Source organism: Nocardia vermiculata NBRC 100427 (genome assembly GCF_001613265.1).
Classification (GTDB): domain Bacteria; phylum Actinomycetota; class Actinomycetes; order Mycobacteriales; family Mycobacteriaceae; genus Nocardia; species Nocardia vermiculata.
Map to the genome: position 1 here is coordinate 57,672 of NZ_BDCA01000006.1, position 57,671 is coordinate 115,342.

Here is a 57,671-nt window from a genome sequence, read left to right on the forward strand (position 1 = left end):
GGTGCCGGTGGATCCGGAGGTGTAGATCAGGTAGGCGGTGTGGTCGGCGGTGAGGGTGGCGCCGCGTTCGGTGTCGGTGACGGGCCCACCGGCGCGGGTGTCCAGTTCGCGGCGGGTGGCGGGGTCGTCGATGCGGAGCAGGTCGAGGTCGGTGGGCAGCCGGTGCGCGACGTCGGTGTCGGTGAGTACGAGCGCGGCGCCGGAGTCCGACAGCAGGAATGCGAGGCGTTCGGGTGGCAGGTTGGGGTCGACGGGCAGGTAGGTGGCGCCGGCTTTCGCGGCGGCCCACAACGCGATGACCGACTCCGCCGAGCGGGTGAGCGCGCAGGCCACGACGGTGCCGGTGGTGAGGCCACGTTCCAGCAGCAGCCGGGCGAGCCGGTTGGAGCGGGTGTCGAGTTCGGTGTAGGTGAGGGTGGTCTCGCCGGATCGGACGGCGACGCTGTCGGGCCGGGCGGCGGCGGAGGCGGTGAGGATGGCGTCGAGGGTGTCGGGGATGTGGTGGCGGCCGGTGGTGGGCCGCGCGGGGGGCGGTTCCCGGTCGGGGGTGAGGTGCGCGATGGGGGTGTTCGGGTCGGCGGCGAGCGCGTGGAGTAGGTCGACGAAGCGGTCGAGGATCGTGCGGGCGGTGTCGTGGTCGAATTCGGTGTCGAGGTAGCGCAGGGTGAGGCGCAGCCCGTGGGGTTGCGACCCGTATTGTGCGGGCGCCCGGTCGGGTTCGGGGTGTTCGGGGGCGACGACCAGGCTCAGCGGGTACGGGGTGGCGTCGACGCCGGTGAGGGTGTCCACGCGCAGCCCGGCCGCGTCGACGAGTTGTTGCAGGGCGGCCCGGTCGATGGGGAACGACTGGAACGTGATCGCGGTGTCGAACAGTGCGCTGGTTCCGGCGGCGCGGTGGATGTCGGGCAGCCCGATGTAGTGGTGGTCGAGCATGCGGGCGCTGTCGTTCTGGATGCCGGTGAGCAGTCCGGCGACGGTGGCGGCGGGGTCGAGAGCGACGCGCACCGGGACGGTGTTGAGGAACATGCCGAGGGTCTGGTCGACTCCGGCGAGTTCGGGGGGCCGCCCGGAGACGGCGGTCCCGAAGATCACGTCGGTGTCGCCGGTGAGCACGCGCAGGTTCAGTGCCCATGCGGCGGCGACGACGGTGTTGAGTGTCACCTGGGTGTCGGCGGCGCCTGCGCGTAGCCGGGCCACGTCGGCGGGCGCGAGGGGGACGGTGAGCTCGCCCGCGGATGCGGTACGGGTGGCGGCGTCGGCGCGCGCGACCCGGGTGGGGTGCTCGACGTCGCGGAACCTGTCGGCCCAGGCGGCGAGGGAGGTGGGGGCGTCCTGGCGGTCGAGCCAGGACAGGTAGTCGCGGTAGCTGGGGGCGGGTGCGGCGGTGCCGGCACGGTCGGGGGTGGTGTAGTAGTCGAGCAGTTCGGCCATCAGCAGTGGCATCGACCAGCCGTCGAGGATGATGTGATGGTTGGTGATCAGCAGCCGGAACGTGTCGTCGTGCACGCGGATGAGGGTGAACCGGATCAGTGGCGGCACGGTCAGGTCGAAACCTGCGGCGGCGTCGCCGGCGGCGATCTGTTCGGCTTCGAGGGCGGGGGTCGGGGCGGCGCTGAGGTCGACGTGGTGGAAGCGGACGGCAGCATGCTCGACGACGATCTGGCACGGGCCGGCGGTGGTGTCGGGGTAGGCGGCGCGCAGGATGTCGTGGCGGTCGATGAGCACTTGGGCGGCGTGGCGCAGCCGGGCGCCGTCGACGGTGCCGGTGAACTCGATCGCGGTCTGCACGGTGTAGGTGTCGCCGGCGGTATCGGGGTTGTAGGTGGAGTGGAAGTGGATCCCCGCTTGCATCGGCGACAGCGGCCACACCTGTGTCAGGCCGCGGTAGTGTCGCCGTAGCCGCTCGACCTCGGTGTCGGTGAGGGTGTCGGGGGTGAGGTCGGCGGGTGCTGCGGCCGGGTGTGCTGCGGCGGGTGAGGGTTCGGGTTCGGGGTCACCGGCGCGGTGGACGATGTCGGCGATCGCGGCGACGGTTTTCCCTTCGAAGATGTCGCGTGGGGTGAGGGTGAGCCCGGCTTCTCGGGCGAGCGCGACCAGTCGCATGGAGACGATGCTGTCGCCACCGAGGGTGAAGAAGTTGCTGTCGGCGCCGATGGTGTCCAGGTGCAGCACTTCGGCGAACAGTTTCGCCACCAGATGCTCGTCGAGGGTTGCCGGAGCCCGCCCACCACTGTCGTTGTCGGGGCGGAACCGGTTGCGTTGCAATGCTCGACGATCGATCTTGCCGACCCGGGTGCGTGGCATCTCGTCGAGTTCGACGATCGCGGCCGGATTCATGTAATGCGCCAGCTCCGAATCCAGTTCGGCGTGCAGTGCCTGCGCGTCGAGCCTGGCGCCGGGTGCCGCCACGACATAGGACACCAGCACCGGATCACCGGCCGGGCCCGGCTGCGCGACAGTGGCGACCGTGGCGACGGATTCGTGACGGGCCAGGTGGGCGTCGATCTCCCCCGGTTCGATCCGCAACCCGTGAATTTTCACCTGTTGGTCACCACGCCCCAGATACTGCAGTTCCAGCCCGCTGCGGGTGCGGATCCAGCGCACACTGTCACCGGTGCGGTAGAGCCGCTCCCCGCGCGGTGACTGCGGGTCGGCGACGAAGCGCGACGCGGTGGTCACCGGACGCCCGAAGTAGCCGCGCGCCAGGGCAGGCCCCCCGAGATACAGTTCGCCGGTGACACCGACCGGCACCGGTCGCAGCCACGCATCGAGCACCGACACGGCCAGGCCGCGGATGGGGCCACCGATGGTGACCGGCTCCCCCGGTGTCAGCGCATCGGAACCGGTCGCCCAGATGGTGGCCTCGGTCGGCCCGTAGTGGTTCATCAGCCGCCGCCCCGGCGCCCACCGGGTGACGAGATCCGCGCCGGTGGCTTCACCGACCACGGCGACGGTATGCAGGCCGGGCAGCCCGAGGGGATCCATGGTGTCGAGCACCGACGGGGTGATGATCGCGTGGGTGACCGCACGCTCGCGCAGTAACTGTTCGAGCGCGGCCCCGGCGTAGACGTGCGGGGGTGCGATCGCCAGCGCGGCACCGTTGCTGTGGGCGAGCAGGATCTCCGACAGGCAGGCGTCGAAGCCGGGTGAGGCGACCTGCAGCACCGTCGAGGTCGGGTCGGCGTCGAACGCTTCGATCTGCTCGGCGACGAGGTCGGCGAGCCCCCGGTGGGTGACCAGCACCGCTTTCGGGGTGCCGGTGGATCCGGAGGTGTAGATCAGGTAGGCCGGGTTGTCCAGCCGCGGTGCAGCGGCCGGGAGGTCCGGCACACCGGCCAGGAAATCGACGGCCTCCGCCCGCACCCAGTCGACGGTGTCGGGCAGTTGATGCGCCACCGCGCCCACGGTCACGCCGAGGGTGGCGCCACAGTCACGCAGCAGTTCGGTGATACGCGCGGTGGGGTTGGCCGGATCGAGAGGCACGAAGGCGGCGCCGGTGCGCGCCACCGCCCACATCGCGATCACCAGTTCCGCGGAGCGTGGCACCACGATCGCGACGAATGTTTCCGGGCGCGCCCCGCGCGCGTGCAGCAGGCCCGCGAGCAGCTCCGCACGCGCGGCGAGCTCACCGTAGGTGAGGGTGCGGGTGTCGTCGCGCAGCGCGATCGCGTCGGGAAAGGTGTGCGCGGTGTCGGCGAGGATCCGGGCCAGGGTGCGTTCGGGCGTGGGGGCGGCACCGCATTGCGCGCGCAGCAGTTCGGCGTATTCGCGGTCGTCGCAGCCGTTGACGGCGCCGACGACCCCGCCCGGTTGCGACACCAGCCGCGACAGGATCACCTCGAACCGCTCCAGCAGTGCCTCGACAGTGCCGGTGTCGAACCGGTCGCGAGTGAAACGCAGTGTGACGGTGTGGGTTCCGTCGTCGCTGAGGGCCTCGGTGCCGGGCCGCGGCGGGGTCACCTGCAGGCTCAGCGGGTACGGGGTGGCGTCGTGGGCGTCGACGTCGACCAGTTCCACCCCGGCGGCGCCGAGTATGCCGGCGAGCCGGTCACGGTCCAGCGGATAGGACTCGAGCACGGTCACCGTGTCGAACATGTCGGTGAACCCGGTGGCGCGCTGGATCTCGGCGAGGCCGAGATGACGGTGTTCGAGAGTGGCGGCCTGCTCGGACTGCACCCGGGCCAGCAGTTCGGCGACCGTCTCGGCCGGGTCGAGGCGCACCCGTACCGGCACGGTGTTGATGAACAACCCGATCATGTCGGCCACACCGGGCAACTGCGGTGGCCGGTCGGTGACGGTGTTACCGAACACCACATCGGGCTCACCGGTCAGCACCGACAACAGCATCGCCCACGCGACCTGCACGGTGGTGTTGGCGGTGACCCCGTGCGAGCGTGACAACGCACCGATCGCGGCGGCGGTGTCGGCGTTCAACTGCCGCGACAGGGCACCGGTTTCGGCGGTGGCGGCCCGCTCGGGCCGACCGGTCACCAGAGTGGGGGTGTGCAGCCCGGCCAGTGTCCGCGCCCACGCGTCGACGGCGGCGTCACGGTCGCGGGTGTGCAGCCAGTGCAGATAGTCGCGGTAGGTGCCGGCCGCCGGCAGCTGCACCGCCGCCTGCTCACCGAGGTAGGCGGTGAGCAGTTCCCCGATCAGCAACGGCATCGACCAGCCGTCGAGGACGATGTGATGGTTGGTGATCAGCAACTCGAATTCGTCTGCGCCGGTACGGATCAGCCGCATCCGCAGCAGCGGCGGGCGCGCGGTGTCGAAGGGGCGCGCCGCGTCGGCGATGAGCCGCTCGTGTTCACGGGCCCGTTCACCGGGGTCGGCGATCTCGGTGAGGTCGGTGTGCTCCCAGTCGGCGCGGACCGCGCCCACCACGATCTGGCGGGGCCCGTCGGCGCTCTCGACGAACGCGGTGCGCAGGCTGTCGTGGCGGTCGAGCACCGTTTGCGCGGCACCTCGCATGCGTCCGGCGTCCACCTGTCCGGCCAGGGTCAGTCTCGCCTGCACCGTGTAGCCGTCGTCGTTGCCGCTGCTGTCGTAGACGGCGTGGAACAGCAGCCCGGTCTGCAGTGCGGTCAGCGGCCACACATCGGTGGTGGTCGGATATTCCAGCAGCCACCGGTCGATATCGTCCTGGCCGACGGTGACCAGCGGGAAGTCCGAGGGGGTGAACCCGCCCGCGGTGTCGGAGCCCACATGGTCGGCCAGCGCGCGCAGCGCCCGCACCCACAACGCGGCCAGTTCCTCGACCTCGTCCGCGGACAGCACCGCGGTCGCGTAATCCCAGGTGGCGTCGATTTCGAGGCCGTCCACGCCGGCTTCGGCGATCGCGTTGACATCGAGTACCGCCGGTAACGCCATCCGCGGGTCACCGGTCGCGGTCAGCGCGGTGAATTCGGTGGTCGGTGTCCACGGCCCGGTGTGTTCGTGGGCGCCGACCCGGCCGAGATAGTTGAACGCGATCTGTGGTTGCGGCGCGTCGGCGAGCACACGGGCAGCGTCGGCGTCCAGGCAGGCCAGCATGCCGTAGCCGATCCCGTTGTCGGGAATCGCACGCACATGTTCCTTGACGCGGGCGATGGCCCGGCCCGCGGCGGCACCACCGGCGAACGCGTCGTCGGTGCCGATCCCTTCCAGGTCGAGGCGCACCGGGAAGCGGGTGGTGAACCAGCCGACGGTGGCGCTGAGATCGGCGCCGGGCACGGCATGTTCTTCCCGGCCGTGGCCTTCCAGCGAGATCAGTTCGCTGCCCGCGGCGCCACCACGGTTGCGCCGCCACCGGGCCAGCGCCAGAGCCAGCGCCGCGAGCAGCGGATCGTTGGCGTTGCCGTGGAATCGGGCCGGGATGATGGTGAGGATCGCGTCGGTGACATCGGCGGGAATACGGACCCGAACCTGCCCGCTGGTGGCGGCGGTATCGCGTGCGGGGTCCAGCGCTGCGGTGCCGAGCGGTTCGTCTCCCGCTGCGAGCAGCGCGGTCCACGCGTCGAGTTCGCGGGCCCGCCGGGCGGGCGCCTGTTCGATCAATCCGTGCGTCCAACGCCGCACCGAGGTGGTGGACGCGGGCAGGCTCGGGTCACTGCCGTCGGCGATGCGGCGCCAGGCGCCGGCCAGGTCGGCGAGCAGGATGCGCCACGACACCGCGTCGACGGCGAGATGGTGGATCACCAGCCACAGCAGGTCCGGGCCCCGCCGCTGCGGGTCGCTGAGCCACACCGCCTGCAGCACGATCCCGTTGCCGGGGTCGAGCCGGTCGGCGGCCGCCTGCAGGTGTGCGTCGATTTCGGTGTCGTCGCGGCGATCCAACCGGGCCTGGTGCAGTGCGGCCGCGGCGTCGACGCCGCCGGGTGCGGCGATATCGATGTGGTGGCTGCCGGTGTGGGAGGTGCGCAGTGCCGCACGCAGCATGTCGTGGTGGTCGACAACCGCTGCCAATGCCGCCACCAGGTCGTCTCGTTCGATGTCGTCGGGCAGCTGCACGAGGGTGGCTTGGGCGAAGCGGTCGACATGCCCGCGGTCGAGCATCGCGTACATGATTGGCGACAGCGGCATGGTGCCGACGGCACCGTCGGGCAGTTCACGCAGCTGCGGCCCGGCACCGGCCTCGGTCGCCGCCAGCGCCAGGCCCGCGACCGTTTTGTGTTCGAACACATCCTGCGTGGACAGGTGCAGCCCCGCGGTTTTCGCACGAGCCACCAGCTGGATGGACAGGATGCTGTCGCCGCCGAGGGCGAAGAAGCTGTCGTCGGCGCCGACCTGCTCGCCGGCGCCGAGGATCTCCCCGAACAGCGCCGCGAGAGTGATCTCGCGGGGTGTGGACGGTGCACGGCCGGTGGTCGCGGCGGCGAAGACCGGCGCGGGCAGCGCGGACCGGTCGAGTTTGCCGAACGCGTTGACCGGCAGCGCGTCCAGTGGCGTGATCACCGTCGGAACCAGGTGCGGTGGCAGCGTGTCGCGGGCGAACTGCTGCAGTTGCAGCGCGTCGATGCGATGGCCGGGCTGGGCGACGACATAGGAGGCGAGCACGGTGGTGCCGGTGTTGTTGGGCACCGGCACGGTGACCGAGATGTCGACCTCGGGGTGCGCGGTCAACGCCGCATCCACCTCACCGGGTTCGATCCGGTAGCCGCGTATCTTCACCTGGAAGTCGCTGCGTCCCAATAGTTCCAGTGCCGGTGCCGCGTCGTCGCCGACCCAGCGCGCCAGATCACCGGTGCGGTACATGCGTTCCCCCCGGCGGCCGTGCGGATCGGCGACGAAGCGGCCCGCGGTCTCGGCGTAACGACCACAGTAGCCTCGCGCTACCCCGGGCCCTGCCAGATACAGCTCTCCCGCAGTACCTTTCGGCACCGCCTGCAGGGCTCGGTCGAGCACCATCGCCGATACTCCGCGTACCGGGCCGCCGACGGTGGGGGTGCGATCGGCGGCGAGGGTGGCACCGGCCGCGGTCACCGTGGTCTCGGTCGGACCGTACTCGTTGTACATGGTGGTGGCGGTGTTGCGGGTCCAGCGTTGCACGACGTGCGGCGGACACACGTCTCCCCCGACCACGACCGCGCGTACTTCGGTCAGTGGGCGCGGGTCCACGGTGGCCAGCACCGCCGGGGTGAGGGTGAGGTGGGTGACGTGTTCGTCGGCCAACAGCCGGGTCAGCGGTTCTCCACCGATCACCTCCGGTGGCACGATCAGCAGCGTCGCGCCGACAGCGAAGCAGAGCAGGAATTGCTCCAGGGAGGCATCGAAACTGGGCGACAACGCATACGACACCCGGGCGTTTTCGTCGATATGGCAGGTTTCGCTGCGGTCGGCGATGAGGTTCGCCAGCCCGGTGTGGGTGACCTGAACACCTTTGGGGACGCCGGTGGATCCGGAGGTGTAAGTGATGTAGGCGAGGTTGCCCGGGCGTAGTGGGCGGGTCCGTTCGATGTCGGTGATCGGCCCTTCCGCGCGCCCGCGGCAGGCGGCAACAGTGCCGGCATCGTCGACGACTACCGCGGGCACCGTGTGGGGCAGCCGGCCGCGATGGGCGCTGTCGGTGATGCCGACGCGGGCACCGCTGTCGGTGATCATGTGCTCGATGCGTTTGGCCGGATACTCCGGATCCACCTGCACGAGGGCGGCACCGCTCTTGGCCACCGCCCACGCCGCGACGACCGAATCGACCGAACGCCGCAGCATCACCGCGACGGTGGTCTCGGGGCCGCAGCCCAACGCGATGAGATGGCGGGCCAGCCGGGAAGAAGCGGTGTCGAGCTCACCGTAGGTGAGACCCGCTCCGGGCCCCGCCAGTGCCGGTGCGTTGCGGTGGCGGCGCGCACTGTCGGTGAGAATGTCGGGCAGCAGCCGTGTTCGGACCCCTTGTGGCCCGCGTACGGGCAGCAAGGTGGCGGTTTCGTGCCCGTCGAGCAGTGACAGCGCGGTGACGGGCCGGTTCGGGCCGCCGGCGAGGAAATCGTGTAGGAACCTCAGGAACCGTTGATGATGGCGGGCCAGTTCGTCGCCACTGTAGATGTTCGGATTGCCCTGGAAGTCGATGCGGGTGCTGTTCTTGCCGGCACCGGGATAGATGTTGACGAACAGGTCGGCAGTGGGCCCGGAGGTCAGCACGTGCAGGCGACCGGTGGTAGTGCCGAGGACGACCTCGTTGTCGACCATCATCAGGTTCACCGCCGGGCCGAACGATGCTGTCTCGTCGCGGGCGAGCCCCATATCGCGGAAGATGTCTTCCTGCCGGTAGCGCTGTCGGCGCAGTGCGCTGGTGAGCTCGCCCTGCACGGCGGCGATCAGTGCTCCGACGTCGCGGGCGCCGACCCGGATACGCAGCGGGACCACATTGGCGACCATGCCGCCGGAACGGCGCAGCACCGCGGAGTGCCGCCCCGATACCGGCAGGCTCAGCAGCAGTTCCTCGCTACCGGTCATGCGGGCCAGGTAGGCGGCGAAGGCGGCGACCACGATCGGTGTGACGCTGCCGGCGTGCTCGGTGGCGGCCACGTCGAGCAGGTGTGCGGTCTCTGCGGACAGGGGCGTGCCGACCAGTGCCGGATGAATGGTGGGCTTGCCGACACTGCCGGCGAGGCTGACGGCCGCAGGTGCGCCCGCCACATGGTCGGTCCAATAATTGCGGTCGTTGTCGAAGCGGGTCGACCTGCGGTAGGCGAGGTCCTGCTCGGTGATTTCACGCAGATCTTTCGCACCGCAGGGCGGCGGTTGCACCCCACCGGCCCAGGCGTTGTACAGCTCGGTGATCCGCTGCAGCATGGTGACGGCGGCGAATCCGTCGAGCACGATGTGGTGGGCGCGCTGGTACCACAGGTAGTGATCGGTGCCGACGTGGAAGACGATGGCCTTCATCAGCGGGTCGTGCAGCAGGTCTAGCGGGGCGCAGTAGTCCTCGGTCATCAGCCGATGCGCGGTGGCGACCGGGTCGGGGTGGCGTCGGACGTCCATGATCGAGACCGACGGTCCGCGGTCGTCGACGAACTGGCAGGGTTCGCCGTCCACCTCGGCCAACCGGATATGTCCGGAACCGAATTCTCGGGCGGCGGTGCGGCAGGCGTCGACGAGTAGTTCCGCGTTCAGTTCACCCGCTATTTCCACATATTGCGCGACGGAAATGGGTGATTCTCCGGTGAGGTGCTGGGCGAACCAGATTCCTCGTTGCGCCGCGGTCAGTTCGAACAGTTCACGAGGTGCCGCGGAACCGGATTCGTCCACCGGGGAATTCGTTCCCGCACCGTCGTCCGGAACAGGGGTCCCGGCGGAAATGGCCGGGCGTATCCGCGCTGACTTCGACAGGTCACGGTCGAAGTTGCTCTTGAATTGTGTCACCGGTCCTCCATACGGTGTGTATCGCCCGGGCCGGACCCCGCACCTGCGGAAATGTTCCGCGAGTACGGATTCCGCGCGCGACAGCGCGAGAAAACGGCGACGTCTACCGCCGCGTGCAATCGCACGCGGGTATCCCTCGCCTCAACGGTGGGCGAAAATATAGAATTGATGCAGCGACGTGGCGACCGTTATCGATGGGGTGCAGATGTGGTCCATCCGTCGCGATGGCATGTCGCGGTCAGCGACCAGGTTCGCGTCGCAGCCGGTGATTCCTCATCCGACGTCGTTGTCATTCATCAGGTTCTCCGGTCGGCCTTGCGGGCACGGGTCGCACTCGCGGCAGTGTGTTGTACGTAATATTCGACGGCGCGGCGGCCGTGGATAAACGTCTCTTTCCGATAACTCCCGTAAATCGGCGCAAATCGTGCCGGTCACGATATGCCCACACTTCTCGCGCCCGAATTTTCCGGCGGTGACGGCGGAACCTGCGGCGGCCGTTACCGATTCGAGCCCGGCGGGGCGGTCGGGTATCGAACCGGTCACGAGCCTCAACTGCCACAGCAACCACAGGTCCGCGAAACGAGTTCTCCATTTCGGGACACGCGCTTACTGGAATGAGTCATACTTCCGAACGTGTCCACCACAGCGGATTACGAGCGCCAGTTGCGCCGGGCCGCGCTGCGGGTGACGGCCCCGCGGCTCGCGGTGCTGGCCGCTGTGGCCGACCATCCGCACACCGACACCGACACGGTCCTCGGCCTGGTTCGTGCCACCCTCGGCACGGTCTCCCATCAGGCGATCTACGACGTGTTGCGGGCGTTGACCGAGGCAGGTCTGCTACGCCGGATCCAGCCGATGGGGTCGGTGGCGCGCTATGAGACGCGAGTAGGCGACAACCACCACCACCTGGTCTGCCGCACCTGCGGTGCCATCGCCGATGTCGACTGCGCGGTCGGTGCCCCACCGTGCCTGACGGCCGCCGACGACCGCGGTTTCGCGCTCGACGAGGCCGAAGTCATCTATTGGGGGTTGTGTCCTTCCTGTTCCCCACCGACATCTCGTTCACCGTCGTGAATCGCAGCCCGATTCACCCGTCCCTCCCCCGGAAAGGAAACCGAACGTGCCCGAGGAACACCCACCCATCGCCGAAGCCAATACCGAACCTCCGCAGAGCGGGTGCCCCGTCGTCGGTCGCATGAAGCGGCCGGTGGAAGGCGGCGGCAGCCGCGACTGGTGGCCCGAACAATTGAATCTGAACATTCTGCAGCACAACCCGGCCGAAATCGACCCGATGGGTGCCGACTTCGATTACGCAGCCGAATTCTCGACACTCGACCTGCAGGCGGTCGCCGACGACATCGTCGCGGTGATGACCGATTCGCAGCCGTGGTGGCCCGCCGACTTCGGGAACTACGGTCCGCTGTTCGTGCGAATGGCCTGGCATGCGGCCGGCACCTACCGCATCGAAGACGGCCGCGGCGGCGCCGGATCGGGCATGCAACGCTTCGCGCCGCTCAACAGCTGGCCCGACAATGTGCTACTCGATCGTGCCCGCCGCTTGCTGTGGCCGGTGAAACAGAAATACGGGCGCAAACTGTCGTGGGCGGACCTCATCGTCTACGCCGGCAACGTCGCACTCGACTCCATGGGGTTGCAGACCTTCGGATTCGGCGGCGGCCGCACCGACGCCTGGGAACCCGAAGAAATCTACTGGGGCCCCGAATCGACCTGGCTCGGCGACGAACGCTACTCGGGAGAAAGAGATCTGGAGAATCCGCTGGCCGCGGTCCAGATGGGGTTGATCTACGTCAACCCCGAAGGCCCCAACGGTGAACCGGACCCGCTGGCCGCGGCGATCGACATCCGCGAAACATTCCGCCGGATGGCGATGAACGACGTCGAAACCGCAGCCCTGATCGTCGGCGGGCACACCTTCGGTAAAACTCACGGCGCGGGCCGTGCCGATCAGGTCGGCCCCGAACCCGAAGCCGCACCCCTGGAACAGATGGGGTTGGGCTGGAAGAGCTCCTTCGGCGCCGGCCTCGGTGACGACGCCATGGGCGGCGGCCCGGAAGTGACCTGGAACTCCACCCCCACCGTCTGGGACAACAACTTCCTGGAAACCCTCTACGGCTACGAGTGGGAGAAGACGAAAAGCCCCGCCGGTGCCTGGCAGTGGACACCCCGCGACGGCGCCGGCGCCGATACCGTCGCCTACGCCCACGATCCCGCCAAACGCCGCGCACCCGGCATGCTGACCACCGACCTGTCGCTGCGGTTCGACCCGATCTACGGACCGATCACCCGCCGCTGGCTCGACCATCCCGAGGAATTGGCCGACGAATTCGCCAAGGCCTGGTACAAACTGATCCACCGCGATATGGGCCCCAAGGCACGGTATCTGGGTGCCCTGGTGCCCGAACAGACACTGCTGTGGCAGGACCCGATCCCCGCGGTCGATCACGAACTGATCGGCGCCACCGAGATCGCGGCATTGAAAACCAAACTGCTGTCCTCGGGGCTGACGGTGCCGCAGTTGGTGTCCACCGCGTGGGCCGCCGCCTCGACCTTCCGGGGCAGCGACAAACGCGGCGGCGCGAACGGCGGCCGGCTGCGGTTGGCACCCCAGTCGGGCTGGGCGGTCAACGACCCGGACGAACTGGCACAGGTGATCCGCACCCTCGAAGGTGTGCAGGAAGCGTTCAATTCCGAACAGACCGGCGCGGTACGGGTGTCGTTCGCCGACGTGGTGGTGCTCGGCGGAGTCGCCGCCATCGAGAAGGCTGCCGCCGACGGCGGATTCCAGGTCACGGTGCCGTTCACTCCGGGCCGCACCGACGCCGACCAGGAACTCACCGATGTGGAGTCCTTCGCCGAACTCGAGCCCGCCGCCGACGGATTCCGCAACTATCTGGGTAAGGCCAACCCGCTGCCGCCGGAATATCTGCTCGTCGACAAGGCGAACCTGCTGAACCTGACGGCACCGCAGATGACCGCACTCGTCGGCGGTATGCGCGTACTCGACGCGAACTTCAAACAGTCACCGCTCGGTGTGCTCACCGCGAATCCCGGTGTGCTGAGCAACGACTACTTCGTCAACCTGGTCGACATGGGCACCGAATGGAAGCCGTCGGACGCCGACGACGGCACCTATGTCGGTACCGACCGGACCACCGGGGCACAGCGGTGGACCGCGAGCCGGGTTGATCTGGTGTTCGGCGCGAACTCACGCTTGCGCGCCCTCGCGGAGGTGTACGCCGCCGACGACGCGAAACGCAAGTTCGTCGACGATTTCATCGCCGCATGGACGCAGGTGATGGACGCCGACCGGTTCGACCTGAACTGATCCACGGCCAGGCGAATGCCCCGCGCACCACCGCGTGCGCGGGGCATTCGCCTGCACGGGCGCTCCCCGCCGCACGCCCCCGCATGTCGGTGGCAACCGGCCGCCACACGCGGGCGTTACAGTCACGGCGAGACTTTTCGGGCACAGGAGGTCGTCGTGACCGTTCCACTGGTGGCTTGGCTCGGCACACTGGCGTTGATCGTCGTGCTGCTGGTGTTCGATTTCGTCTTTCACGTGCGCGGCGCCCGAACCCCCTCGTTGTCCGAATCGGTGGTGTGGTCTGTCGCGTATGTGGGTGTAGCGGTCGCCTTCGGTTTCGTGGTGTGGGGGCTGGGCGGTTCGGAGATGGGGGTGGAGTATTTCGCCGGCTACATCACCGAAAAAGCGTTGTCGGTGGACAATCTGTTCGTTTTCCTGGTGATCTTCACCGCGTTCCGCGTCCCGGCCGCCGCCCAGCAGAAGGTGCTGCTGGTGGGGATCGTGATCTCGTTGGCGGCGCGGACCGGGTTCATTTTCCTGGGCTCGACCCTGATCAACCGGTTCGCGTGGGTGTTCTACCTGTTCGGCGGGCTGTTGCTGATCACCGCGGGCAACATGTTGCGGCCCGAAGGGGAGAACAGCCACTCCGGTGACGGTGTCGTGGTGCGGTTGACCCGGAAACTGTTACGCACCACCGACTTCTACGACGGCAGCGCGATGACCACCAGGGTCGACGGCCGGCGCCGAATGACGCCGATGGTGTCGGCGATGATCGCGATCGGCGGCACCGACGTGTTGTTCGCCCTCGATTCCATTCCGGCGATCTTCGGGCTCACCCAGAACGTCTTTCTGGTGTTCACCGCGACCGCGTTCTCACTGCTGGGATTGCGACAACTGTTCTTCGTCCTCGAAGGTCTGCTGGACCGGCTGATCTATCTGGGGTTCGGGCTGGCGGTGGTGCTGAGTTTCATCGGCGTGAAACTGATCCTGCACGCCTTGCACCACAACAGTGTCCCGTTCATCAACGACGGCGACCCGGTACCGGTGGGTGAGATATCCACGGTGTGGTCGCTGGTGGTGATCGTGGCGATTCTGCTGGTGACGGTCGTGGTGTCGCTGTGGAGCCCCGCCGGGCGAGCACAGACCGCGGTCGCGGGTGCGCGCCGATACGCGAGCAGATATCTGGATCTGGGCTACGAGGGTGAGCAGTCGGTGCGCGAGGCGACCTACGACCGAATGCTCGCCTCGGAACGGACCATGGCGAAACTACCGGACAAGTACGTGCACCGCTTCGGTGCCGAGGATCTGTCCGCGCTGCTCGAACGTGCGCACATGGTGCACGCGGACCGGATGCAGCGGATCCGGGCGGGTCTGCCGCTGCGCATGTGACCGCTCACTGCGCCTGCGGTTCCGGGTGGACTCCGGTTCGCGCGGGAATCCGGTTGTCCAGCACCGTCATCGCTGCGACCGCGACACCGAGCCCGACGATCACCCACGCGATGGTGTGCAGGCCGGTGTCGGTGGTGGCGGGACCGAAGGTGAGTGCGATCAGGCTGGAGGAGAAGATCGCCCCCATGTAGGCGAAGGTGCGAAACAGCCCCGAAGCGACGGCCACCTGGTCGGCGGGAGCCTGCATGTAGAGCGCGGCCTGATTGGCGAATCCGCTGAAACCACTGGCGACGCCGAACAGCAGCGACATCGCGATCAGCACGATCACCGGCGACCGGGAGGTGATGGTGAACATGACCACGCCGGTGGCGACCAGGGCGGCACCGGCCACTGTCAGCGGCACCCGGATCCAACCGCGGTCGGACACCACGCGGGCCACCACGATGCTGATCGCCGACAGCGGCAACAGGATAAGGCCCACCTGGAAAGCGCTGTAGTGCGCGGCCTGTTCCATCCATTGACTGGTGCCGTAGAGCGCGGTGTAGGTGCCCAGCGCGACCACCGCCTGCCGCAGGTAGGTGCGGAGCAGACCGGCATTGCGGGTGAGCATCCCGACATCGATGAGCGGGCTGCGCGCGCGCCGTTCCCAGCCGATCAGCGCGGCACCGAGGATCACGGCGACCGGAATCAGCCACCAGATCGGGGTACGCAGATCCGACAGCAGGGTGAGCACGCTGACGACGGTGGCAGCGAACAGGACGATTCCGATGATGTCGACCGCAGCCGCCGGCGAACGCCCGGCCCGTGCCGGCGGCCGATCCTTCGGTACGCCGGTCAGCGTGGCGACGAGGGCGAACAGGGCCAGCGGCACGTTGACGAAGAAGATCGCACGCCAGCCGAACACCCCGGCGAGCACCCCACCCAGCGGCAATCCGACCACCGAGGTCACCTGGGCGGCGATGGAGAAGTTGCCCAGCACCGGCCCGGGGACACCGGTGCCGGCCTCGTCGGCGCGGCGGCGGACCAGTGTCATCGCGGTCGGGAAGGCCGCGGAGGTGCCGATTCCGATCAATGCGCGCGACACCACGAGAAATTCGAAGGCGGGTGCCGCGGTGCCCAGTACGCCACCGGCGACGAGGATGAGCAACCCGCCGATGAACACGCGCCGCGGCCCGAACAGATCCGCGAGTTTGCCCATGGTGGGTTGCGCGATCGCACTGCACAGATACAGCACCGAAATGAGCACGGCGGTGGTGCCGGGACCTTTGTGGAAGTCGACACCGATTCCGACCAACGCGGTGGCGATGGTGGAGGTGTTGATCGGGTTGAGGGTGGAGCCCAGCAGCAGCGGACCCAGGAAACGGGCGGAGAAGGGCGCCTGTCCTACCGGTGTGGTGTGCGTGGGTGCGGCTGTCACGAGCGGGTCCCCGGCGCGAACTCACCGCACTGGCCGGCAGCGCCGGTGAGACCTGCTCTGCGGCGGTGGGGCGCGCTGGTGCCGGGATCGGTCACGGTCGGGGCGGGGGACGGTTGTTCGGTACGGAGCATGGTCGATCCTTTGCTGAGCGCGGTGCGGAACGCGAGGATGCCGCGGGTCGACGGCACAGTCGGGTGCGGTGGCGGCTCAGGTGGCGCGGGCGATGCGGTCGAGCAGACCGACGGCGGCGGCCAGCTGCCGGATTTCTGCGTCGGTGAGTTCGTCGTCGATGACCCGAGTGAGCCAGTCCTCTTTGGCGCGGCGTCCGGTGCGGAATTCTTCGCGGGCGGCGTCGGTGAGGTCGAGGACGGTTTTGCGTCCGTCGGCCTGGTGGGGTTGTCCGCTGACGAGTCCGGCCTCTTCGAGCGCGCGCACGATTTTCGCCATCGATTGCGGGCGCATTCCGGCTGCGCCGGCAAGTTCGGTGGCGGTGGCGGGCCCGTTCTGTTCGAGGCGGATCAGTACCGAACTCTGCGATGTGGTGAGGTCACTGCCCTCGGCCTGGGCGCGCAGTTTCCGCAGCAGCCGGCTGACGGTGACACGCAGGTCGGCGGCTACCGCGGCGGTGGATGCGGGATGTTCGGACACACCTCGACCCTACGCTTTTATACAGCCAACTGCACAGCTGGCTGTATATATCGAGCAGGATCATTACTTGACGGCCGGTAAGCATTGCTTCTACCCTCACCCCAGGAACCCGCACACCGTTCACGACGACCGCGGGCCCGGAAAGCAAGGTGGGGATGAGCACCGTCAGCATTCTGTGGCCGAGACCACCCGAACAGATCCCGACGGTCCACCTCGGGGCACACGCCGTCGCCGACCTCGAACTCGGCCCGATACTCGCCGCCGTCATCGGCGACCGCGACGACCACAACCTCACTCCCCTGCTACACCGCCCCGTCCGCGACCACGACACCGTCACCTTCCGCCAACAGGTATTCACCGACCTCGACGACGACGACCTGCGCGCGGCCGCCGAGCACTTCGCGATCGGTATGTGGCGGGTCCACCGCCGCCTCGATGTGGCCACCGGCCTGCCGCACCCCTACCAGCGCCACCGCTGGCACCTCGACGCCGCCGCCGACTACGTCACGACCGTCACCGAACTACACACCGCCCTCACCGCGCTCCCACTGCGCTCGCGAGCCCTGCAACGCTGGCGGGCACACCTGGACACCTATTGCGCGGGCACCGCGCTGCGGAGCCTCGCCGCCGACATCGACACCGTCCGCGACGCACTGGCACAGGTGCGCTACCGCATCCGCCTGGTCGAGCGCACCCTTCAGGTCACCAGCGCAACCCCCGCGACCGACTACACCGCCACGATCACCACCCTGCTGGCCCGATTCGGCGCACCCCACCGGCGCACCCCACCCGCACCGCAGTGGCCGGATATGAACCAGACGGAAGAACAGATCCTCGACCGGGTCGTCGCCCGCCACCGCACCCCGTTCACCCGGCTGGCTCGATTCGCCGACAGCCACCACGAATTCATCACCACCGAGATCGCCGAATTCGAACGCGAACTGCACTTCTACCTGCGCTACCGGCGCTTCGCCCAACGCTGCACCACGACCACCCACCGCAGCTGCCTACCCGAGATCGCCGCACCGGGCCGCCCGATCCACGCCACCGGCGCCTACGATTACGCCCTCGCCATCCAGCACCCGGATCCGCTGGTATGCAACGACTTCCGGCTCGACGACACCGAACAGATCCTGGTGGTGACCGGACCCAACCAGGGCGGCAAAACCACCTTCGCCCGCAGCATCGGCCAACTGATCTACTTCGCCGCCCTCGGCGGCCCGGTCCCCGCCCGCACCGCGCGCCTACCACTGCCGGACCGGCTGTTCACCCACTTCGAACGCGCCGAACACGCCAGTGACCCGTCCGGACGGCTGCTGGCCGAGCTGCGAGCGATGCACGACACCCTCGACGCCGCGACAGCCGAAACCATCATCGTGCTCAATGAGAGCTTCAGCACCACCGGCACCACCGACGGAAACCGCATCGCCGCCGACGTACTCACCCGAATCGTGCGCCGGGGAACTCGCGGCGTGTGGGTCGGATTCTTCGACGAACTCGCCGACGCCGATCCCGCCGCCGTCTCGATGGTGGCACTCACCGACCCCGCCGACGTCACCCACCGCAGCTTCCGTATCGTGCGACGCCCCGCCGACCGCAACACCTACGCCCCCGAACTGGCCCGGCACTACGGACTCGGCTACCGCGAACTCACCGCGAGGCTGGCCCGATGAAACTCACCCTGCTGTCCCCGGGCGACCACGACGCCCCACCGATCGGCTACGGCGACACGGTATTCGACGATCTGGGCCTGCACCGCGTCATCGATATCGCCGGCGGCGGCGACGACTTCGTGACCGGCGCGATGCGCTCGACCATCCTCCGCGCCGTGGCCGACCCCACCGTCATCGCCCACCGGCACGCCGTTCTCACCGACTGCTGCACCCACCCGGACCTCACCCGCGAGGTGTATGCGATCGCCACTACCGCGAGCACCGTGCGGCGCTGGCCCAGCCGCGCCGGGCGACGCGCGGGCGGCACCCTGGTCCTCGCGGCGGCACCGTTCGCCGCGCAACTCGAACTGCTGCGCCGGCTCCGGACCCTGCTGCACCACCACGCGCCCGGACTGTCGGCCACCGGCTGGACCGAGCTCGTCGCCACCACCGCCCGGTTCGACGACGCCTACCTCGATGCCGTGTGCACCCAGCTCACGACGCTACAGCTGGAGCACGGAATCGAATTCGACGCGAGCCTGGGCATCGGCAACACCATGACCGACATCGTGCTGCGCGAACCACCCCGCACCCGCCGGGTACGACGCGGATTCGCCCGCACCGCAGATGTTTTCGAAGCGATCGTCGACGGCGACAGCAACAATGATCCGGTGACGGCACTGAAGGACCGGGCTCTGCAGGCCCTCGCCGACGTCGTGTCCGGCGCCGCCGACGAACTCCACCACTTCTTCACCCGGCTCCGCGAGCAGATCGCCTTCTACCTCGGCTGCCTCACCCTGCGCGACCACCTCGACCGGGCCGCCGTCCCCTACTGTCTGCCCCAACCGCACCCGCCCGGCGCCCCGCTCCTGCGCTGCCGCGGGTTACGCGACATCACCCTCACCCTGACCACGCCACCTGCCGGTAGCGCCAGCACGCCGGTGACCGGCAACGACCTCGACGCCGACGGCCGGACCCTGCTGGTGATCACCGGCGCCAACAACGGCGGCAAATCCACCTTCCTGCGCAGTCTCGGCGCCGCCCAGGTGATGATGCAGTCCGGCCTGTTCGTCTTGGCCGACCGGTTCGCCGCCGACCTGCGCGACAGCGTGTTCACCCACTTCGTCGGCGACGAGGACCGCACCCTGTCCCACGGCAAACTGGTCGCCGAACTGGTGCGGATGAACACCGTCGTCGACCGCATCGGCCGTCACGGACTGCTGCTGTGCAACGAAGCCTTCGCCTCCACCGCAGCACGCGACGCCACCGCGATCACCGAACCACTACTGCGCGCATTCACCGAAGCCGGTACGAAGGTCGTCACGGTCACCCACCTCTACGACTACGCACACGCCCGCCACGCCCGCGCCTATCCGGGCGATCTGTTCCTCCACGCCGAACGCACCCCCGAAGGCCACCGCACCCCCGAAGGCCACCGCACCCACCGCATCGTCGCCGGTTCACCATCACCCGGTGGCCACGCCGACGACCTGTTCGCTCACGTCTTCGGGCACCCGCCGGGTGAGTTCACGCCGAGGGGCGCAGACTGCTCAGCACCCTGATCGCATCCGAGAGTGGAATCATGCGGCCGGGCTGTTCGGCCAGCAAACCCATCTCGATGTACTGGCGGATCAGCATCGACGGCGTCACACCGTGTTCGGCGGCGACATCGCGGAGCCGATCGCGCAGATCGTGGGGCAGCTTCAGCGAGGTGGTGACCATGCCGCGCTCGATCTGGTCACCGGTCGGCGGCAGCGCAGGCGCGGGCTCGGTGTCGTCGAAGACCAGCGCCTCCACGATCGCCTGCGGGTCGGCGCCGGGCCTCGGTTCGAACGTGTTCTCACTCATCGGTTCGCCTCCCATGCGGTGTGTTCCCCGAGTTGCTGCGGGCGCATCTCGGCGGCCATGAGGATCTCCCACCTAGCCTGCGACGGTATGCCGGTCTCGCCGCGGGGCAGGTCCCGGGTGTGCTGCGATACCACCTGCCGCAACATCACCACCAGTGGGCGACCGGCGTCGGTGCGCCCCCAGACGGTGGTGACGGGCAGCCCGTCACGAGTGCGTGCCGGGCGCACCCGGCGACGCGACGAATACAACACTTCCATCACCTCCCAGGGCGCCACCTCGGCGCGGGCCAGGAACGCGTGGACTCCGATCCACCATGCGTACTCCACGTGGCAACGATAATACTCGCGTAGTACCCGTGCGGGAACGCCTCGGTCGCGCAGCTACCAGATCAAGGTCCGCGCCGGGACCCGCACACCCGCGAAGAACCGCTTACCGATGTCGCTGCCGTCGTGGTTGTAGGAATTCATGATGTCGGCCAGCTCGTCGGCCAGTTCACGCAACGCCGCGCTCGGACGCTGGATACCGCAATCACTGACCCACCCCCATTCCGGCGGGACCCCGTTGATCGTGACGATGATCTTCCCGACGAACGGGGTATCGACCGAATAGTCGATCTCGATCGGCGCATCGCGGATCGGAGAACGCTCGACGATCTCGGCACGATGCTGCGGCATACTGAAAATTTTCGCGAAAGCGATGTCCTGCGCGATCATCTCGGCAATACTCGCCAAGGTGGCATGCCGGCCGACACGGTGATACCGCTGCCCGTAGTCCCGGTCCCCGTGCACCGCATGCTGCGGATGCTTGGCCAGGATGCGATCCAGCATCCGCTGGGCTGCCTCCCGTTCGGCCGCACCGGTGGCAGGGTGATCGATCAACTGGCGCAGCCGGGAAATCCTGGGACTCAGAGCCGTCGACATCGGCGCGGTCCTTTCCTCGTCATCGCACGGCAACCACGGCCCCGCTCGGTCAGGGCAGTGGATCGACCAACACAGTGTGATCTATGCGCCGTAACATATCCGGCCGAGCGGTCAAACACGGCCAATTACGCGCCACCGCCTCACCAGCGGCATGTCCCGCGACCACCAGCGCATCCGCATCGACCCGGCCCGACAGCATCGCCGCCACCCGCGAGGCACCACCGACATCCAAACCCGGCACCACCGTATGCGGCAAACTCAGCAGCACCGCGAGAATATCGAGCCGATCCGGGCGCACCAGCGCCTGTCCCGCGGCCGCCACCGCCGCCGGGACGACGATCGTGTTGCCGGCGTCGGCCGTCGCCCACGCCACCGCATGCACATACGGCAACCGGCGTGTCCAGCCGACAACCGCGGCGGTATCGAATACGACACCACCCAACGCGGCCGGACTCACGCGGCGCCGGCGCGGCCGCGACCCAGATCCTCCGCCGACAACGGCGCCAACCCCTGTGTTCTTCGAGCCTGATTCACCAACTCCAGCGGCGGCACCCCGCCGAAGGTCGCCTCGATCGCGTCCAGGGAGATATCGCGATCCATCCGATCCCGTAGTGCGGCCGATACGTAGGCCGACAGATTCTCGATCCGCCCGGACGCCTTCCACCGCTCCAGCGTGGACACGTCGTCCTTCGGGACCGAGATCGTCACCTTCTTCGTCTCCGCCATACCAGAATCGTACGTCAGTATGGCGCCTCCGGATATGGCGGACCCGCCCGGCGCTACCGGGTGAACACAGTCGCGTGTGCCTCCTGCAGCAGCGTCACCAACTCCTTCGCCGCCTGCTGGTCCAGACCCGCGAACGCCGGCGCGATCAACGCGTCGGTCATCGCCTCGGCGGCATCCCAGCGCTCCCGCATCGACGCCGTGACCTCGGTCTCGTCCACCAGATCACCCCAGCCGAACAACCGGGCCTGGGTCGGCCCGTCCGACTTCGGCGAGCCACCGATCAACACCGCCTCGAACGGCGACAACCCACTCGCCCGCACCGCGATCAGATGCAAGCCACCCCGCAACTCACGCAGGCAGTGAATCAACTGCAGCACCCGCCCCGGCCCGTCCGCGGCCAGCGGCAGCGCACGCCAGCCCGCGAACAGACTCACCCCCGCGACATCGGCCGCATCCGACACCACCTGCAACAACTCCGCCAGCCGATCCGCGGAGTCGAACCCAGCGAGTTTACGGCGGCCGAAATCCCGACACGCCGCCAGATACGCCACCGCTGCCTCGGCGGGCGGCATCGATACCGACTCCCAGGCGCCCCGCACCGTGGCCGGACGGAAGAAGCCGAACGCCGCGGCCACCACATCGGCATCGACATCACCGAGCACCCCGCCGCGTCCGCGCGTGTACGGCCCGATGAAGCCCTCCACGCCGGTCGCGGCACCGAATGCCTTGGCCTCACGGGAGAACATGAACGCTCCCCCGATGTTCTGAATCTCGGATTTCACTGCGACCGGCACCGACACGGCACACCTCTTTCGGCGAGAACGACCGCGACGGCCGCTCGAATTCGACAATCCCCACGGAGCCTATCTCACTATTGTCAACTATTGCCAGAGTCGATCGGTATCCGGCCCGCACATCCACCCCACCAAATCCCGTATAACGTAACGGTATCGGCACTTCCGGCGGATCCGACCGACGATTCACATATCCTCGGGTCGGGCCCGGGTACCACCGAAATCGAAGCGAGCGAGGATGAACCACCACCTCGGCGCGACCGCACCCGACCCCGGTGCCGATCGCGCCACCGCGACGCAGACCGCGTTGACGTCACTCGTCGCCCGATTCGCGCACCAGTGGCGAACCAGCGGCGAACCACCGGACCTGGCCGCACACCTGCCCACCGAACCCACGCTGCGCCGCACCGCCCTCATCGAACTCATCAAAATCGACCTCCACGAACGCTGGCAACGCGACACCGGCGCCCTCCGCCTCGCCGACTACCGCGACCGATACCCCGAACTCGGCACCGCACCACTGCCCCCCGACCTCGTCTTCGAAGAGATCAACGCCCGCAGCCGCCGCGACAGCCAAGCCATCGACCTCGGCGAATACGAACAGGACTATCCCGCCCAAATGGCCCGCATCGCCGAAGGATCCGACGACCTACAAACCGCCGAACCCGGACTGCGCACCACCATGCTCGCCGACCCCACCGCCCTCGACGCCCTCGACACCATCAACCCCGGCGCCACCGTCGACGACTTCGACCTGCTGCTCCCCCTCGGCCAAGGCGCCTTCGCCCGCGTCTTCCTCGCCAGACAACGCTCCATGGGCCGCCTCGTCGCCGTCAAAATCTCCCACGACCGCGGCAGCGAACCACAAACCCTCGCCCAACTCGACCACGACCACATCGTCCGCGTCTTCGACCAACGCCAGATCACCGACCAACACCTCAAACTGATGTACATGCAGTACGTGCCCGGCGGCACCCTGCTCGGCGTCCTGCGCATGCTGCGCCGCACCACCCCCGCCCAGCGCAACGGCACACTACTGCTGGAAGCCATCGACGCCGCCACCACCACCGGCGGCGTCCTCGAACCGCAACTGTCCGCACCCACCCGCACCGAACTCGCCCGCCTCAGCTGGCCCGAAACCGTCGCCTGGCTCGGCAGCCGCCTCGCCGCCGCCCTCGACTACGCCAACCGCCGCGGCATCCTGCACCGCGACATCAAACCCGCCAACGTCCTGCTCACCGCCGACGGCCAACCCAAACTCGCCGACTTCAACATCAGCTTCAGCCGCCACCTCCCCGGTGCCAACCCCGTCGCCTACTTCGGCGGATCCCTGCCCTACATGGCGCCCGAACAACTCGCCGCCTGCCACCCCACCCTCGACACGACCGCCGCCGACCTGGACACCCGCGCAGACCTCTACGCCCTCGCCGTCGTGCTCTGGGAACTACTCACCGGCCGCGTCCCCTTCGACGACGGCCACGACGCCGGCGAAACCGAACACTCGCTGCAAGCCATGATCGAGCGCCGCAGCGCGCCCATCGCCGAACGATTCGAAGCCGACCTCCCACCCGACACCCCCGCACTACTACGCCACGCACTGCTCACCTGTCTGTCCCCCGACCCCGACGACCGCTACCCCACCGGCGCCGAACTCGCCCAGCAACTCGACCTCAGCCAGGACCGCGCCGCCCGCGACCTCGTCGACCCACCCGCACACAGCCTGCGCGCCCGCCTGCGCATGCGCCCCATGCCCGTGGTCACCCTCTCCAGCCTCCTCGGGCACCTCCTCGCCGGGCTCTATCTCGCCTCACACAATCTGCGCCTCATCCGCGACGCCCTCGGGGGCGACGCCGCCCACCAGATGATCCGGCTCGGCATCATCGTCATCCTCATCGCCTACCCGGTCGCCATCGCGGTCCTCGTCTACTGGTGCCGATCGGTGTTCGTCGTCCCCAACGGATTACGACAAGGTAGACAATTCGACGCCCGCACCCTGGCGAGAGCCCGCGCCGACACCCTCGCCTGCGGCGACCGCATCGCCATCGCCACCTTCGTCGGATGGCTCGCCGCCCTCGCCGTATTCCTCATCAAACTGCACACCCTCGGCAGCCTCTCCGCCGGAATCGTCACCAGCCTCATCGCCTGCAACCTCGTCGCCGCCTGCGTCGCCGTCGTCTACACCTACTTCCCCATCACCTACTTCGTATTGCGCTGGTACTACCCCGGATTGGTCGCCGCCGGCGCCACCACACCCGCCGACGCAGCCATGCTGCAACGCATGGTGCACCGCAGCCGCATCTACCTCGGAGTCGCGGCCTGCGTACCACTCGTCGGCGTTCCGGCCGGACTCGTCTTCCTCACACCCGAACAACAGCAGACCGTGATCGGCCCCATCGTCGGACTCTGCGTCGGAGGGCTTTTCGCATTCCTCATCACCCTGCGCACCTTCTACGCACTCGAATCCGACCTCGGCGCTCTCGACCGCGTCCTCGACCCCCACCGCTACTCCTGACCGGAATACGGTCGAACGACCAAGATCGTCTAGTCTCGAGGCGGTGCTAGGACATTCACATGCGACCAGCGGTGCACTGGCGTGGGCGGGAGCCGCTGCCGCGCTACCACTTTCGATTCTGACCTTCCCCGCCGCCCAGATCGGCCACATCGGCACCATCGACCTGCTCATGGGCACCTTCCTCACCGCCGGCGCCGCACTACTGCCCGACGCCGACCACCCCAGCGGCACCATCTCGCATGCGCTCGGTCCCATCACCCACACCGCCTGCAAGATCATCTCCAAGGTCTCCGGCGGACACCGCCACGCCACCCACTCCCTGGCCTTCGTCGCCGCCATCTCCATCGGCACCTGGGCCGGCGAACACTGGATCGGCCGCTGGTTCACCCTCGCCCTGGTCTTCTTCCTGCTCTCCCTCGCCGTACGCGCACTCAACCTGTGCCCACCCGGCCACGGATTCCGCTCCTATGCCACCATCGCCGTCCTCGCGGTAGCCGGCACCTTCGCCATGGACCAGTGGATCTCCGACAAACCCGCCTGGCTGCCGTTCGCCGTCGGACTCGGCTCCCTAGCCCACCTCCTCGGCGACTGCCTCACCGATCGCGGCTGCCGACTGTTCTGGCCACTCGACATCCGCACCCGCGTCCCCATCATCGAACGCACCGGCAACAAGGTCGAAACCTGGATCATCTCACCGCTGTTCGTTATCGGCACCCTCGCCGCCCTCTGGTACGTCATCACCCACCAGCCCTGACAGCGCGAGGACGTCGCGAACTCCCGGAAACAACGAGGCCCCGCTCCCGACCCTCTACCGAATCCGCGGGAGCGGAAGTGACGGAAAGGGTCCGGAGCGGGGCGGCTGCCGCGTGAACCGTCAGACCAGCGTGGCCGACACGATCGTGATCGGCTCCACCGGAACATCCTGGTGACCGGCCTTGGAACCCGTCTGGACGCCTTCGATCGCGTCGACGACCGCGCTACCGTCGGCGACCTTGCCGAAGACCGCGTAACCCCAGCCGTCCTGGCCCGGGTAGTTCAGGAAGTTGTTGTCGGAGGTGTTGACGAAGAACTGAGCACTGGCGGAATGCGGGTCCGCGGTGCGGGCCATCGCGACGGTGTACTTGTCGTTGCGCAGGCCGTTCTTGGCCTCGTTCTGCACCCGATTGGGCGCCGGCTTCTGCTGCATATCAGCGGTCATACCGCCGCCCTGCACCATGAAGCCCGGAATCACGCGATGAAAGATCGTGCCGTCGTAATGACCGGACTTCACATAGTCGACGAAGTTCGCCACGGTCTGCGGCGCCTTCGCCTCGTCCAGTTCGAGGGTGATGTCCCCGGCTGATGTGTTGAGCAACACTGTGGTCATCCGGACATCGTATGGCAGCTGCATGCACGCAGCCGACACCCCTCACCGTTGACCCTGCCCGTGCGGTCTGGGCTGTTGTTTTGGAGGTGGGTCGGGTGTTCGGTGCGCGGCGCCGGGAGGTGGCGCTACATAGTTAGATATGCATATCTATATTTCCTTCTGATAGATAGGTGCCGGTGCTCACCGCGTGTCCGATTCAGCACGCCCCCAGCGACACTCGACCCTTACTCCGGCTTCGCGCCACGACGGCAGGGTCATCCGCTCCGGACAACAGCCGAACTACAGCCGGCGTGCTCACCCGCCGCTGATCGCCTCCCGAACGGACTCCCCTCCCCCACAATTTTACCAACCCTGCACGTACATCGGCGCAGCGTCGGTGATCAGTGCCGTCTCCTTCCCTCTGTCACGGTCGCGATCCATGCGAAACGGCAACGCGCGGCGACTCATAGTCAGATGCGCATATCGCAGTAACAATATTGGTATGGCAGCCGCGCAGGAGAAGTTGGTGGCGATCAGGCCACGACTAGGAGCCGTACACCGTCTGCCAGATGGCATGTCCCAGTGCGCGCGCGAGTTGTTCGTCACCGACCGGATTTCCGGCGGCGAAGGTGAAATCGATAGTTCGCTCCACCATGCAGGTCAACGCGATCGCCGTGGCTTCCGTTTCGACATCGCCGCGGATGCGCCCCGCAGCGCGTTCACGTTCGAGACGATCGTGCACCACCTCGGTGAAACGCCGTACCCGGCCGCGCCAATACTCCCCCACTTCCGGGTCGTAGCCCGCCACCTCGGTGAGGGCACGTAGTACGCGATGGTGCGCACGGGTGCCGGCGATCATCAAGCGCATGGCGCCGACCACGCCGGTCTCGCCGTCGAGATGATCGGCGGCCCACCACAGCTCGGCCGTACGGAACTGGTCGTCGGTGGCCAGCTGGGCCATCCGGATCAGCAGCCGGCTCTTGTCCGGAAAGTAGCGATAGAAGGTCGAGCGCGCGATCTGCGCCTCGGCGGCGATCCGCGCCACGGGCAACTCGGTATAAGTGGTTCCGGCGTCGAGTAGCCGATCTACGGCGTCCAGCACCCGCCGCTCCACGGCCTCGCGGCGTTCGTCGCGCTGCCCGGCACGAGGGGGCCGACGGGTCAGCGAGGCCACGGCGACAATTCTTCGATGACGGCCATGGAACCATTGTGCCGCACCGCATCCGGCGGCAATTTTCGCCGACCCACCGGGCAGAGTATTGACAATGTGACAGATCCCACTTCATTCTCTCAATAGGACACAGTGTCCGAACACCGTGACCGGAAGGCGGCACCGATGCCTACCGAGGACCACACCCCCACCGCAGCAGATCCGAATCCCACGCGGCCCTATCCCGATACCTCGTTGCCCAAGACCGGAACACGTAGGGCCCCTGACGGATTCGTCGATGTTGTCATCGTCGGAGCTCGATGTGCGGGATCGGCGGCAGCGATAGCGTTCGCTCGCGCCGGACGCACCGTCGCGGTCGTCGACTCGGCATGCTTCCCGTCCGACACGCTCTCCACCCATCTACTGTGGCCCGCCGGGATCGCCGAGGTAGTGGCGCTCGGGGCCGAACAGCGCGTGTTGGCGCTCGGCGCCCCCAGGCTGCGGACCGCATTCGCGGCCGGGGCCGGCCAGGTGGTCCGCGCACCGTTCACGCCGATACGCGGCGTCGACTACGCGATGTGCGTGCGCCGCACCGGATTCGACGCAGCGCTGGTAGCCACTGCCCGCGCGGCGGGTGCGACGGTGTACGAGTCGACGAGGGTGATCGACCTGCTTCACGACGGGAACCGCGTCGTCGGGGTCAGGGCGGTCGATCGCTCCGGAGTCACCTCGGAGATTCGGGCACGACTGGTGGTCGGCGCCGACGGCCGGCGTTCGACCGTCGCCCGGCTGGCGGGAGCTGCGACACCGTATCGGAGCAAACCCAGTGGCCGCGACTGCTATTTCGCCTATTGGCGCGACGCCCGGCCGGAGTGGCGGTCGACGGCCGCACAATGGCGCACCGGCGAGCTACTGGGCACCGCCTTTCCCAGCGAGAACGGTGCGGTGCTGTCGCTGATCCAACCGCCGGTGCAGCCCGGCGGTGCCCACACCCGGCATGCCGCGCAGCGGTATCTGGAGATGATCGCCGCGATGCCGGAGCTGGCGGCCCGGCTGGAGGGCTCCGATCTGCTCGGGCGGGTCCGCTCGGCCACCGATATCACCTCCTACTTCCGGCACTCCAGCGGCCCGGGGTGGGTCCTACCGGGTGATTCCGGGCATTTCAAGGATCCGGTCACCGCGCAGGGCATGCGAGACGCGATGCGCTACGGGCGGCTGCTGGGCGAGTACGCCGCTCCCGTGCTCGACGATGCCCGGGCACTCGATCGTGCGTTGGCGCGGTGGGAGCGCCGCCGGGAACGCGAATGCCTGCCGATGTACCAGTGGACCAACCGCCTCGCGCGCGGAACCGAGATGTCCCCGCTGGAGGTGCAGTTGTATCGCTCGGGCGCGGCCGACCCACGGCTGGCCGGGCTCGCTCTCGACGTGATGACACGTGCACGTACACCCGACGAATTGCTCACCCCCGCCCGAGCGGCGAAGTTCGCGGTGCAGGCATTGCGTCATGCTCCCGCTGCCGCGGTGGCCGGCAATGTGCTGCAGGAGGTCCGCGACACCACCGAGGAGTGGCGTGAGCGGCAGGTCGCACGCTGGGGCGCGGTGTGGCACGAATCGGCGTTACCACGGCGGGTGTCGACGAGGTGACGTGCGGTTTCTCCCCGGATGTCGTGAACGGTTCGCGGGCGGGGTGATCGGAAGCTCCGGGGCCGGCGCCGGGTCGGTCCCGCTCGCTGAATCGAGGAGTCGACATGACCGGTGGGAACGATGCGGGTGGATTCGACCGACGGGAGCTGTTGCGCGGGGCCGCACTGACCGGTGCCGCGCTCGCGGTCGGCGGTTGGGCAGGCAGTGCGCAGGGCGCAGCACCACGTCGCGAGGTACGCCCCGGGCGGACCGTGGCGGTGTTCGGCGGTGGGGTGGCCGGATTGACCGCGGCCCATGAGCTGATCGAGCGGGGCTACGCGGTGACCGTCTACGAACCGTCGGCACTGGGCGGTAAGGCGCGCAGTATGCCGGTGCCCGGTACCGGCACCGGTGGTCGCGCGGACCTGCCGGGAGAGCACGGATTTCGCTTCTTCCCGGGCTGCTATCAACATGTTCCGGACACGATGGCGCGGATTCCGTTCCCGGGTAATGCGAACGGCGTGGCCGGCAATCTGATCCGGGTGGAATCGACGGTCGCGGGCTTCGCCGACCTGCCGCCGGTGACGGTTCCGACCGAGATCGCCGGACTGTCCCAGCTGACTCCCGACCGGCTGCGCAATTCTCTGGTGGCCGGGCTCGGTTTCGTGCCGCAATTGCCACCCCAGGAGCTGGCATTCTTCGGAAACCGGATGCTCATGTGGTTCACCAGTTGCACGGAGCGGCGTTTCGGCCAGTGGGAGTATCTCTCGTGGATGCAGGCGGTGCAGGCGGACGGGAAATCGCGCGCATACCGGGAGTATCTGGCGCGGGCACTGACCCGGATCACGGTGGCGGCGAAGGCGGAGACCAGTTCGGCGCGCACCATCGGAACGATCGGTGAGGCACTGGTTTTCGCGGGGGCGGGCATCGCCCCCGGATATCGGGGCGGCGTGGACCGGATCCTGAACGGTCCTACCAGCGAGGTATGGATCGATCCGTGGGTGGCGCACCTGTCCGGCCTGGGGGTGCGGTTCGTGCACGGTGCGGGTTTGACGGGGCTGCAGGTCTCCGGTGACCGGATCACCGGCGCCACCACCGGTGGTGGTGGCGTACACGCGGACTGGTATGTCTGCGCGATGCCGGCCGACCGGGCCGCATCGATCTTCGACGACGCGATCCTCACCGCCGATCCGGCACTGAGCGGGATCCGGCAACTGGTGATGGACTGGATGGTCGGTGTGCAGTTCTATCTGCGCCGGCCCACGGGTGTCCCGGAGGGCCACATCGCCGCGCTGGGGTCACCGTGGGCGATTACGGCATTGCGGCAGGCTCCCATGTGGCGCGGTGATTTCGCGGCCCGTTACGGCGACGGGACGGTGGTGGAGTGCCTGTCCGCCGACGTCTCGGATTGGGATACGCCGGGGATTCTGTTCGGCAAGCCGGCCAAGCGGTGTTCGAAGGACGAAGTGGTACAGGAGGTGTGGGCGCAGTTGAAGCGATGGCTCAATACCGGCACCGGATGGTTGCGCGACGAGGATCTCGATTCGTGGTTCGTCGACCCCGGTGTGCATTTCGAGAACGGCGGCAACCGCAACGACACTCCCCTGCTGGTGAACACCGTCGGTTCCTGGGATCACCGGCCCGAGGCGCGGACGGCGATCGGCAACATGTTCCTGTGCGGGGACCATGTCCGCACCGGGATCGATCTCGCGACGATGGAGGGCGCATGTGAGGCGGGCCGCAAGGCCGCCAACGCGGTGCTGGACGCCGCCGGCGACGGGGCGCCCCGCGTGCCGGTCTTCCCGATGTATGCGCCGCCGGAGCTCGAGCCGTTCAAACGTCTCGACGCCGATCGCTTTCGCGCCGGGTTACCGCACCTGATGGATATGTGAGCCGGTGCGAGCAGCGGTCGCCGGATGCCGGTGACGCGGCACGGGGTTGCTGCCGGGCCCGTGGCGCGGGGCTAGGGTGGAGTGCGTGTCATTGGTGCAGGCTGGACTGGACCGGCTGCCCGATCGCTGGAGCACACTGCTGCTCGCACATCGGGAGCTGATGAAATTCGCCGTGGTGGGCGCGATCACCTGGGTCGTGGACACGGGCGTGGTGTACGCGCTGAAGTTGACGGTGCTGCAGGACAAGCCGTTGACCGCACGGATCTTCGGCGTGTTGATCGCGACGATCGTGTCCTATGTGCTGAACCGGGAGTGGTCGTTCAACACGCGTGGGGGCAGGCAACGCCATCACGAGGCGGCACTGTTCTTCGGGGTCAGTGCGCTCGCGGTGGGTGTGACCGTGATTCCGCAAGCAGTCGCGCTGTACATCTTCGACATCCGGGTGCCACATGTCAGCCCGTTCGCGCAGGCGTTCTCGAACTTCGTGACCGGTCAGATCCTGGGAGTACTGCTGGCCATGGCGTTCCGGTTCTGGGCGTTGCGGCGCTTCGTGTTCCCCGAGGATCTGCGTGCGGCCGAGCTCGAGACGCTGTGATCTCGAGCCCGGCCGGTGGCGGACTCAGTGCCAGAGCACGGCGATGAAGACGTTGGCGATCGCCAGGATCCCGGCCGCATCGGCCATCCACGCGATCGCCTTGCCGCGTTTGGCGTCCGCGTGCGCCACCTCGGCCAATCCCGCGACCACGACGGCGATCACGAGTTTCACCACGATCTTCGCCATATCGAGGTCTTTGTCGAGAGAGTCGATCCCTTCCGCCATACCGACCAGTGCGATACCGGTCACGAGCTGTGCTCGCGCACCCCAGACCATGACCTGCGACACCGTCGGCCGACTCGCGGCGTACCCGCCGATGATGGCGGCGAGGCCGAGCAGGTGAGCGATGACGAACAGGTTGTAGACGACTGTCATGGCAGACAGCGTAGATCATCCGGACCCAGTCAACGACGACGTGTAGTAGATCTACGCGACCGGTCGGGGCTATTCGACGATCAACAGGCTGCCGTGCGGCACCATCGTGATACCGGCCGGATCGACCTTCCCGATGACCGGACCGGTGCAGCCGCGTCCGGCGTGTACCTCGATCACCTTGTCGGTGCTGTTGCCGACGGTGAGCTGGTACGCCTGCGGCTCGATGCATCCGCTCGGGTCGATATACTCCTGCCCGTTGACCGTCACCACACCCTGCGCGGCATTCGCGGCACCGGCGCCGAGCACGGCGCACACACCTGCCGCCACGGCCGCGGTGACGAGTCCTGCGGTGCGAATCATTAAATCCTCCAGTTTCTTTCGGCCCGACCGCGGTTCAGGTTACCGGCCCCGACGGGGTCGCGGGCGCTACGGTCGGCACCGCCCGCCCGCATCCGGATCGCACCGGTCCGGACCGGAAGTGGGTTCCCGGACACACTTGCGTTTCGCGCCGGATCGGCCCGGGTAGTCCACCTCAGGCGGCTCTCTCCGGTCGCGCCGCAGCGGCGGCGCTCGACGGGAGGGCCGGAACTGCTGGGTCGCTCGGGTGATGGCTAGGAGAAGAGGGTGGCGGTTGTACTCGTGCTGCGCGCACGTGGACTGGGTGATCTACTCACCGCGGTCCCGGCACTTCGTGCGCTCCGCCGAGCCAGGCCGCACGATCACATCGTGCTGGCCGCACCGCACCGGCTCAAACCCATCGTCGACCTGATCACCTCGGTCGACGAGATGGTTCCCGCCGCCGATCCGCACACGATGCGCTGGGACGGACCTGCACCCGCTCTGGCAGTGAATTTCCAGGACGCCGACGCCGAAAGCATCGTCGAGCTCTCCCGCACCTCCCCCACTCGCCTGCTCAGCTACGCCAACCCCGCATTCCCCGAACTCGAGGGCCCGCTGTGGCAGCCGGACATGCACGAGATCGATCGCTGCTGCCGGCTGCTCGAATCGGCCGGAATCAGCGCCGACCGCCGCAATCTCGGACTGGTACCACCGGTGGCCGCCACCGACCACCGCCACTGCGTGGTCGTCCATGTCGGCGCCGGTGCGCCCGCCCGCCGCTGGCCCGGCGAACGGTTCGCGGCGGTGATCCGCCACCTGCTTGTCCAAGGTCGTGAGGTGGTGGTGACCGGTGACGAGTTCGAACGCGACCTCGCGCTCGGAATCGCGGCCCGCGCCGGTCTGGCCCGCGAGCAGGTCCTGGCCGGACGACAGAACCTCATCGAATTGTCGGCAACCGTCGCCGAGGCCGCGCTGGTGGTGTCCGGCGATACCGGTGTCGCCCATCTTGCAACCGCGTTCGGAACCCGGACCGTCGTGTTGTTCGGCCCCACCTCGCCCAGTCACAACGGACCACCACCGCATCTGTCGGGGCGCCATATCGCGCTGTGGGCGGGCCGCACAGGCGACCGCTACAGCGACACCTGCGATCCGGGCCTGTTGCAGCTCACGGTCGCCGATGTCATCGCGGCCGTCGGCACCCAGCTCGATCGCCGGCGCTGGGCCGAAGCCGAACGGCGCAACACCTCCCCGTTCCGCCGGGTGGGCTGATCATCGGAGACGTTCGGCGTCCTTGGCCAGTTGCACCAGATTCGATGCCAGTTCGGCCAGTTCGGCAGCATCGGCGCCCTCGGCCACCGCGGTGGCCACATCCTCGGCGGCACACCGGGCCGCGAACCAGCGGTCGGCCAGATCGGTCGCTTCCTGAGCGCTCAGTACCACCGAATCCTCCGGGATACCGGTGCCTTCCAGCCCCTTCCGGTGCTCGTAGGCGCGCTGACGGCACGATTGGCGACAGTAGCGGCGACGGCGGCCGGTCTCGGTCTCGGCGATTTCCCGGCCGCACCACAGGCACGACGACAGCACACGGCGCGACATGACCCGCAACCTTAGCCGCACCGGGCGCATTCGGCTGTCCGGACCACACCGGCACCGCGTCGGCCGGGCCCGTGCCATCGGTTCTCGGCGCGGGCCGTAAAATGGTCCGATCGACCGTCACGGGAACCGATCGGGCCGCTGACGCGTTACACAGTGCAGTAGAGACGTTGCCGACAGGCCAGAGAGGACCGCACACCATGGCAGATCGCGTACTCCGAGGTAGCCGGCTCGGAGCGGTGAGCTACGAGACGGACCGCGACCACGACCTGGCACCACGTCGAGTGGCGCGGTACCGGACGGACAGTGGCGAGGAATTCGATGTTCCCTTCGCCGACGAGGCCGAAATCCCGCCGACGTGGCTGTGCCGCAACGGCCAGGAAGGCATTTTGCTGGAGGGCACCACGCAGGAGCCCAAGAAGGTGAAGCCGCCGCGCACCCATTGGGACATGCTGCTCGAGCGTCGCTCCAAGGAAGAGCTCGAGGAGTTGCTGCAGGAGCGTCTGGACCTGCTCAAGACGCGCCGCGGCCGCTGAGTCACGGGATAGACGAATACGGATCGTCCCCCACACCTGCAACGGGTGTGGGGGACGATCCGTATTCGTCAGTGACTGGCCACCTTGCGATACTGCAGCAGCGCCAGCGGCATGGCCACCAGCAGGATCGCCACCGAACACGCCACGGCATATCCCACCGCGTGATCGACGGGCCAGCCGTGCGGCGGCGCGAAGGTCGGCGGTGATCCGTTGTCGAACAGCTGACGCCCGGATGCTGCCACCGCCGTGATCGGATTCCACTCCGCGATCGAACGCAGCGGGCCCGGCAGCGTCTCCGCGGAAATGAACGCCGAGGAGATGAACGTCACCGGGAACAGCCAGATCAGGCCGGCACTCTGTGCGACTTCCACGTTCGGCGCGATCAGACCGGTCAGAGCCCCGACCCACGACATCGCGAACGCGAACAACAACAGGATGGCGAAGGCCAGGGCGGCGTCGGCGACCGAACCGTTGATCCGCCAACCCACGATGTAGCCACAGCCGACCATGACCGCCAGCGCCACCACATTCACCACCGTGTCCGACAGTGTGCGTCCCATCAGCACGGCCAGCCTCGACATCGGTAACGTCCGCATCCGGTCGATGATGCCCTTCTGCAGGTCGTTCGCCAGGCCGACGGTGGTGAACGCGGCATTGAACGCCACCGTCTGGGTGAAGATGCCGGCCAGCAGGAACTCCCGGTACTGGCCGCCGCCCAGTGACGCACCGAAGACATAGGCGAACAGGAATACGAACATCAGCGGCTGGATCGTCGCGGTGACCAGCAATGTCGGCACACGCAGGATGGTGAGCAGATTCCGGTACGCGATGATGGCACTGTCCCGGAACACCCTCACGACGGCGGGTATCGACGCCACCTCGGTGTCCGGCCGGACGGGCGCCTCGTCCGGTTGCCGAGTGGGCTCGGGCGCCGAATCGGTTTCGGCGACTGCCGCTTCCGCAGTACTCACGACATGATCTCCTCTACTGCCTCATCGGTTTCGGGCTCCTCCACCGGTGTCGCCGGGGTTCCGGTCAGCGACAGGAACACATCGTCGAGACTCGGCCGGTGGACATCCGCGTCCTTCACACAGACCCCCGCGTCGTCCAGCCGACGCAATGCCTCGACCATGGTTCGGGTGCCGTCGCCGACCACGATCGACACATGATCGGCGCCCGGTTCGTGAATCGGTTCGCCGAGGCCGACCTGACTCAGCACCGATTTCGCCGGGCCCGGGTCCTGTCCCTCGGCGAGGACGATCGTGAGCCGGTCGCCGCCGATCGACGTCTTCAGCTCGTCGGCCGACCCCCGTGCGATCACCCGGCCCCGGTCGATCACCGTGATCCGGTCGGCCAGCTGATCGGCCTCCTCGAGGTACTGCGTGGTGAGTAGCACCGTGGTCCCGTCGTCCACCAGGTCGCCGATCACTTTCCACATGTCGAGCCGACCTCGAGGGTCGAGGCCGGTCGTCGGCTCGTCCAGCACGACCACGGTGGGACGCGCCACCAGGGCGCCCGCCAGATCCAGGCGCCGCGCCATGCCCCCGGAATAGGTGCCGGCTCGGCGACCGGCCGCATGCTCGAGGCCCAGCGACACGAGGAGCTCGTTCGCTCGATCGGCGGATCTCCTGCGGTCCATGCCGTAGAGGCGGGCCACCATCCGCAGGTTCTCGAATCCGGAGAGATTCTCGTCCACCGCGGCGTACTGCCCGGACAAGCCGATGCGGGTGCGGGCCTGCGCCGGATGCCGGATGACGTCCACCCCGGCGACCCGGACCTCCCCGGCCGTGGGTTTCAACAGGGTGGTGACGATGCGTACTGTCGTGGTCTTGCCAGCGCCGTTGGGGCCCAGCAATCCCATGACGGTGCCCGACGGTATCTCCAGATCGATGCCGTCGAGGACCGTCGCCCGACCGTACTTCTTGACCAGACCCGTGACTTCCACTGCCAGGCTCACAGTGACTCCTCCGTGTCGTCGCCCGCGGCGACTTCCAGTTGTTCGCGCAGGACCGGTCCGACCACGGCCAGCGCTTCCGGTGTCGTCATGCCGGAGTGCCGGCACTGCAGGGCGTGGTCGTGGACGGTGCCGGTCACATACGGCTCCCACGCCTGTGCACAGCGGGCCGGATCGGCGAGATTCACCTCGTCGTCGGCCGCGGTGAAGAACACCACGTCGCCGTCGAAGACGCCGGGCCGGAACCCGTTCGCGAGCACCGTGCCGTTCTCGTACCCGGTGTACAGCCGCTGCAGATGATCCATCGTCAGAGCGGCGAACGGCCCCGGACGGCTGCGGAGCAGTTCCGCGGCCTGGGTGAGGGTGAGTGCCGCATCCAGCCCCTCCTCGGGGGCGTCGGTGCCGAATTCGCCGAGAATGTCCGCCACCGAGGGCATCGCCTGCTCCATCCAGCGGTCCCCGAGCTGATAGCTGTCCATCATCGCCAGCAACGCCACCTGCTCACCGGCCTCCTGCAGTTGAACAGCGATCTCGTGGGCGATCAGGCCACCCAGCGACCACCCCAACAGGAGATACGGCCCCTCGGGCTGAACCGACCGCATATGCGCCACATAATCCTTCGCCGCCGCACTGATCGAATCGTGGCTCTCGGCACCGGTGATGTGGGGTGCCTGCAAGCCGTAGACCGGACGGTCGGCGGGCAGGTGAGCCAGCAGACCCGCGTAGCACCACGACAGGCCGATCGCCGGATGTACGCAGAACAGCGGTGGTAACGGCGACTGCCCGGCCGGCCGGATCGGCAGCAGCGGACGCATGGCGACGGCCAGGGCGTCCTCCGCCGATCCGCCGAGCTGCCGGGCGATACCGGCGGGGGTGGATTCGGCGAACATCAGTTGCACCGGCATCTCGATTCCGGCGGCACGCAGCCGCGCGACCACCTTCGTCGCCAGCAACGAGTTGCCGCCGAGGTCGAAGAAGCCGTCGTCCGCACCGATGGTGGGCAGTCCGAGCACGTCGGCGAACGCGTCGCACACGGCCGTCTCGACCGGACCGGCGGGCGCCCGGTAGCTGTGCTCGGCACCGAACACCGGCTCCGGCAACGCCTTACGGTCCAACTTGCCGACCGGCGACAAGGGCACCTCGTCGAGCAGCATGATCGATTGCGGCACCATATAACTGGGCACCAGACCGGCGACGTGAGTGCGCAGCGACGACGCCGTCGCGGCAGCACCGGTTCGCGTCTTCACATACGACACCAGGGCGGTCGCACCCGCGGTGGTGCGGTGACCGATCGTGGTCGCGAATTCGATTTCGGGGTGCCGTGCCAGCGCGGTGTCGATCTCGCCGAGCTCGATCCGGAACCCACGGATCTTCACCTGATGGTCGGTGCGGCCCACGTACTCCAGTTCCTGCTGTTCACCGCGCCCGACCCACCGGACCAGATCGCCGGTGCGGTACATGCGCTCCCCCGGTGCTCCGAAGGGATTCGCGACGAAGCGCTGTGCGCTCAGCCCCGCACGATCGTGGTATCCGCGGGCCAGCGCGGGCCCCGCCAGATACAGCTCGCCCACGACACCTGCCGGCGCCGGATGCATGCGCCGGTCCAGCACCACCGCGTCGACACCGCGGATCGGCTCGCCGATGACGATCGGACGATCGGGTGCGGTCGGCGGGGAGATGACGGTGACGATGGTGGTCTCGGTCGGTCCGTACACGTTGTACAGATTCCGGCCGGGCGACCAGCGGGCCACCAGTTCCGGCGGCAATGCCTCGCCGCCCACCAGCACGTGCTGGAAGGTGTCGATTCCGGTCGGATCGACGGTGCCCAGCGCGGACGTGGTGATGAAGGCATGGGTGATGCGCTCGCGGCGCAGGAGCCGGCCCAGATCCGCTCCGCCGTACACCCCCGGCGGGGTGATCACGAGAGTCGCGGCGCCACCCAGTGCCAGCAGCAGATCGAGCATGGCCGCATCGAAGCTCGGGGTCGCGAAATGCAGAACTCGGCTGTCCGGTCCCACCGAGAAACGTTCGGCGGTCTCGGCGGCGAAATGCGACAGACCGCCGTGGGTGACCACCACGCCCTTGGGGGTACCGGTCGAGCCGGAGGTGTAGATGACGTAGGCGGGATTCTCGACCCGCACCCGTCCGCGGCGCTCTCCCGGCGCGATCGGCGCATCGGAGGTACGCAGCACGCGTTGCCGCAGCTTCGGTTCGTCCAGAACTGCCCACTCGGAACCGACCGGCATCCGGTCGCGATAGGCGGCGAGCGTGATACCCAGTGCCGCACCGGAATCGGTCAGCATATGGGTGATGCGGTGCTCGGGATAGTTCGGATCGACGGGAACGAACGCCGCGCCGGCCTTCGCCACCGCCAAGGTCACCGCCACCGATTCCACCGACCGTGGGATACCCAGCGCCACCAGTGTTTCCGGACCGACGCCGAGCGCGATCAGCATGCGGGCCAAGCGGTTGGTCCAGCGGTCCAGCGCTTCGTAGGTGATCTGGATCTCGCCACTGCGCAGCGCGACGGCGCCCGGGTCGACCGCCACCGCCGAAGCGAAGACATCGGCCAAGGTGCGCGGCGCACCGGCCTCGGCCCCGCGCACCGGCGACAGGGCCGTCCGCTCGGCCGGGGCGAGCACCTCCAGGTCCCCGACCGGCCGGTGCGGGGCTGCCGCGGCACTGCGGAGCAGCCTGGTGAATCGGGCACCGATGCGCGCGGCGGTCGGGGCGTCGAACAGGTCGCGAGCGAAATTGACCGAGACGGTGATGCCGTCGGGTTCGCGCTGCGCGGTCCAGGATTCGGTGAGGGTGAACTGCAGATCGAATTTGGCGATGCCGGGATCGGCGTCGTGGCTTTCGATGCGCAGATCCGGCAGGTCGAGGGTGCGCACCGGTTCGTTGCGCACCGACAGCATCACCTGGAACATCGGATGATGCGCCCGCGACCGGGCCGGGTTCAGCACTTCGACGAGCCGTTCGAACGGCACGTCGGCGTGGGCGAACGCCTCGAGGTCGGCATCACGCACAGTACGCAACAGGTCGGCGAAGCTGCCGTCCCCCGACACCGGGGTCCGCAGGACCAGGGTGCCGACGAACATGCCGATCATGGCATCCAGTTCCTGCCGTCCCCGGCCCGCGATCGGAGTGCCGACGGTGATGTCGTCCTCGGCGCTCATCCGGTGCAGCAGGGTGGCCAGGGCGGCGTGCAACACCATGAACATGGTGACGCCGTGCTGTGCCGCCAGGGCCTGCAGTGCGCGGTGGGTTCCGGCGTCGAGCGCACAGTCCACGGTGCCACCGCGGTAGCTGGGCGTGGGCGGCCGGGGCCGGTCGGCCGGGAGGGCGAGCAGTTCGGGTATCCCGGCCAGGGCACCACGCCAGTAGTCGAGTTGCCGGCTGGCGGGCGAGTCCGGATCGTCCTCGGCGCCGAGGGTGTCGCGCAGCCACAGCGTGTAGTCGGCGTACTGGACCGGCAGATCCTCCCAGTGCGGTGTCGTGCCGGCAGCACAGGCCCGGTAGGCGGTCGCGATATCGGCGGCCAGTGGTGCCAGCGACCAGCCGTCCATCGCGATGTGATGCACGACCAGCACCAGGACGTGATCGTCGGAAGCGATCCGCAGCAGTTGTGCACGCAGCGGCGCGGTGTGCGCCAGGTCGAAACCGGAGGCGGCGAACGAACCTACCGCCCAATCGATTTCGCCTTCGTCGAGGTCGACCACAGGCAGATCGATCGCGGCCGCGCCGGGATCCAGGATCTGCTGGTACGGTTCGCCGTCGATCTCCGGGAACACCGTGCGCAATGTCTCGTGCCGCTGCTGCAGTGCGTGCAGCGCCGAGCGCAGAGCGTGCACATCCAGCATCCCCCGCATGCGCAGCGCGGCAGGCACGTTGTAGACCCCGGAGGGTTCCGCGTCCGACGAGGCGTCGAACCGGTCGAGGAACCACAGCCGGCGCTGGGCTGCCGACAGCGGGATGCGCGCGGGACGCTCCCGCGGCACCAGTGCCGGGCCGTCGTCGCCGGTGGCGCCGCCCTCGAGCAGCGTAGCCAGTTCGGCGACGGTGGGCGCGCCGAAGACGGCGCGTACCTCGATACCGACACCGCTGGCGGCACGCAGTCGTGCAACCAATTGCGTTGCCAGTAGCGAGTTTCCGCCGATCTCGAAGAAGTTGTCGTCGGCGTGCACCGTTTCCGCGCCGACGAGTTCGGCGACCACCTGCGCGACCAGGTGTTCGTGCTCGGTCCGCGGCGCCCGGCCGGTGGTGGTTACGACCGCCTGTGGTTCGGGCAGTGCGGCGCTGTCGAGTTTGCCGACGGGGGTGAGCGGAATCCGGTCGAGGACCGTCACACTGCCCGGCACCATGTGGGCGGGCAGCCGTTCGGCGACGTACGCCCGGATCGCGTCGGTGTCGACCGGGACGGCCGGATCGGCGGGCTGCACGTAGGACACGATCCGCGCGGTACCGGCGATCTCACGAACCTCGGTGTGCGCGAAGCGCAGTGCCGGGTGGCCGGCCAGTACCTCGGTGATCTCACCGAGTTCGATGCGGAAACCGCGCACCTTCACCTGGTGGTCACTGCGGCCCAGATACACGATTTCACCGTCGGCCCGCAACCGCACCACGTCGCCGGTGCGGTACATACGGGCCCCCGCGGGCCCGCTCGGATCGGCCACGAACCGGGCAGCGGTCAGCGCGAGGCGGCCGTCGTATCCGCGCGCGATCGACCCGCCACCCAGATACAGCTCACCGGGCACGCCCAGGGGTACGGGACGCAGTCGCTCGTCCAGTACCAGGGCATGGACGCCGCGCACCAGTGATCCGATGGTGATCGGGGCACCGACGCGGACCGGGCCCGCGATCGTCACCACGATGGTCGTTTCGGTCGGCCCGTACCCGTTGAACATCTCCCGCCCGGGTGCCCATCGCTCGACCAGATCCGAGCTCAGCGCCTCACCACCGACCATGATGGCGCGCAGGTCCGGGAGCGGCCGGCGCCGATGATCGATGGTGGCCAGGGCGGCCGGTGTCATGAAGGTGTGGCTGATACGTTCGCGTTCCATCAGGTCGGCGAGTTCGTCGCCGCCGTAGATGTCGGGCGGACAGATCACCATCGTCGCGCCCGAGCCGACGGCCAGCAGGAGATCCAGCACGGCCGCGTCGAAACTGGGGCTCGCGAAGTGCAGGGTGCGAGCCTCCTCGTCGACTCGCATCCGGTCGCGGATGTCGTCGGCGAAGTTGGACAGTCCGGCATGGGTGACGGCCACGCCCTTGGGTTTTCCGGTCGACCCGGAGGTGTAGATCAGATAAGCCGGGTCCGAGATCCGGATCGTGCCCGGGCGTTCGCCGTCGGTGACGGTGCGGTCGTCGTGGGCGGCGAATTCGGCGCGTACCCGTTCGTCGTCCAGCGCCAGCCACTCGATGTCCGTCTCCGGCGCTGCCTCGAGCAGCCGGTCCCGGTGCCCGGAGACCGTGATACCCAGGACGCATCCGGAGTCGCGCAGCATATGCCCGATACGCCCGCTCGGATAGGTCGGGTCGACCGGGACGAAGGCCGCACCGGATTTGGTGACCGCCAGTACGGAGGCCACCGATTCCACCGACCGGGTCACACCCACTGCCACCCGGTCACCGGTGCCGATCCCGCGCGAGAGCAGGGCGCGCGCGATCCGGTTGGAATAACGGTCCAGTTCGGCATAGGTGAGTTCGGTGTCGCCGCTGCGGACCGCGATCCGGTCCGGGTGCATCTGGGCGGTGGCGGTGAAGTAGTTGGCCAGACTGCACCGTGGCGCCGGCTCCGGGCCGCGCAGCGGCGCGAAATACGTCCGCTCGACATCGGTGCGAGCATCGATGTCACGCACGAGAATTCGCGGATCGGTGGCGACTGTTTCCAGGACCGACAGCAGGCGCTCGGCGAATATCCGGACGGTCTGTTCGTCGAACAGTTCCGCGGCGTAGACGATCGAGAGACCACCGGTGTCGGCGGGTATGCGGAGTTCGAGGTCGAACTTCGCCAGCGCGATGTCGAGTTCCTCGGCGTGCAGGCGCAACCCCGGCAGTTCGAGGGCGGGCGCCGTGTTGTCCTGCAGGGTCAGCGCGACCTGCAGTGGCGGGCGCGGTCCGCCGTTGCCCCGCCCCAGTTCCTCGACGATGCGCTCGAAGGGCAGGTCCGCGTGGGCAATCGCGGCCAGCTCGCCGTCGCGGTCGGCCCGCAGCTGCTCGGCGAAACTCCGGTCGGGATCGACGTCGGACCGCAACATCAACGTATTGACGAACATGCCGACCAGCTCGTCGAGCCGGGTGTCGGAGCGGCCGGCGACCGGTGTGCCGATCACGATATCGCGGCCACCGGTCACGGCGCGCAGCACGACCGCCAACGCCGAGCGCAGCACCATGAACCGGCTCATGCTCTGGGCCCGCGCCACCGCGTCGAGTCGTTCGGCCAGTTCGCGCGGCAGGTCGAGATGGACACTGCCGGCGCGCTGGGACGGCTCGGCCGGACGCGGCCGGTCGTAGGGCAGCGGCAGTTCCTCGGGCAGGCCGGCGAGGGTCTCGCGCCAGAACCGCAGTTGTTCGGCCGCGGCACTGTCGGGGTCGGTCTCGTCGCCGAGGTTCTCGCGCTGCCACAGCCCGAAGTCCGCGTACTGCACGGGCAGCGGGGTCCACGCCGGTGCCGCGCCTGCGTGGCGGGCGCTGTAGGCGACCATCAGGTCTGCGGTCAGCGGTCCGAACGACCACCCGTCGGCGGCGATGTGGTGAACCACGATGCCGAGCCGGTAACTGTGCGGTCCGGTACGCAGCACGATGGTGCGCAGCGGGATCTCGCGGGTGAGGTCGAATCCCTGCTGTGCCAGTGTGCGCAGTGCCGCGGCAGCGCCCTGTTCGTCGGTGCTCACCGGTTCCGGAACGGGTGAGCAGCTGTCGGAGCCCAGGACCACCTGATGGGGGCCGGCTTCGTCCTCCGGGAAGATGGTGCGCAGCACCTCGTGCCGTTCGGCCAGGTCGGCGAGCGCCGCCCGCAGTGCCGGCAGATCGGGCTCCCCCTCGATGTGCAGCGCGAATGCGATGTTGTAGGCGCTGGATTCGGGGGCGTAGCGGTTGAGGAACCACATCCGCTGCTGCGGCAGCGACAAGGGCAGCCGCTGTGGGCGGGGCCGATACGGCTGCAGCGGCCGGCGCCGGGTCTGCGGCGCGACGCCGAGCTGTGCGGCGACTCCCGCCACGGTGGGCGCCTCGAAGATGGCCCGGACCGGGAGTTCCACCTCGAATTCGGCGTGTAGTGCGGCGGTGAGACGGGTGGCGAGCAGGGAATTCCCGCCGGCGTCGAAGAAGCTGTCCTCGGCCCCGGGTACGGCGTGACCCAATACCGCGGCGAATACCGCGGCGACCCGGCGTTCCAGCGCCGATTCCGGTGCCCGGGTGGGCCCGGCCGTGGTGAACTCCGGTGCGGGCAGCGCCTTGCGATCGACCTTGCCGGCCGGTGTCACGGGCACCCGGTCGAGCACTGTGATCGCGGCCGGAACCATATAGGCCGGCAGCCGTCGCCGCGCGGTATCGAGCACCTGTGCCGGGTCGAGTCCGGGGTCACCGGACACGTAGGAGGCCAGCCGGGCAGCGCCGTGTTCGCCGGTGTGCACGACGGTCATGGCGAATCGGACGCCCGGGTGGTCACGCAGCACATGGTCGATCTCGCGGAGTTCGATGCGGAAGCCGCGGATCTTGACCTGATCGTCGGCGCGACCCAGGAAGCGCAGTTCGCCGGAGACGTCGGTCATCACCAGATCCCCGGTGCGATACATGCGTTCGCCGCGGCGGCCGTGCGGATTGGCGGGGAAGCGGGCGGCGGTGAGCCCGTTGCGGCCGAGGTATCCGCGGGCCAGGCCGGGCCCGGACAGATACAGCTCGCCCGGGACGCCGGGCGGCACCGGATGCAGGCGCTGGTCCAGGACGAACAGCCGCATGCCACGCACCGGCTTCCCGATCGGCACGGGCCGGCCCGCGACCATCGGGGCCGTGGCGGTCGCGGCGACGGTGGCTTCGGAGGGCCCGTACATGTTGTGCATGCGGTGGCGGGCGGTCCAGGTGCGGACCAGGTCCTCGGGGCAGGCGTCGCCGCCCACGATCACGGCCTCGAGGTCGTCGAGCCCGTCCGGGGAGACGGTGGCCAGCGCGGCCGGGGTGACGAATGCGTGGGTGACCTGTTCCTCGCGCAGCAACGTCGCCAGCTCGGCGCCGCCGTAGAGGCCGGCCGGGGCCACGACTATGGTGGCGCCCGCCGCGAAGCCCAGCAGCAGTTCCAGCACCGACGCGTCGAACGACGGTGAGGAGAAGTGCAGGGTCCGGGCATACTCCCCGACCCGGAACAGGTGCCGCTGTTCGTGGGCGAGCGACGCGATACCACCGTGGGTGACCACGACCGCCTTGGGCCGCCCGGTCGATCCCGAGGTGTAGATCAGATATGCGGGGTGGGAGATGCGCAGCGGCAGTGGCCGGTCGGCGTCGGTGACCGGCGCGGGCGACACCCGGGCGAGGTCCGCTGCGAGGGCGTCGGAGTCCATCAGCAGCCAGTCGGCACCGCGCATGCTGTGCCGGCCACCCCGCAGCGGCCGTTGGGGCAGAGCGTCGTGACTGCGGGAATCGGTCAGGCCCAGCAGTGCGCCGGAGTCGTCGAGCATGTGCCCGATGCGATCGGCCGGGTAATCCGGATCGACCGGGACATAGGCGGCGCCGGTCTTGGCGACGGCCCAGATCGCGGTGATCGAGGACAGGCCACGCGGCAGGGCGATCGCGACGACCACCTCCGGGCCCACCCCCTGCCCGAGCAGCACCCGGGCGAGGCGGTTGGATGCCTCGTCGATCTCCCGGTAGGTGGTATCGGCGCCCTGGTAGCGCACAGCGACCGCCTCGGGCACCCGTTCGGCGGTCTCACTCAGCAGTCGCGCCAGGCTCAGCGGCGGGACTCCCGGTGCTCCGGTGATCGGCACCAGATTGCCGACCTCGCGCGCGTCGAGGATCGGCAGGTCACCGACGGGTGTCTGTGGTGCCTCGACCGCCGCATCGAGCAGTCGCACGAACCGTCGCGCGATCGCGGTGACCGTGGCCGCGTCGAAGACATCTGCGGCGTAACCGAATTCGGCGGTGAGCGGTCCGTCCTCGGGTACCGCGGCGTCGCTGTCGTGTACGACCAGCTGCAGATCGAACTTCGCCACGCCGACGTCCATCGGCAGGATGCGCGCACTCAGCCCGGTCAGGTCGACCCGCAGTTCCGGGGTGTTCTCGTAGGACAGCATCACCTGGAACAGCGGATGGCGGCCCGCGTCGCGAGACGGGTTCACCACCTCCACCAGCCGTTCGAAGGGCACATCGGAATTCGCGAAGGCGTCGAGGTCGGTTTCGCGAACCCGGTCGAGCATGCGATCGAATCCGGTGGCCGGATCGACCTCGGTGCGCAGCACGAGCGTGTTGACGAACATGCCGACGAGATCGTCGAGCGCCGGATCCGATCGTCCCGCGATCGGTGTGCCGATTGCGATGTCGCCGGTATTGCACAACCGCGACAGCAGGGTTGCGAGTGCGGCGTGCACAATCATGAAGCTGCTCACGCCGCGCTCGGCGGCCAGCTCGGTGACCGCGCGGCGGGTGTGGGCCGGGATGGTGAATTCGACTCGGCCACCGGCGGTATCGCGGTGGCGCGGGCGCGGGCGGTCCAGCGGCAGATCCAGCTGATCGGGCAGCTCGGCCAACGCGGTACGCCAGTAGGCGAGCTGCCGCGACAATGCGCTGGAGGGATCGGTTTCGTCGCCGAGCAGTTCGCGCTGCCACAGCGCGAAATCGGCGTACTGCACGGGCAGTGGCGTCCACTGCGGCGGCCGGCCGGTGCTGCGCGCGGCGACCGCGGACATCAGGTCACGTGCCAGCGGCGCCACCGACCAGCCGTCACCGCAGATGTGATGCAACACGACCAGGAAGATGTGCCGGTCCGGGCCGGTCGCGTACAACGCCACCCGGATCGGGGCCTGGCTGCGCAGATCGAACCCGTACCCGGCGTATTCGGTGGCCGAGGCCACGGCGTCGTCGTCGGTGGCGACGATCGGGTCCAGTGCGAGCGGAATGTCGGCGGCGGGGTGGATCACCTGTACCGGTCCGGTCGGTGAATCGGGGAAGGTGGTGCGCAGGCTTTCGTGACGTTCGAGCACGTCGACCAGGGCGGCGCGCAACATCTCGACCTCGAGTGGTCCGGTGAGTTCGACGGCCAGCGGCATGTTGTACGCACCGGCATGTTCGGCGAACCGGTTGAGGATCCACAACCGTTGCTGCGCCAGCGACAGCGGCAGCTGGTGCGGCCGCGGGCCGGCCACCAACTTGGGTGAGGCCTGATCGACGGTGTGCTCGCCGACCCGCGCGGCCAGCTGGGCCACGGTCGGCGATTCGAACAGGTCCCGAATGGTGAGCCCGGAACCGAATGCGGCGTTGATCCGGGCCACGGCACGCGCGGCCGACAGGGAATTACCCCCGAGATCGAAGAAATTGTCCTCGACACCCACGGTGTCGCAGTCGAGGACCTCGACGACCAGGGCGGCCAGGTGCCGCTCCGCGTCGGTGCGTGGCTCCACGATTCCGGTGCCGCCGCGGCGGGCCGGCGCGGCCGGGGCGGGCAGCGCCTTGCGGTCGATCTTGCCGTTGGCGCTCAGCGGCAGTTCGTCGAGAACCTGCACGACCGTCGGCACCATGTAACCGGGCAGCACACCACGCAGGTCGGCGACGAGTGCCGCACCGTCGAGGGTGTGGCCGGGTGCGGCCACGGCATAGGCGACGAGTTGATCGCCGTCGGCGCCGGTATGGGCGACGCAGACCGCCCGAGCCACGCGCTCGTCGTTGCCCAGCGCCGCCTCCACCTCACCGAGTTCGATGCGCTGACCGCGGATCTTGACCTGGAAATCGCTGCGCCCCAGATACTCCAGCACCGCGGGAAGCCGGGCGTCCGCCCCGGCGGGCGGGATCGGATCGACCCGCCAGCGCACCAGGTCTCCGGTGCGATACATCCGGGTACCGGGCGTGAACGGATCGGCGACGAATCGGTCGGCGCTCAGACCGGGACGTCCCAGGTATCCGCGCGCCAGCTGGACCCCCGCCAGGTACAGCTCACCGGTGACCCCGGGGGCTACCGGCTGCAAGGCGTCGTCGAGAACGTAGACGCGGGTGTTCCAGATCGGTGCGCCGATCGGGACGATGTCGTTCTCCGGCGCGCACGTCCAGTGAGTGACATCCACCGCGGCTTCGGTGGGGCCGTACAGATTGTGTAGCTGGGTTCGGTCCGCGCTCGTGGATCCGGGACGACGCGCGCCGGGGACGGTGGCGTGGAAATCGCGCACGGTCGCTGCGGGCAGTGCCTCACCACTGCAGAACACCCGGCGCAGCGAATCACAGCCGCGCACGTCGGTGTCGGTGACGAATACCGAGAGCATCGACGGCACGAAATGTGCGGTGGTGACTTCCTTCTCGGCGATGATTCGCGCCAGATAGGCCGGGTCCCGATGACCGTCGGGCGCCGCGACGACCAGGCGCGCACCGATCTGCAACGGCCAGAAGAACTCCCACACCGAGACGTCGAAGGTGGCCGGAGTCTTCTGCAGCACGACGTCGCTGTCGTCGAGGGGATAGCGATGCTGCATCCAGGCGAGCCGGTTGACGATCGACGCGTGAGTGATGCCGACGCCCTTGGGTTTACCGGTCGATCCGGAGGTGAAGATCACGTACGCGAGGTGGCCGGCGCGCAGCGGTGCGTGCCGTTCCGCATCGGTGACCGGCGGCTCGGTCGCGGGATGCACGCCGGCCAGGTCCAGGCTCTGCACGTCTAGGACGTCGACTGCGGGCGGGAGCTCGGTCTCGTCGCGTTCCGCGGTCAGCACGCACAGCGGTGCAGCCTGCGCGATGATCCCGGCGGTGCGCTCGGCCGGATGATCGGGATCGATCGGCAGGTAGGCCGCGCCCGCACGCACGATCGCGTACATGCCGACGATCAGGTCGAGGCTGCGCCGCATCGCGAGTCCCACCACGGTGTCCGGACCGGCTCCACGCGCGATCAGGATCCGGGCGAGGCGGTCGGCGCGGGCCCGCAACTGCTCGTAGGTCAGTGTCTCGCCGTCGAATTCGACGGCGATCGCGTCCGGGGTCTGCTGCGCCTGCGTTCCGAACAGGCCGGCCAGCGTACCGGCCGGCTCCGGCACATCGGTCGAGTTCCACTGCGACAGCACCTGATCGCGTTCGGTATCGGTGAGGCCCGGCAGTGCCGACACCGGAGTATCGGCAGCGGCGACGGCGAAGGTGGCCAGGTAGTCGAGGAATCGTTCGTGGTGGCGGGTCAGTTCCGCAGCGCCGTAGAGCTGAGGATTCGCCTCGAAGTCGAGGTGGATACGCCCGCCGGCGCCGTTGTAGAGGTTGATCGACAGATCCTCGACCGGCCCGGTGGACAGGACGTTCAGCGATCCGATCAGGCTGCCGAAATGCAGTTCGCTGTGGAACAGCATGAGGTTGACCATCGGGCCGAAGAAGCCACGACTGTCGCGGGAGTATCCGCAGTCGCGCCGGATGTCGTCGTGGCGGTAGCGCTGGTGCCGCAGCGCGCCGGTGATCTGCAGTTCCGTCGCCTTCACCACATCGTTGACGGTGGTGGTGGGCCCGATCTGCACCCGGATGGGTACCACGTTGGAGACCACGCCCGCGGAACGACGCAGCGCCACGGTGGTGCGTGCGGACATGGGCAGGCTCAGCACCACATCCGAGGTTCCGGTGGCGGCGCGCACGTAACCGGCCAAAGCCGCGACGACCGGGGCCGAGTGATGGACGTCGAATCTGGCAGCGGCGGCGCCCAGGTCGGTCTGGACCCCGTCACCGAGCATCGCCGCGGCGATCCGGCGGCCCGAGTCCGGCGCCGCGGATGCGGCACCGGACGACGACAGCGTCAGGGTCGCCCCCACGCCGTCGAGCTGTTCGCTCCAGTACTGCTGATCCGCCCGATACCGGCTGGACTCGCGGTATTCCGATTCCCCGGCGTAGAGCTCCTCCAGCCCGGCGGCCCGCGAGACCGTCGGTTCGGTGCGGTTTTCCAGCGCGCTGTAGATCTCGGCGGTGCGGGTCAGCGCATTCATGGCACCGTATCCGTCGATCACGATGTGATGGGCGCGCGAATACCAGATGTAGTCCTCGTCGCCGGTGCGCAGAACGACGTTGACGATGAGCGGTTCGCGTTCCAGATCCATCGGAGTACTGGCGTGCTCGTTCATCCACCGCATCGCGGCCGCATGCGGGTCGGATTCACCGCGCAGGTCCACCCGCTCCCATCCGGGACGGTGCGCCGTGTCGACGACCTGGTGCGGAACACCGTCCAGCTCCATCAACCGCATCTGCCCGACCTGGGTCTCGGCGCCGAAGCGTTCGATGGAATACAGCAATCGGCCGACGTCGAGATCCCCGTGGATCTCGACGTATTGGGCGATGGTGAGCGGTACCTCGGGGCGGATCCGTTGCGCGTACCACAGAGCCGTTTGTGCCGGTGACAGCGCGAAAGGTGGTGCTGAAAATTCGCCGGAAGCACATTGGTCGACACGATCTGTGGCCAATGAACTCATCAAACACTCCGTTCTGCCGCTGTTGACGCAACTCCCCGTGCCCTACTCGCGGCGGAAAAAGGCGCGCCAGCGGTAGGACGTGATCCACGCCCTATGATTCGGAGCATCTGTGCGGCCGGACTGGTAACGATGTGGTTACCTGAAAGCCGATCCGTTTTGTGCCGGCCAGAGCGGCCTACCAGGCGAGCGGATACGTCGCAATCGTGCGATTGCTGTCACTTTGCGGGATTCAGGTACTCAGGTACTCCGAGTTGTGCACTCGCCCTGCGCCGGTCTGCGCTACGCCCCATCACTTCCGTAGCGGCTGTGCCGCGGAGATTACCCCAACACAGCCGATCGAGGGGCGTACCACCACGAGGACGAGCCGATGCGGACCGGGGCGCGGTAAACGCCGATCGGTCAGCCACCCGGTCGAGTAGGTGTATTCTTCCGCGTCGGTCGGCTAGCCACCAGGAGTTCCTCAGGGGTAGGGATGAAGGGCCTCGGCGATGAGCTCCTCGTTGGCGCCCCAACCGTAGCGATGCGCCGCCGGGGTTCCAACCGACCAATGGCTCAGATTCGTTGGCACGATGTGGGTTCGGATGAACGGCGAGAGCCGGGCCAGGCGGCGGTCCTCGGTGAGGTTGGCCCGGCCCTTGACCTCGCGGCGGGTAGGGTTCGTCGTCGGCCGGCCGCGACACCTACAAGAGTCTCGAAGATCCCCGAAATGCGGGACCGCCCACCGCTCGGGTGTGGAAAACCGCACCGGGGGTACTGCGGCGGGTCCTACCGGACCGGGTGGGCGGCACCACTGTGCGCACGCCGCCCGATTCCTAGCGTCGAAATATGGCTATTGCAATGGAATCCACCGACGAGTTGACCGGGGTAGCTGGGTGGGCCGTCGATCTCATGGAGCGGCTCGGCGGGCTGGGGGCGGGCGCAGCCATCGCCCTGGAGAACCTCTTCCCGCCGCTGCCCAGTGAAATCATTCTGCCGCTGGCCGGCTTCACGGCGAGTAAGGGGCAATTCGGGTTGGCGGAGGCCCTCATATGGACCACGCTGGGCTCCGTGCTGGGCGCACTGGCACTGTACGGCCTGGGCATACTGCTCGGCCGGGACCGGCTCCGCGCCATTATCGATCGGATGCCGCTGGTCCAGTTGTCCGATTTCGACCGCACCGAGCAGTGGTTCGCCCGACACGGCGGTAAAGCGGTGTTCTTCGGGCGGATGATCCCGATCTTCCGCAGCCTGATCTCCATCCCCGCCGGCGTGGAGCGGATGCCGGTGGCGCGATTCACCCTGCTCACTACCGCGGGAAGCCTGATCTGGAATTCGGTGTTCGTGCTGTCCGGGTACTTCCTCGGCGAGAACTGGCCGGTAGTGGAAACCTACGCAGGGATTCTGCAGAAGGCCGTGATCACGGCGGTCCTGGTAGCGGCCGTAGTGTACTGCGTACGGGTGTGGACCCGGCATCGGCGGATGCGGCAAGTGAGGATGTGACGATGCGGATGTTCTCACCGCGCGGCGCGCGCCGCTGCGCTGCCGTACTCGTCGCCACGGCACTCGGTGTCGGCACCGTTGTGCCGGATCTCGCCGCCGCCGTGGCCGGGCTGTTCGGTCCACGACCGCTGCGGTGCGCAGTGGGTCTGGAACGGCGAAGGTTGGGCCTGCTGCTCGGCAAGCCGCCGGCCGGGGAACCCACAGGTCGGCGTGCGGTGGGGTATCTGAGCCTTCGGATCGCACTCGGACTGCTGGGCGGGGTGATCCTGGCGCTCCTCGGCGCGGGTTTGGTGGTCGGTGTGGCACTGGTCTATGGCGCGTGGTCGGGTGCGGCGGTCCCGGTGGTCGACGCCACCGAACCAGGGCAGATCCGCTGGAAAACCGTGCTCGTGGTCCTCCTACCGGGGCTGATCTTCGTGTTCCTCACCGTGCAAGGGCTGCTGGGCGTCACCCGGGCCGAGCTCTGGGCGTGGCGATTTTGCGCGAAGCCCGGGGCGGGTGAGCTGGCCGAGCGGGTCGCCCGGTTGACCACCACCCGCGCCGAGGTGACCGAGGTCATCGACGAAGAGCGTTGCCGGATCGAACGCGATCTGCACGACGGCGTCCAGCAGCGGGTGGTCGCGCTGTCGATCATGCTGGCCCGGGTCGATCGCGAAACCGATGCCGTGATGCGTGCGGACCTGCATCAGCGGGCGCGCGCCGAAACCGGACAGCTGCTCGACGAACTACGCCAGGTCTCGTGGCGAATCTACCCGGCGATGCTGGCACGCGACGGTTTACACGCCACGCTCGAGGCACTGGCAGACCGCACGCCGCTGCCGACACGGCTCGACATCGATCTCCCCGCGCGGCCACCGCGACCGGTCGAATCGGCCTGCTATTTCACTGCCAGCGAAGCCATCACCAACGCCATCAAGCACTCCGGTGCCGCGGCGCTCGAGATCACCGTCGGCCACACCGGCGATACCATCCGGCTGCGCATCCGCGACGACGGCCGTGGCGGCGCCGACCCGACCGGGCACGGACTGTCCGGTATCGCGGCCAGGATCCACGCGCTCGACGGTACGTTCGCCGTCGACTCCCCGGCCGGCGGGCCGACCACTATCACCGCGGAGGTACCTTGCGCATAACCCTCGCCGAAGACTCCGCACTGCTGCGGGAAAGCCTGGCTCAGCTGCTCATCGCCGAAGGCCATGAGGTCGTCGACTCGGTCGGTACGGCGGTCGAACTGCTACACGCCGTCCGGCTGCGTCCGCCGGATCTGGTGGTGGCCGATGTGCGGATGCCACCGGACCATATCGATGAGGGAATCCGGGCCGCGTTGACGATCCGTCGCGAACAACCCGATATCCCGGTCCTGGTGCTGTCCCAGTACGTCGAGCGTCGGCACGCGGCCGAATTCCTCACCGGCAGCGGCGGCGTGGGCTATCTACTCAAGGACCGAATCGCCGCCATCGACTCCTTCCTCGACGCCGTGGCCCGCGTCGGTGCGGGCGGCACGGCCTTCGATCCGGAAGTGGTCCGGCAACTGCTACAACACACTCGGGCCGGGTCTCCGATCGAACGACTCACGCCCCGCGAACGCGACGTACTCGAACTGATCGCCCAAGGCCTGAGCAACGCCGCAGTCAGCGAACGCCTCTACATCACACGTAGCGCCGTCGAAAAACACATCAACGCGATATTCGGCAAACTCGATCTTCCCGTCGGTGAAGCGCACAACCGCAGAGTTCTGGCGATCCTGGAACACCTGCGCGCACAATCGGACGGTTGAGCAGTGGGCACGGTAGGCCACGGCCCGAAGGCCGCTCTCTCACATGAACGTCAGCCGAACCGGGTGACGAACCGCTTTTGCCACGGCGTCTCGACGGCCCTACGCGAGTAGTGCTCTCGGACGTAGTCGACAGCTTCGGCGGCCGGTACCCCGTCGAGCACAGCGAGGCAGGACATCGCCGTACCCGTACGTCCGACCCCTCCGCCGCAGGCGATTTCGACGCGCTCGGTCGCCGCACGCTCGAGCAATTCACGCAGTAACTCAGTGAATACCGCGCGATCGGACGGCAGCCAGAAATCTCGCCACTGCACCCATCGGCTCTCCCACTCCGCCGGCGCGGGTTCGCTGCCTTGCAGATACATCCCGAATTGAGGTACATCGCCGGGTGGGAGAGGGTTACGGAGGCCCCTCCCACGAACCATGCGTCCGGATGGCAGGCGCAGCACTCCCGCCGCCTCCGGGTCCCATAACCGTTTCACCATCGAGGGCCCTTCCATGTGACAGCCGTGAAACGAACGCTACCGAGCGCGACCAACCGGATCACGGCGGATTTCCCGACGATCGACTGCGGTTTTCCGCAGCTACTGTGTGGTTTTCCGCGTACCCGCCGCGCCGCTGTGCTCATAACGTCGCACCGTGATCGAAAAATTGATCGAAACGCCGTACCGGGTACTCGCGGGAGTAGCGGCACTACTGGTCGTGCTGGGTGCGGTCGCGGTGACCGTGATGGCCGAAGGGAGCGGGCAGCAGCCGTTGCCCGCGTCCGCGACCGGACAGTTCAGCGCCGAGCGAGCACTGAACCACCTCTCCCGCTTCGCGACCGAACCGCGACCGCTGGGCAGCCCGGCCAGTGATCGGACGCGGGACTACATCGCCGACCAACTGCAACCCGCGGGCTTCACCACGACGATCCAGCATGCGGTCGGCACGCGATCATCGACGGGGCTCGCGACCTTCGGCCGGGTCGACAATGTGGTCGCCACACTGCCCGGACACGATCCCACCGGAACGGTTCTGCTCGTCGCGCACTACGACTCCGCCGCGACCGGACCCGGTGCGTCCGACGACGGCGCCGCGGTCGCCGCGATGGTAGAGGTCGGGCAGCTGATCAGCAGGCAGGGTGGACTGCGCAACGATCTGGTGCTGCTGTTCACCGACGGTGAGGAGGACGGTGTGCTCGGCGCGGACGCGTTCGTCCGGGAGCACCCGGCGGCCGCTGCGGGCGGCGTGGTGCTCAACTGGGAGGCCCGCGGCGTGAGCGGACCGTCGTTGATGTTCGAGACGTCGGAGCACAACGCCGCGTTGGTCTCCCTGTTCGCCGATGCCGTGCCGCATCCCCGCGGCGATTCGTCACTGGTCGAGGTGTACAAGGCGCTGCCGAACAACTCCGACTTCACCGCTTTATCCAACGCCGGTTTCACCGGACTGAACTTCGCCTACATTGAGGGCTCGTCGTATTACCACACCGCGGGTGACACCCTCGCCAACCTGGACCGGGGCAGCCTGCAACACCACGGCGAGAACATGCTTCACCTCACCCGCGCGCTGGGCAGGGCCGACCTGCCCAGTCTGAAGTCCGACCACGACAACACCTACTTCCGAGTCTTCGGCGTCATGATCACGTACTCGAACACGCTGGTCTGGCCGATCGCGCTGCTGGCCGTGTCGGCAGTTGTCGCGTCGGGATTCATCGCACGACGCCGGCGGCTGGCGAGTGTTCCGCGGATGCTTCTCGCCGGCCTGTCGGCGATACTGCCGCTGGCGATCGCGGCACTGCTCGGGCAGCTCATGTGGTCGGTTCTGGTTTGGCTGCGTCCCGGCTATGACCTGATGGGCGGGCTGGTGCATCGCCCACTGCCCTTCCAGGGTGCCCTTGTCGCGCTGGCCGGGACCGCGTTACTCGGTTGGTATCTGCTGTTGCGTCGCCGTCTGGGCCCGGCCGCGCTCGCGATCGGCGCACTGATGTGGCCCGCCGGGGTGGGGGTGGCGTGCGCGGCGCTGGCTCCGGGAGCGTCGTTCCTGTTCGCGCTGCCCGCGTTGTTCGCCGCACTCGGCGCGATACTGGCACTACAACCGGTGCGATGGGCCGCGTGGTCGGTCACAGCGTTGACGCTGGGTGCCCTGGTCTCGGCCGCGCTGCTGCCCGCGCTCGCCCGGAACTTGTTCAACGGAGTGGGCCTGGCATTCGGTGGTGCCGGTGCGGCGTGCGTAGCATTCTTCGGCCTGTTCTTGCTGCCGCTCGTGGAGTTGATGCTGCCTGCGCCGGGCGTCCGGAGCCGCGCCACCGTCGCGGTACCGGTGACCGCGGCAGTGCTGGCGGTGATCTTGGCCGGCACCGGATCTCTGGTAGACCGCTTCGACGTGCGGCACCCCGGTCGCAGTCACCTCGCCTACGTACTGAACGCTGACACCGGGGCGGCCGGCTGGGTCAGCGGAGAATCCGAACCGACCGAATGGACCCGCACGTACGTAGCAGGAAAAGATGTTTCACGGCTCTCGCCCGGCTACGCCCGTGGCTCACTCTGGACCGGCCGCGCCGAACCGCTGGCGCTGGACGGCCCCACGATCGAGGTTCGCGGCCGCGACGGCGATTCGGTCACGATGCACGTGACGCCCCGCCGATCGGCCTCCTCAATGGTGCTGCGCATCGACCACCCGATCGACCGGGCTGCCGCCACCGTCGCAGGTATGCGCCCGGTCTCCGTGGCCGTCTCGGGCGTGCGCGCCGAGACCTGGCCGGGAGAAATTCGATTCCGCGATATTCCACCGGAGGGAGCCGACATCACGGTACGGACGCCGGGAGCGACTCGCATCCGGGTCACCGCGATCGAGGAAACCCACGGTCTCGCCGCCGCCCCCGGCTTCCGGCCGCGCCCCGGCAGCCTCGTGGCCTCGACCCGAGAGGACGGCGATTCGATAGCGGTAACGCGGACCTACGAACTCTGACCGCACTGTTCGACGCGGGCACCATGCCCGCCTCGTCGACATACCAACGCGGACAACGCTTCTCACCGCACGAGTTGGGGATCGCCGCACGACAATCCGTCCATGTCGTCGCGGCGCCTCGAGGAACCAGCAACCGACTCCCGAGAGGTGGTTGTCCAGGGCAGGCGCAGCGGCCCTCAGCGTGGGGAAGCGGTGGTGACATCCTCATCAGCCCGGCGCGCCGTACGCGCCGCCGTTCGCCACCGAATCGCCGCAGCCAGGGCGACAGCCGCAGCAAGGACGCACAAGACGCGTTCCGGCAGTGGCCCGATCGCGGTCGCAGGCGTGGTTTCGCTGCGCAGCGGCAGGGTCGCCTCCAAAGCGGCCGGCACGAATTTCGGAGTCTGTTGCTGCACAGCGCCGTCGGCGGTGATGATGGCGCTGACTCCGGTGGTTGCCGCGACGACCAGGGCGCGGCCGTGTTCGACGGCCCGCACTCGCGACATGGCGAGCTGCTGATAGGTCATATCGCTGTCACCGAAGGTGGCATTGTTGGTCGGCACGGTCAGTAGTTGCGCGCCGGCGCGCAGGGAGTCCTCGAACGCCCGGTCGAATGCCACCTCGTAACACGTCGCCACGCCGATCGCTACCGGCGGGCCGCCGCCGGCCGGGTCGGCGTGCACCACACCGTCGCCGTGACCCGGGACGAAATATCCTGCGCGGTCGGCGTAATCGGAGAAGTGGCGGAAGAAGTCGCGATAGGGCAGATATTCGCCGAACGGCTGGATGATCTTCTTGTCGTGCCGCTCCCCCGGGCCGTCGGCGTCCCACATCATCACCGAATTCGTGGTGGTGCGATCGTCGTTGACCAGGACGGCGCCGACCAGGATCGGAGCGCCGATATCGCGGGAGGCCGCGGTGATCTCGGCGGCGGCGTCGGCGTTGCGCAGTGGATCGATATCGGAGGAGTTCTCCGGCCAGATCACCACATCCGGACGGGCCGCGGTACCGGCGGCTACCGCACGCGCGAGTTCCTCGGTACGGCGGATGTGATTGTCCAGTACGGCACGGCGCTGGGCGTTGAAGTCCAGTCCCAGCCGCGGCACGCTGCCCTGGATCGCGGCGACCGTGATCGGCCGGTCTCCGTCGTCCGGGGCGGGCAGCGCGGTCCGGAGGATCACTCCGGTAACCGGGATGATAATCACAACCGTTGCGAGAGTGAAAATTACGAGCCCTCGCCGCACCGTGTCCCGCTCCCGCAGGCGCAGTATCACCGCAGCCAGGACGGTCCCGGTCAGCGCCACCACGAAGCTGACGATCGGCGCTCCACCGAGCCAGGCGAACGGCAGATACCACCCGTCTGCCTGCCCGAATGCCAGGCGGCCCCAGGGG

General features: G+C 68.2%; 35 protein-coding genes (2 of these 35 cut by a window edge). 16 read left to right on the forward strand and 19 right to left on the reverse strand.

Annotation, left to right across the window (positions count from 1 at the left end; genetic code table 11):
• Positions 1 to 9,840: the 5' portion of a non-ribosomal peptide synthetase gene (locus tag NV2_RS09815; protein WP_067871261.1), read on the reverse strand. It extends 8,409 nt beyond the left edge of the window; 9,840 of the gene's 18,249 nt are visible here — the first part of the coding sequence; the start codon lies at positions 9,838 to 9,840; the stop codon falls past the left edge of the window.
• Between the two features lie 633 nt (positions 9,841 to 10,473).
• Between NV2_RS09815 and NV2_RS09820 the strand changes: the two genes are divergently transcribed.
• The 3 genes from NV2_RS09820 (at position 10,474) to NV2_RS09830 (ending at position 14,554) form a co-directional block, all read left to right on the forward strand.
• Positions 10,474 to 10,914 carry a Fur family transcriptional regulator gene (locus NV2_RS09820; protein ID WP_067871262.1) on the forward strand — a complete coding sequence of 147 codons (441 nt, stop codon included), beginning with the start codon at positions 10,474 to 10,476 and terminating at the stop codon, positions 10,912 to 10,914.
• Between the two features lie 46 nt (positions 10,915 to 10,960).
• On the forward strand, positions 10,961 to 13,186 hold the full coding sequence (katG, locus tag NV2_RS09825; RefSeq protein ID WP_067871263.1) for a catalase/peroxidase HPI: 2,226 nt from the start codon (positions 10,961 to 10,963) through the stop codon (positions 13,184 to 13,186).
• A 156-nt stretch (positions 13,187 to 13,342) separates the two neighbouring features.
• A complete protein-coding gene (locus NV2_RS09830; RefSeq protein ID WP_067871264.1) occupies positions 13,343 to 14,554 on the forward strand; it encodes a TerC family protein in 1,212 nt (403 codons plus the stop codon).
• Between the two features lie 4 nt (positions 14,555 to 14,558).
• On the opposite strand, the gene NV2_RS09835 is transcribed toward NV2_RS09830, so the two are convergent.
• Complete coding sequence (locus tag NV2_RS09835) at positions 14,559 to 15,971, reverse strand: MFS transporter (RefSeq protein WP_218018965.1); 1,413 nt, start codon at positions 15,969 to 15,971, stop codon at positions 14,559 to 14,561.
• Positions 15,972 to 16,178: 207 nt separating this feature from the next.
• A complete protein-coding gene (locus NV2_RS09845) occupies positions 16,179 to 16,619 on the reverse strand; it encodes a MarR family winged helix-turn-helix transcriptional regulator (RefSeq protein WP_067871266.1) in 441 nt (146 codons plus the stop codon).
• 155 nt (positions 16,620 to 16,774) lie between these two features.
• Here NV2_RS09845 and NV2_RS09850 point away from each other — a divergent pair, with 155 nt between their 5' ends.
• Both NV2_RS09850 and NV2_RS09855 read left to right on the forward strand, forming a co-directional pair.
• Entirely contained in the window at positions 16,775 to 18,292 is a 1,518-nt protein-coding gene (locus tag NV2_RS09850) for a MutS-related protein (RefSeq protein WP_067871267.1), read from the forward strand.
• The gene (locus NV2_RS09855) at positions 18,289 to 19,833 is read left to right on the forward strand and encodes a MutS-related protein (RefSeq protein WP_067871268.1); all 1,545 of its coding nucleotides are present in this window, start codon (positions 18,289 to 18,291) and stop codon (positions 19,831 to 19,833) included. The genes NV2_RS09850 and NV2_RS09855 overlap by 4 nt, the downstream gene beginning before the upstream one ends.
• Here NV2_RS09855 and NV2_RS09860 read toward each other — a convergent pair.
• The 6 genes from NV2_RS09860 to NV2_RS09885 are packed head-to-tail and all read right to left on the reverse strand — an operon-like array spanning position 19,799 to position 22,559.
• Positions 19,799 to 20,119, reverse strand: coding sequence for a YlcI/YnfO family protein (locus NV2_RS09860; protein WP_157102831.1), 321 nt, complete (start codon positions 20,117 to 20,119; stop codon positions 19,799 to 19,801). The two genes, NV2_RS09855 and NV2_RS09860, sit on opposite strands and share 35 nt — an antisense overlap.
• Positions 20,116 to 20,445 carry a hypothetical protein gene (locus NV2_RS09865; protein WP_067871270.1) on the reverse strand — a complete coding sequence of 110 codons (330 nt, stop codon included), beginning with the start codon at positions 20,443 to 20,445 and terminating at the stop codon, positions 20,116 to 20,118. The genes NV2_RS09860 and NV2_RS09865 overlap by 4 nt, the downstream gene beginning before the upstream one ends.
• Before the next feature lie 54 nt (positions 20,446 to 20,499).
• Complete coding sequence (locus NV2_RS09870) at positions 20,500 to 21,039, reverse strand: hypothetical protein (RefSeq protein ID WP_067871271.1); 540 nt, start codon at positions 21,037 to 21,039, stop codon at positions 20,500 to 20,502.
• 49 nt (positions 21,040 to 21,088) lie between these two features.
• On the reverse strand, positions 21,089 to 21,496 hold the full coding sequence (locus NV2_RS09875; protein WP_067871272.1) for a hypothetical protein: 408 nt from the start codon (positions 21,494 to 21,496) through the stop codon (positions 21,089 to 21,091).
• Positions 21,493 to 21,765, reverse strand: a complete 273-nt coding sequence (locus NV2_RS09880; protein ID WP_067871273.1) for a hypothetical protein — start codon at positions 21,763 to 21,765, stop codon at positions 21,493 to 21,495. The genes NV2_RS09875 and NV2_RS09880 overlap by 4 nt, the downstream gene beginning before the upstream one ends.
• A 53-nt stretch (positions 21,766 to 21,818) precedes the next feature.
• Complete coding sequence (locus NV2_RS09885) at positions 21,819 to 22,559, reverse strand: SCO6745 family protein (RefSeq protein WP_245662532.1); 741 nt, start codon at positions 22,557 to 22,559, stop codon at positions 21,819 to 21,821.
• Positions 22,560 to 22,797: 238 nt separating this feature from the next.
• Between NV2_RS09885 and NV2_RS09890 the strand changes: the two genes are divergently transcribed.
• Complete coding sequence (locus tag NV2_RS09890; RefSeq protein ID WP_067871275.1) at positions 22,798 to 25,071, forward strand: serine/threonine-protein kinase; 2,274 nt, start codon at positions 22,798 to 22,800, stop codon at positions 25,069 to 25,071.
• A gap of 43 nt (positions 25,072 to 25,114) precedes the next feature.
• Entirely contained in the window at positions 25,115 to 25,825 is a 711-nt protein-coding gene (locus tag NV2_RS09895; RefSeq protein WP_067871276.1) for a metal-dependent hydrolase, read from the forward strand.
• Positions 25,826 to 25,945: 120 nt separating this feature from the next.
• Here the strand turns inward: NV2_RS09895 and NV2_RS09900 are convergent, their stop codons facing one another.
• A complete protein-coding gene (locus tag NV2_RS09900) occupies positions 25,946 to 26,437 on the reverse strand; it encodes a peptidylprolyl isomerase (RefSeq protein WP_067871410.1) in 492 nt (163 codons plus the stop codon).
• 523 nt (positions 26,438 to 26,960) lie between these two features.
• On the reverse strand, positions 26,961 to 27,590 hold the full coding sequence (locus NV2_RS09905; protein WP_067871277.1) for a TetR/AcrR family transcriptional regulator: 630 nt from the start codon (positions 27,588 to 27,590) through the stop codon (positions 26,961 to 26,963).
• Positions 27,591 to 27,752: 162 nt separating this feature from the next.
• Between NV2_RS09905 and NV2_RS09910 the strand changes: the two genes are divergently transcribed.
• From NV2_RS09910 to NV2_RS09920, 3 genes are all read left to right on the forward strand, one after another.
• Positions 27,753 to 29,210, forward strand: coding sequence for an NAD(P)/FAD-dependent oxidoreductase (locus NV2_RS09910; protein ID WP_084474268.1), 1,458 nt, complete (start codon positions 27,753 to 27,755; stop codon positions 29,208 to 29,210).
• 104 nt (positions 29,211 to 29,314) lie between these two features.
• A complete protein-coding gene (locus tag NV2_RS09915) occupies positions 29,315 to 31,081 on the forward strand; it encodes a hydroxysqualene dehydroxylase (protein ID WP_067871278.1) in 1,767 nt (588 codons plus the stop codon).
• Between the two features lie 85 nt (positions 31,082 to 31,166).
• Positions 31,167 to 31,676 carry a GtrA family protein gene (locus NV2_RS09920; RefSeq protein WP_067871279.1) on the forward strand — a complete coding sequence of 170 codons (510 nt, stop codon included), beginning with the start codon at positions 31,167 to 31,169 and terminating at the stop codon, positions 31,674 to 31,676.
• A 24-nt stretch (positions 31,677 to 31,700) separates the two neighbouring features.
• Here NV2_RS09920 and NV2_RS09925 read toward each other — a convergent pair whose 3' ends face one another.
• Positions 31,701 to 32,051, reverse strand: a complete 351-nt coding sequence (locus NV2_RS09925) for a hypothetical protein (protein ID WP_067871280.1) — start codon at positions 32,049 to 32,051, stop codon at positions 31,701 to 31,703.
• A gap of 69 nt (positions 32,052 to 32,120) precedes the next feature.
• The gene (locus NV2_RS09930; RefSeq protein WP_067871281.1) at positions 32,121 to 32,411 is read right to left on the reverse strand and encodes a hypothetical protein; all 291 of its coding nucleotides are present in this window, start codon (positions 32,409 to 32,411) and stop codon (positions 32,121 to 32,123) included.
• 264 nt (positions 32,412 to 32,675) lie between these two features.
• On the opposite strand from NV2_RS09930, the gene NV2_RS09935 reads away from it, so the two are divergent.
• Positions 32,676 to 33,659 carry a glycosyltransferase family 9 protein gene (locus tag NV2_RS09935; RefSeq protein WP_067871282.1) on the forward strand — a complete coding sequence of 328 codons (984 nt, stop codon included), beginning with the start codon at positions 32,676 to 32,678 and terminating at the stop codon, positions 33,657 to 33,659.
• Here the strand turns inward: NV2_RS09935 and NV2_RS09940 are convergent, their stop codons facing one another.
• Positions 33,660 to 33,986, reverse strand: coding sequence for a hypothetical protein (locus NV2_RS09940; RefSeq protein ID WP_067871283.1), 327 nt, complete (start codon positions 33,984 to 33,986; stop codon positions 33,660 to 33,662).
• 197 nt (positions 33,987 to 34,183) lie between these two features.
• Here NV2_RS09940 and NV2_RS09945 point away from each other — a divergent pair, with 197 nt between their 5' ends.
• Complete coding sequence (locus tag NV2_RS09945; protein ID WP_067871284.1) at positions 34,184 to 34,519, forward strand: RNA polymerase-binding protein RbpA; 336 nt, start codon at positions 34,184 to 34,186, stop codon at positions 34,517 to 34,519.
• A gap of 68 nt (positions 34,520 to 34,587) precedes the next feature.
• On the opposite strand, the gene NV2_RS09950 is transcribed toward NV2_RS09945, so the two are convergent.
• The 3 genes from NV2_RS09950 to NV2_RS09960 all read right to left on the reverse strand — a co-directional run bounded on the left by NV2_RS09950 (position 34,588) and on the right by NV2_RS09960 (position 50,101).
• Complete coding sequence (locus tag NV2_RS09950; RefSeq protein ID WP_067871412.1) at positions 34,588 to 35,370, reverse strand: ABC transporter permease; 783 nt, start codon at positions 35,368 to 35,370, stop codon at positions 34,588 to 34,590.
• A 116-nt stretch (positions 35,371 to 35,486) separates the two neighbouring features.
• Complete coding sequence (locus NV2_RS09955; protein ID WP_067871285.1) at positions 35,487 to 36,476, reverse strand: ATP-binding cassette domain-containing protein; 990 nt, start codon at positions 36,474 to 36,476, stop codon at positions 35,487 to 35,489.
• The gene (locus tag NV2_RS09960) at positions 36,473 to 50,101 is read right to left on the reverse strand and encodes a non-ribosomal peptide synthetase (RefSeq protein ID WP_084474270.1); all 13,629 of its coding nucleotides are present in this window, start codon (positions 50,099 to 50,101) and stop codon (positions 36,473 to 36,475) included. The genes NV2_RS09955 and NV2_RS09960 overlap by 4 nt, the downstream gene beginning before the upstream one ends.
• Positions 50,102 to 50,926: 825 nt before the next feature.
• On the opposite strand from NV2_RS09960, the gene NV2_RS09965 reads away from it, so the two are divergent.
• The 3 genes from NV2_RS09965 to NV2_RS09975 are packed head-to-tail and all read left to right on the forward strand — an operon-like array spanning position 50,927 to position 53,354.
• Positions 50,927 to 51,580, forward strand: a complete 654-nt coding sequence (locus NV2_RS09965) for a DedA family protein (protein ID WP_067871287.1) — start codon at positions 50,927 to 50,929, stop codon at positions 51,578 to 51,580.
• Positions 51,581 to 51,582: 2 nt separating this feature from the next.
• Positions 51,583 to 52,710, forward strand: coding sequence for a sensor histidine kinase (locus NV2_RS09970; protein WP_067871288.1), 1,128 nt, complete (start codon positions 51,583 to 51,585; stop codon positions 52,708 to 52,710).
• Positions 52,701 to 53,354, forward strand: coding sequence for a response regulator transcription factor (locus tag NV2_RS09975; protein ID WP_067871289.1), 654 nt, complete (start codon positions 52,701 to 52,703; stop codon positions 53,352 to 53,354). Before NV2_RS09970 ends, NV2_RS09975 begins: the two co-directional genes overlap by 10 nt.
• Before the next feature lie 50 nt (positions 53,355 to 53,404).
• Here NV2_RS09975 and NV2_RS09980 read toward each other — a convergent pair whose 3' ends face one another.
• Positions 53,405 to 53,836, reverse strand: a complete 432-nt coding sequence (locus tag NV2_RS09980; protein ID WP_067871290.1) for a protein-tyrosine phosphatase family protein — start codon at positions 53,834 to 53,836, stop codon at positions 53,405 to 53,407.
• Between the two features lie 154 nt (positions 53,837 to 53,990).
• Between NV2_RS09980 and NV2_RS09985 the strand changes: the two genes are divergently transcribed.
• A complete protein-coding gene (locus tag NV2_RS09985; RefSeq protein ID WP_067871291.1) occupies positions 53,991 to 56,300 on the forward strand; it encodes a M28 family peptidase in 2,310 nt (769 codons plus the stop codon).
• A gap of 176 nt (positions 56,301 to 56,476) precedes the next feature.
• Here the strand turns inward: NV2_RS09985 and lnt are convergent, their stop codons facing one another.
• Positions 56,477 to 57,671: the 3' portion of an apolipoprotein N-acyltransferase gene (gene lnt / locus NV2_RS09990; protein ID WP_067871413.1), read on the reverse strand. The gene runs 389 nt beyond the window's last position; only the last 1,195 of its 1,584 coding nucleotides appear in the window; its start codon lies off the right edge, out of view — the gene reads right to left on this strand; its stop codon occupies positions 56,477 to 56,479.

Excerpts from the sequence above, each read along its gene's own strand:
- NV2_RS09965 (WP_067871287.1), top strand. The coding sequence starts at position 50,927 with ATGGCTATTGCAATGGAATCCACCGACGAGTTGACCGGGGTAGCTGGG.
- NV2_RS09870 (WP_067871271.1), bottom strand. The coding sequence starts at position 21,039 with ATGTCGACGGCTCTGAGTCCCAGGATTTCCCGGCTGCGCCAGTTGATC.
- NV2_RS09850 (WP_067871267.1), top strand. The coding sequence starts at position 16,775 with ATGAGCACCGTCAGCATTCTGTGGCCGAGACCACCCGAACAGATCCCG.
- NV2_RS09900 (WP_067871410.1), bottom strand. The coding sequence starts at position 26,437 with ATGACCACAGTGTTGCTCAACACATCAGCCGGGGACATCACCCTCGAA.
- NV2_RS09940 (WP_067871283.1), bottom strand. The coding sequence starts at position 33,986 with ATGTCGCGCCGTGTGCTGTCGTCGTGCCTGTGGTGCGGCCGGGAAATC.
- NV2_RS09925 (WP_067871280.1), bottom strand. The coding sequence starts at position 32,051 with ATGACAGTCGTCTACAACCTGTTCGTCATCGCTCACCTGCTCGGCCTC.
- NV2_RS09890 (WP_067871275.1), top strand. The coding sequence starts at position 22,798 with ATGAACCACCACCTCGGCGCGACCGCACCCGACCCCGGTGCCGATCGC.
- NV2_RS09930 (WP_067871281.1), bottom strand. The coding sequence starts at position 32,411 with ATGATTCGCACCGCAGGACTCGTCACCGCGGCCGTGGCGGCAGGTGTG.
- NV2_RS09960 (WP_084474270.1), bottom strand. The coding sequence starts at position 50,101 with ATGAGTTCATTGGCCACAGATCGTGTCGACCAATGTGCTTCCGGCGAA.
- NV2_RS09915 (WP_067871278.1), top strand. The coding sequence starts at position 29,315 with ATGACCGGTGGGAACGATGCGGGTGGATTCGACCGACGGGAGCTGTTG.
- NV2_RS09855 (WP_067871268.1), top strand. The coding sequence starts at position 18,289 with ATGAAACTCACCCTGCTGTCCCCGGGCGACCACGACGCCCCACCGATC.
- NV2_RS09980 (WP_067871290.1), bottom strand. The coding sequence starts at position 53,836 with ATGGTGAAACGGTTATGGGACCCGGAGGCGGCGGGAGTGCTGCGCCTG.
- NV2_RS09860 (WP_157102831.1), bottom strand. The coding sequence starts at position 20,119 with ATGAGTGAGAACACGTTCGAACCGAGGCCCGGCGCCGACCCGCAGGCG.
- NV2_RS09910 (WP_084474268.1), top strand. The coding sequence starts at position 27,753 with ATGCCTACCGAGGACCACACCCCCACCGCAGCAGATCCGAATCCCACG.
- NV2_RS09880 (WP_067871273.1), bottom strand. The coding sequence starts at position 21,765 with ATGGCGGAGACGAAGAAGGTGACGATCTCGGTCCCGAAGGACGACGTG.
- NV2_RS09970 (WP_067871288.1), top strand. The coding sequence starts at position 51,583 with ATGCGGATGTTCTCACCGCGCGGCGCGCGCCGCTGCGCTGCCGTACTC.
- NV2_RS09945 (WP_067871284.1), top strand. The coding sequence starts at position 34,184 with ATGGCAGATCGCGTACTCCGAGGTAGCCGGCTCGGAGCGGTGAGCTAC.